A 56,203-nucleotide genomic window follows, 5' to 3' on the forward strand; every position below is an offset into this window, starting at 1 on the left:
CGTTGATAGGCCGGGTGTGGAAGTGCGGCAACGCATGTAGCTTACCGGTACTAATAGCTCGATCGACTTGATCATTCTCATTTACAATATCCATCGAACAAAGTTCGATGATGATAAAAGCACGAAAGACAACAGCTTCTCATATTTGTGTTCTTCGCCGACCTGGTGGTTATGGCGGAGCGGCTGCACCCGATCCCATTCCGAACTCGGCCGTGAAACGCTCCAGCGCCAATGGTACTTTGTCTTAAGACACGGGAGAGTAGGTCGCTGCCAGGTCTGCTAAGCACACAAATAATCAACATCTTCTCAAATCAATACAAAACAGACATTCAACGCAATAAGCGCGAAAAATACCGAATATATGACTACGTGAGAGTGGCGCGGAGCAGCCCGTTCGGTCTAAAATCGATAATCAATCGATTTTTAAACGACCTCACCTCATCAGGCCCATTCCTTGAAAAAAGGGCCTGACCTCGCTCCCGGGCCGCAATGGTTCGTACTTAATAACGCGGGGTGGAGCAGCCCGGTAGCTCGTCAGGCTCATAACCTGAAGGCCGCAGGTTCAAATCCTGCCCCCGCAACCAAATCTAACAAAAACTATATAATCCGATAAATAAAAGCTCGTACGCAAAACAACCAATATCTAAAGCCCGCAACATGCGGGCTTTTTGCTTTAGGAAATAAAATCCTGAATTTGATCTCTGTGCATTCTGGAAAACATGAAAACTACGGCATGGACTTTTTAAGAAAGTAATCGACATTGGACTATGCAAAATAGCGTTTAATTGGCCTGGAAACGTTGGTGACGATCGTCTTTAATCAACCTATTAATCGGCACGAAATATAGGCGCCAAAAAAATCTATCAAGAGATTAGATAAGAATTAAAAATATTATTTATACTTGATGCGTCAACCCAATCTGTATTTACTCACGAATTGTAACGGGTTTAAATCTTATTGGGAAGGGCAAGTCGATGACAGATATTGTGCAGCCGATACGTGGCACAAAGGGTGCGGATATTGTGGGGCCGCGTAATCTGGAAGTGGAAGCGCAGAACCCCGATATTCTGCTGCCCCCTGAAACAGATCATGGCGGCATTCCAAATCTGAAATTTCCTTTTGCTATGGCTCATAACCGGCTTGAAGACGGTGGTTGGGCACGAGAAGTTACCCAGCGTGAAATGGGCAGCATGAAAGAGTTGGCAATTGTCAACATGCGCCTTCCTGCTGGCGTCGTTCGCGAGATGCATTGGCATAAAGAAGCCGAGTGGGCTTATGTTCTGAAGGGGAAGGTTCGCTTCTATTTGGTGGATGACAAGCGTCAGACATTGGTTGAAGATCTTGAGCCGGGTGACCTTTGGCTTGCGCCTGCCGGTTTCCCACATGCAATTCAGGGGCTTGAAGAGGGCACGGAGTTCGTACTTGTCTTTAACGACGGTAATTTCTCTGAAAATCAGACTTTGCTTGTGACAGAGCTATTTGCACATACCCCACGCGAAGTTCTAGCGAAGAATTTTGGTGTACCGGAAAGTGCTTTTGACGGTATTCCTTCCGAAGAAAAATATATTTTCCGTCAGCCAGTACCCGCGTCGCTTGAAGAGGTCCGTCGTGATCTCGGTGCTGTGAGCTTCACGGACAAATATGTGTTCCGCGCATCCAAGCAGCAGAAGAACCATTTCGAAGGTGGTGCTACGCAGGTTGTCGATAACAAGACGTTTGAGGTTACCAATCTTGCGGCGCTGTTTATCGATCTGGAACCGGGTGGCATGCGTGAAATTCATTGGCATCCTGATGCTGATGAAATCCAGTATTATATCAGCGGCCAGGCCCGCATGACGGTTTTTGATGCCGTCAACAACGCGCGTACCTTCGATTTCGTTGCTGGTGATGTGGGCTATGTACCCAAGACATTAGCGCATTACATTGAAAATACCGGCAATGAGCCTGTCCGTGTTCTGAACGTCTTTCACACCGGTGAATATAAGGACGTATCTCTCAACAACTGGCTTGCATTGACGCCGAAAGAGCTGGTGAAGGGGCATCTTGATATTGGTGATCCGCTGATGGGAGCACTGCGTCAGAAATACCAGACGATCGTCAAAGGCTGACGCTTCGCTGAGATCTAAGGAGTTCGTTCTGATGAACGAACTCCCTTATTTTCCGTACGATACTATGTGCAATTTTGGGTGCCATGGGCTGTTGATCGCGTCGGACTAATCCTTTGGCGTTTGAGGCGGCAGCTATGTCAAGGGGAATGATCATGGAAGAATTCATGTCGAAGATGCTGGTCTCTGACCTCATCCCGATCTTTGTTGTTATGATCTTAGGCTATGTCAGCGGTAAGAAAAACATCTTCGCAGAAGATCAGGCAAAAGTTTTCAATAAACTGGTGCTTGATTTCGCGCTTCCCGCGGCTCTGTTTGTTTCCATCGTTCGCGCGGACCGCGCGATGTTGTTCGAAAATGCGACGTTGACGATCATCTCTTTTGTCGGCCTTGTTGCACTTTTTATGCTTTCCTATTTCACCATGCAGTGGTTCTTCAAGCGAAGCAAAGCGGAAGCTGCCGTTTGCGCCTTGATCGCGGGCTCACCAACTATCGGATTTCTAGGCTACGCTATCCTTGATCCTCTTTACGGCACAGGCGTTGAGACCGGTCTTGTCATCGCTATTGTGGCGATCGTTGTTAACGCCGTTACCATCCCAATTGGGCTTTATCTCTTGAACGCAGGCGGTGGCGGCGACAAATCGGCAGCCGGAGCACCCAAAGACAACGCCTTGATTTCTGCATTGAAAGAGCCTGTGGTGTGGGCGCCTGTACTGGCTGTTGTTCTCGTTCTTATCGGCATTAAAGTGCCTGCTCAGTTTGATCCAACTTTCAAGCTATTGGCACAGGCAAACTCTAGCGTTGCGGTCTTTGCAGCGGGTCTGACACTTGCAGCCTACAAAATCGAACTCGACAAAGAAGTTGCTTATAATACAGCTTTCAAGCTTATTCTGATGCCTGGTGTATTCCTGATTGCCGGCTGGCTCTGCGGTCTTAGCCCGTTTGTTCTGCAAATGCTGGTTCTCAGTGTTGCCCTTCCGCCGGCATTCTCGGGCATTATAATTTCCAGCCGCTTTCAGGTTTATACCCGAACAGGAACATCGTCACTTGCAGTCAGCGTACTGGGTTTTGTGATCGCTGCTCCAGTCTGGGTATATCTCGCAAAAATTCTTGGAAGTTAGATAATCAGCTGGGGTTGTTATGGCGCGGATACTCATCGCTATTTCTAGTAATTTTGGTGCAAATCTTATGCTTGCCCGGCTTCTTTCTCCCGTTCTTGAGGGTTTCGGGGCGAGTGTCAGAATACGGCGTGTGGAAGTTCATGCACCAAGCGCCGAGTTGTCGGAACTGGAATATGCTTCGGGGATTGATCTTGAGTGGGCGGACGGTTTTGTATTCTCGTCGCCCTCCCATACCGGATTAATGTCATCGGCAATGAAGGCATTTATTGATGCGAATCACGAGGCCGCCGTTAACGGTAAATATCTCAATAAGACATTTGCCGGAATGGCGACTTCTGGCTTTGCCCATGCAGGGCAAGAGCGTGTGGTTGATGATTTGAATGCGGTCGCTGCAGCATGGGGGTGCTTGGTCGTTACGCCAAGCACCGCAAATCCCGACTTAAACAGGCTGAATGGCAATCCATTTGGTTTGAGCTTTGTGCTTCAACATGGAAGAATTGCCGATGTTGACGTTGTCACGCAGGTTCTGAAAACGCACTTCAAACGCTTCGTAGCCGTAACGGAGGCTCTCGCTTCTTTGAAAGAATGAGTTCTCCCAACAAACTCTTAGAGCGCATGTCAAAAGTTTTTCGTATTTTTCTGGATGCGCTCTAAGTTTGTCCTGGAAACTGCATTAATCCTCATCCACCACGCGCAGGCGCATTTGGGTGGGCGCGTTATCCGACTGTCGCGTCGGGCGTTGCGGCTCTTCAGCCGGTGCGGGGCCAAATTCCAGTGCTTCGATCTTCGCACCGCGCTTGGTGACTTTGTTTGAAGACACCAGAATGTCGTCAATGTCCTTGTTGGCCTGCAAAAAATGGGTTTGCAGCTTGCGCACACGCTCATCAAGGCGGCCGACATCTTCCATCAGACGGATCACTTCACCCTGAATAACATGTGCCTGTTCGCGCATACGGGCGTCTTTCAGGATTGCCTGAATAACCTGAATGGACAGCATCAGGAGCGATGGCGAAACAATAACGATCCGCGCCCGGTGCGCGCGTTGGATCAGCGCTTCAAAATGCTCATGAATATCGGCAAAAATAGATTCCGATGGCACGAACAGGAAAGCCGTATCCTGTGTTTCACTGGGTATCAGATATTTATCGGAAACATCCTTGATATGCACTTCCATATCGCGGCGGAACTGCGCAACGGCTGCCTTGCGTGCTTCCGGCGCTTCAGTTTCGCGCATGGAGTTCCATGCTTCGAGCGGGAACTTCGCGTCGATGACCAGTGAAGGTGCGTTGTTTGGCATTTTAACAAGGCAATCGGGGCGTGTGCCGTTGGAAAGTGTCGCCTGAAACTCGTAAGCGCCCTGCGGTAGACCATCGGCAATGATCGCTTCCATGCGTGACTGGCCAAAGGCACCGCGCGTTTGCTTGTTGGCAAGGATCGCCTGTAACTGCACGACCTGACCGGCAAGCGACTGGATATTGTTCTGCGCTGTGTCGATGACCGCAAGACGCTCCTGCAATTTTGCGAGATTTTCATGTGTCGAACGGGTCTGCTCGGTCATGGTCTGGCCGATGCGATGCGTCATGCCGTCGAGCCGTTCGCGGATCGATTGGTTGAGCTCTGCCTGCCGTGAACCGAAGACTTCGGCCATGGTTTGCATGCGGCCCTGCATTTCGGATTGTGCTTTCAGAATCTCCGCCATGCGATATTCCGCATCACGCGCACGGTCTTCGGCCTGTGCTTCCGCAACCGCTCTTAGACGTGCTGAACGCGCTGCCGCAATGAGGAAAATTGCAAGGCAAACAACCAGCACGACTATGCCCGCAAGGAGGATATCTCCCAGCGTGAAAGAGGTTGCACCAAGCTGCAAAAGCGGTTCGTTCAAGAGATTCTGGTTTTCCATGGATTAAGCTTAGCTGATTCGTGTCGTCTTGATGAGATCAAAACAAGAACATTTTGCAAGTTACAATTGACGATTCTCGCGCAAGCGATTACGTGAAACGCATGTCTATTAAACCGCTTATCATTCTTCCAGATCCTCTTCTGCGTGAACTGTCCAAGCCAGTTGAACGCTTTGACGATCAATTGCGCAAATTTGCCGGCGACATGTTTGACACCATGTATGATGCCCCGGGCATTGGCCTTGCCGCCATTCAGGTGGGCGAGCCTCTGCGGATGCTGGTGATTGATCTCGCCAAGGAAGACGCTCCGAAGGAGCCGCACGTCTTCATCAATCCGGAGATTGTCGCCTCATCGGACGAACGCAGCGTCTATGAAGAAGGCTGCCTTTCGATCCCGGATTATTATGCCGAAGTCGAGCGGCCTGCGACCATCAAGGTCAATTATTTCGATGCGGACGGCAAAGAAAAGTCGATGGAAGCCGATGGGCTGATGGCGACCTGCCTGCAGCATGAAATCGACCATCTGAATGGTGTGCTGTTTATCGATCATATCTCCAAGCTCAAGCGGGACATGGTCATCAAGAAGTTCAAGAAGCTCGCCAGTCAGCGTGCATCAAACAGGGCTTTGTAATGCGGATTGTCTTTATGGGGACGCCGGATTTCTCCGTGCCAATCCTTACAGCCATCATCGGACAGGGCTATGAAGTCGTTGCGGTCTATTCGCAGCCACCGCGTCCGGCTGGCCGCCGCGGACTGGAACTGACCAAGTCGCCGGTGCATGAAAAGGCTGAGGAATTCGGCATTCCGGTTTTCACGCCGAAAAGCCTGAAAGGCACCGAAGATCAGGACGTCTTTGCGAGCCTTGAAGCGGATGTGGCAATCGTTGTGGCCTATGGCCTGCTGCTGCCACAGGCCATTCTCGATGCGCCGCGCCTTGGATGTTACAACGGTCATGCGTCGCTTCTGCCGCGCTGGCGCGGTGCGGCACCTATTCAACGGGCCATTATGTCTGGCGATACAGAAACCGGCATGATGATTATGAAAATGGATGCGGGGCTGGATACTGGCCCTGTTGCCATGGCTGAGAAAGTTGCGATTACGCCGGACATGACCGCAGGTGAACTGCATGATCGGTTGAGTCTTATCGGTGCTGACCTGATGGTGCGTGCACTGGGTGCGCTTGAGCGTGAGAGTCTCACACTTCAGTCACAGGACGAAGAGGGTGTCACTTACGCCGCCAAGATCGACAAAGCGGAAGCGCGTATCGACTGGTCGAAGCCTGCGAAGGATGTTCACAATACGATCCGTGGCATCTCACCATTTCCGGGTGCCTGGTGCGAGATGGAAATCAACGGTGTCGTTGAACGTGTCAAACTCCAGCGCTCCACATTGGGCGAGGGAAGCGGTGCGCCAGGAACGGTGCTTGACGATCGTTTGACGATTGCTTGTGGAGAGGGTGCTGTGCGGCTCCTAACGTTACAACGTTCCGGTGGCAAGCCATTGCCTGCGCAGGAGTTTCTGCGTGGTGCGTCTGTGACGAAGGTTCTCTGAGCCGTGCCTCGTTATAAAATCACGGTTGAATATGACGGCACGCCCTATGTCGGGTGGCAGCGGCAGGAAAATGGCTATGCTGTGCAGAACGCCATTGAAAAGGCATTTAAAAAATTCTGTGGCGAAGACCTGACGCTTAGTGCAGCGGGTCGTACCGATACGGGTGTTCATGCTTGCGCTCAGATCATTCATGTCGATCTGACTAAGGATTGGGGTGCTGCCAAGGTTCGCGATGCGTTGAATGCGCACCTGGTGATGGCTAACGAGCGCATCAGCATCCTCAATGTAGAAAAGACAACAGATGCTTTTGATGCGCGGTTTTCGGCGCGTGGACGGCATTATCTTTATCGCATTCACAATCGCCGTGCGCCTTTGGCGATTGATTATCAGCGCGTGTGGTGGGTGCAGAAGCGCCTTGATCACGAAGCGATGCATGAAGCTGCAAAGCGCTTGCTTGGTGAGCATGATTTTACGACATTTCGCGCAACGCAATGTCAGGCGAAAAGCCCGATCAAGACGCTCGACCGGCTCGATATTACGCGTACGGGCGATTATGTTGAAATGCGGGTCTCGGCGCGTTCGTTCTTGCACAATCAGGTGCGTTCTTTTGCAGGAAGCCTGATGGAAGTGGGCGTTGGCCGCTGGACTGCTGATGATTTGCAAGCCGCTTTAGAAGCGAAAGACCGCAAGGCTTGTGGTCAGGTTGCACCACCTTACGGTCTTTATCTGGTGGGCGTCGACTACCCGTTTCCTTTTTAGAGCGCCTTTCGATCTGATTAAATCAGATCGGTGCTCTAATTCTTTGTTTGGGCGCGCATCTTGTCCGAAAACCGTTTCAAACTTTTCGGGATGCGCTTTAAAAGCTTTCAGCGCCGATTCCGATCCCGAAAAGCTGTTGCAGGAACACTGTGATAAACAGTGAGCCGAAAAATACGCAGGCATAAAACGGTGCGACATAGGCGTGTGGGCGTTGCAGCACGATGAATGTCAGTCGGTAGCTCAGGATAATTGAGATGCCGAAGAGCACAAAAGCGAACAGCGTCGCAAAATCCAGCGCTCCCGGAAAGAAAAGTTGTATCAATGTTATGGGCGCGAAAAGCCAAGCCAGCAACGCGCTGCCCCAATTGGTCGCGATGACGTAAGGCGCGTAACGCTTTGAGATACCAATGCGGCGGGCGAGTAGACCGATAATGATGAGCGGAATTATCCATGCCGCAGTATCGACGAAAGCTGCACGGATAACGATTGCAAGGCGGAGACCGGCTTCGTCTCGCCCTGCTGTCAGATCCGCTGCATAGGCAACCCATGTTGCAAGAAGCGGCGGCAGGGCCACGATAATCGCATAGAACGATGCCCAGAAATCTTCTGCTGAGATGTCCAGATATGCGAGGCCGTCTTTGCGGCCAAGCATCATCTTCCAGACGCCCGTGAAATATCTGAAAATATCATCCAGACTGGGCATGTCGTTCCCTTATCCGAAGAAATCAGCGATGAAGCGTTCGTATATCTGTGTCAGGCCTTCAAGGTCGGCAAGGGCTACGCGCTCGTCAACCATATGCATGGTCTGTCCGACAAGGCCGAACTCGACGACCGGGCAGTAATCCTTGATGAAACGCGCATCTGACGTGCCGCCCGATGTGGAAAGCTTGGGGCGTTTGCCGGTGACGGCCTCTACAGAAGATGTGAGCGTGCCGATCAGCTTCTCATCGCGTGTCAGGAACACATGGCTAGGATGTTCGCGCCATGTCAGCTCATAATTGATTGGTGTTTCGCGGCCCGGACGAAGGCGGTCATTGCGCGAAGCCTTTTCAAGACGCGAAATGATTTCGGCCTTCAGGCTGTCTGCTGTCCAGGTATCGTTGAAACGGATATTGAAGGACGCTACCGCCTTGTTGGCAATGACATTGGTGGCCTTGTTGCCAACATCGATGGTGGTGACTTCCAGATTGCTGGCCTGAAAATCTTCAGTGCCTTCATCAAAAGCTGGATAGAGCAGGCTATCGACAAGGGTTGTGATGCCACGCACGGGATTTTCCGCAAGGTGCGGATAGGCGGCATGGCCCTGCACACCGTGAACTGTGATCGTGCCGGAGATTGAGCCGCGACGCCCGATCTTGATCATGTCGCCAAGCGTATCGGGATTGGTTGGCTCGCCAACAAGCGATGCGTCCCATGTTTCACCACGCTCTTTGGCCCATTGCAGCAGCTTTTCCGTACCATTGATTGCTGGGCCTTCTTCGTCGCCTGTGATGAGGAAGGAGACGCTGCCCTTGAGGCTGCCTTGTTTTTCGATATGACGCGCCACGGCTGCCACAAAGCAGGCGATGCCACCCTTCATATCGACTGCACCACGGCCATACATGATGCCGTCTTCAATTGCAGCGGAAAAAGGAGGGTGCTTCCAGTCGCTTTCATTGCCGGGAGGCACCACATCTGTATGGCCCGCAAACATCAGATGCGCCCCATTGCCAGATTTGCGCGCATAGAGGTTTTCGATGTCCGGCGTATCTTCGTCGGTGAAGACAGGACGCTGGATTGAAAAGCCCATGGGCTCAAGCATTGCTTCCAATGCGGTCAGCGCGCCGCCTTCGGCGGGTGTTACCGACGGGCAACGAATGAGTGCAGCGAGGTTTTCAGCGGGATTGGTAGGCAGGCTCATGATGTGAAAGCTTTGTTCTGAGAATCGTGTGGGCTTGAGATTAGATCGGGAAGCCCCCAGATGAAACAACAATCCCTCGTTAGCGTAAACAAGATGCAGTGTGCAGAGGTTTTACAAAACGGGGGTTCGGCGAACGAAAGCTCTTTTAATCGCGGCTTTTCTCAGAATGTCGCAAATCGGGAATGAAATTTCCTTGACCAGAGGGCCACTGTCATCGTTAGTTAAAAAAAGGTTGATAGCGAGACCCGGGAAACGGGCCGGTCAACGGGAACAGTTTCTACAAAATGCTTTTCGGGGCATTTTAAAAATGGGAATCCGCTATGCGTTCAATGATCACAGCAGCATTAGGTTTCATCGCATTGTCTGGCGCAGCTATTGCTCCGGCAAAGGCTGGTCAGTGGAGTGAAGCGGGCGGTTTGACCAGCATTCCTTACGGTCATCTGGATTACTGCAAGCGCACACCGCGTGATTGCAGTTCACACCGCGCTCTTGCGCCGATGAAGCTTACGCCAGATCGGATGAAGCTGCTGCAAAGCGTCAATGCTTCGGTCAATGCCGCGATTAAGCCGGTATCGGATCAGGATAATTACGGTAAGCGTGATTACTGGACCATTCCGAGGAATGGCAAAGGTGACTGCGAGGATTATGTGCTGCTGAAGCGTGCCAAGCTAATGGCGCGCGGGATCAGCCCGTCGCAGCTTTTGATTACCATGGTGCAGGGAAGCGAGGCACATATCGTGCTGACTGTCCGTACAGATCGTGGTGATTACATTCTCGACAATATGCGATCAGAGGTGTTGCCGGTTGAGAAGACCTCTTATCGCTATATTAAAATGCAGTCACCGTCGCATTCTGGGCAGTGGGTTTCAATTGCAGGCCGCTCTGTAAACGTCGCCAGCAATTAATTTAATCACTATGAGCGAGAGCTGTCAGGCAGAAGGGGGCGCATAGCGCGATCCCTTTTTCATTTGCGCGATTGGCAGACCCAGACTCAGTGTATTTTTTAAGATTACAGATGAAATCGTTAGCCGCGCAATTGTGATTAACACCATTCATTGTTCGATATTGTTACACAATAAAAGGCGACACAGTGTTCGCAAAAAGTGAACAAAAATGACATGATAACAAATTGGTTACTGCTGATATATGATTCAACATATTGTAAAAAATATATAATTCTAATTTTTGCATGCTTGTTAGAAGAAGTTGGGCGCACGAATGTGTGATTAAGAAAACATTTTCGTGACTGGAACTTTTCATCACTGTCACCCATTTGAGGCTCATGAGGACGACGCACAGAACGTCGCCCAAATGACTAAGGAGATAGAAAATGAATAAGTTTGTTCTTGCTGCTGCTGCCCTTGCTCTTAGCGCCGGTGCTGCTTTTGCTGAAAATCCTCATGTAGGTGAACCTGCAGATCTTTATGCAAATGATCGCACTCCTGTTGCTTCGCAGCGCGTAGACAACACTGCGACTGCAACTATTGGCCAGACGGTTAATATGGATGGTTCCGCTCACCGTTTTGGTGATGCATCGCCATCGAGCTACCAGAACTAAGAATACGATTATGACATTGGTTGTTACAGTTTAATTTTAAATTGTAGCGACAGGGATTGCGGGTTGTAAGTGCGGCCTCCCAAGGTTCTTACAACCCGATATTTGAAAATGATCAATTTAACGAATCTCCCCGGAGGATGGTTGTTTGCCATCCCGGAGTCCCCGGAGGGATAGGCAAATTGCCATCCGATGGGGTGATAGAAGGATTATGAAGATGAAAAAGTTTGTTCTTGCTACCGTTGCTGTTGCTCTTACTGCCGGTGCTGCGTTTGCTGGAAACCCGCATGTTGGTGAACCAGCTGATCTGTACGCAAATGATCGTACACCAGTCGCTGCACAGCGTGTTGATCACACTGCAACTGCATCGATCCCAACGAACACATACTCAGATGGTTCTGCACATCGTTTCGGTGATGCTTCGCCTTCGAGCTACCAGAAATAAGTTTTCTGGCAGTGATTGCAAAAAAGGCGAAGCTTTCGGGCTTCGCCTTTTTTCTTTGTTTATGCCGGTAAATTAATCGCGCAGCAATTCATTGATAGAAGTCTTCGAGCGGGTCTTTTCATCGACACGCTTGACGATTACAGCGCAATAAAGACTTGGGCCCCAGTTTTCGCCAGGTACATTTTTGCCCGGCATCGTGCCAGCAACAACGACTGAATATGGTGGTACTTCGCCATAGAAGATTTCGCCGGTTGCGCGATCAACAATCTTGGTCGATTTGCCGATGAACACGCCCATGCCAAGCACGGCACCTTCACGAACGATACAGCCTTCAACGACTTCCGAACGCGCACCGATAAAGCAATTGTCTTCGATGATGGTCGGGCCAGCCTGCATTGGCTCCAGAACGCCGCCGATGCCAACGCCGCCCGAAAGATGCACGTTCTTGCCGATCTGTGCACAGGAGCCAACAGTGGCCCATGCATCGACCATCGTACCTTCATCAACATAAGCGCCGAGATTGACGAAAGAAGGCATCAGGATCGCGTTTGGCGCGATGTAAGCGGAATAGCGAACGACTGAATTTGGAACCGCGCGAATACCAGCTTTTTCAAACTCATTGGCTGTCCAGCCGTCGAACTTGGAAGGAACCTTGTCCCACCAGGAAGCTTCGCCGGGGCCGCCCTTGATAATCTGCATTGGGTTGAGGCGGAACGAAAGCAATACTGCTTTCTTAAGCCACTGATTAACCTGCCAGTTGCCGTCCACCTGTTTTTCTGCCACACGCGCTTCACCGCGATCGAGCAAAAGAAGCGACTGCTCAACAGCATCGCGAACTTCGCCGCGGGTTGCTGTGCTGATGCCATCGCGTTCGTCAAAAGCCTTTTCGATGACCTTTTCAAGGGAGGCGAAATCTGGCTTGGTCATATGGCGGTCTCCATAAACTGGCAGGATAAGCGGCTGCCGTCTTTTTGGCCGGCAGTTGTCAGCCAAGTGATTAAGCGAAGGCAGGATATGGGTCAATCGCGTTATTGTGCGAAATAACTCAACGCAATTGCGCCAGATTAAGAATTTAACGCTGAAAATAATGCTAAGGCAACAAAACGCATTGAAATTGAAGGAGCAGGCAAGCATGAACCCGATGGAGAAGACTGGCTGGACGCCTTTCCCGAATTCTGAGGAAGCCGTTAAACAGGCGCGGACCGTGCCAAAGACCCCTCAGACTGAGGCTGACGCCTATCGGCTTGCCTTCATGGATGATGACTTCATGACGCGACGCGATATGCGTCCGATCCGGCTTCAGCTTGAGCTTTTGAAACCAGAACTGATCCTTGCCGATCGTGGTATCAAGTCAACCGTCGTTATGTTTGGTGGTGCACGTATTCCAGAGCCGGGCGGCGATGCTTGGGCGGCGAAAAACGAAGTTCAGAAAAAGAACCTTGAGGCTAATTCCCGCTATTATGAAGAAGCGCGCAAGTTTGCCCGTACCTGCTCTGAATATTCGGCGACGACCTATTATCGTGAGTTCATCGTGGTTACGGGCGGTGGTCCGGGCGTGATGGAGGCTGGTAATCGTGGTGCGGCTGATGTTGGTGCACCGACTATTGGCCTTAATATCGTGCTGCCGCATGAGCAGGCACCAAACGCTTATGTGACGCCTGATCTTTGCTTCAACTTTCATTACTTCGCGCTGCGCAAAATGCACTTCCTCATGCGCGCTAAGGCTATTTGCGTGTTCCCCGGCGGCTTCGGCACGATGGATGAGTTGTTTGAAGCCATGACGCTGATTCAGACCGACCGCATGGAACGCATGCCACTCATTCTGTTTGGCAAGGAGTTCTGGAGCAAGGCCATCAATATCGAGTTTCTGGCAGAACAGGGCACAATTTCGCCTGCGGATATTGAATTGCTGACCTTCGTCGACACAGCCGATGAGGCTTGGGACGAGATCAAGAGTTTCTATAAGCTTTGATCTCTTCGATCTGAGCTTCCAGCGCGCCCGGTTTGTTACGACCGGGCGTTTTCGTTTTCTGAATATTCGCGTGGACGGTGAACGAATGTCACCAGCACAACGGAAATAATCATGAGCAGATACCAAGAGCCAAGCTTGCTGAGAGAAACCAGTTCCCAGCCATTTCGCTGGTTTGGATAAAGCCAGACTTTAGACCATGTTCCAATATTCTCGGCAAACCAGATAAACAAAGATGTTAGCAGAAACGCAATCAACAGTGGCATCTTATGCCGAAAGCGAAACACGCGATAATGCATCGTTGTACGCCAGTAGAGCGCGAAGGTGGCTGCAAAAAGCACCCAGCGCATATCCCAGATGAAGTGGTGGGCGAAGAAATTGATATAGATCGCAGCCGCCAGCACGATCGTCGTCCAAAGCGGCGGATAAGTATTGAGCCTTATGTCGAAGATGCGATTGATACGCGCCATATAGGAGCCGACGGCTGCATACATGAAGCCGGAAAAGAGCGGTACACCGCCAATGCGGAAGAAGTTTTCCTCTGGATAAATCCACGAACCAGCATGGGTTTTGAATATTTCCATCGCTGTTCCGACGATATGGAAAATAACGATGACCTTGGCTTCTTCCCAAGCTTCCAGCTTGAAAACGAGCATACCAAGCTGAATCACAACGGCGGACAGAAACAGGAAATCGTAGCGGGTAATAAATCCCGCACCACCTTCTGGCCAGAACCAGCGTGTAAGGATGATGAGGCCTAGTATCGCGCCGCCAAACAGGCAGGCCCATGCCTGTTTTAATCCGAAAACCAGAAACTCAATCAGCGCATCGCTGATGCGATGACGTGGCAAGCTGTCGAGAAGGCGATGAGCCGCCTTATCAATACGTTTTTCAAGGCTGGTAAATTGCCTATCGGTCTGCATTTACGGTTTGCAGAAACTGCGTCAGATTGTCGGTGACGTAATCGACTTGATCGGTGAATGCGGGATCGCTCTCCCAAATCTCGGAGAATGTCGGCTCAAAATTATTCGGCACGACCAGCACGGTTTTCATGCCGAGTGTCTTTGGCACAACGAGATTGCGCGCCAGATCCTCGAACATCACAGCCTTTTGCGCATCAATTCCGAAAGCGCCGAGAAAACGATCATAAGTGACACGTTCAGGCTTTGGCGTTAGGCCAGCGGCAACAATGTCGAAAATATCATCGAAATCATCGAGAATGCCGAGCTGACGGGCGGCGCGCTCTGCATGACCGCGATCACCATTGGTGAAGATGAATCGACGACCGGGCAGGGCGCGGATTGCTGCTCCCAGTGCCGGATCGGGTGTCAGCCATGTGTAATCGATGTCATGGACGTGCTTGAGAAAATCGTCCGGGTCGATTTCGTGGCATTCCATCAGGCCTTTAAGCGTGGTGCCATATTCCAGATAAAACTGCTTTTGAATCTTGCGTGCTTCGTCGCGTGGCAGATTGAGCAGTTTTTCGACATAGTTCGTCATCCGCACGTCTATCTGCGAAAACAGATCGGCGGCGTGCGGATAGAGCGTGTTGTCGAGGTCAAATACCCAGTCGGTGACGTGAGCAAAGGCCGAGGCTTCGGGTTGATTAGTCATGTTGTTAAGGCACGATCAGTGTGCCAGCACCATGTTCTGTGAACAGTTCAAGCAGAACCGAATGCGGTGTCTTGCCGTTGAGAATGACAACGCCTTCAACGCCGCGACGGATTGCATCGATACAGGTTTCGACCTTTGGAATCATGCCGCCGGAGATCGTGCCGTCTTTAATGAGCGCCTGCGCATCGGCAACTGAGAGTTCCTTGATGAGGTTTTTGTCCTTGTCGAGAACACCGGGAACATCGGTAAGGAACAGAAGACGTGTTGCAGCCAGTGCGCCAGCAATAGCGCCTGCAAACGTATCGGCATTGATGTTGTAAGTGTGCCCATCACGACCCGGTGCCACAGGCGCAATAACCGGGATCATTTCGGAGCGCGCCAGCAGATCGAGAAGCGTGCGGTCAACTTCTGCCGGTTCGCCGACGAATCCGAGATCAAGCACTTTTTCGATGTTGGAATCAGGATCGATGACGGTCTTGTGCGCCTTACGCGCGAAAACCATGTTGCCGTCTTTGCCGCACAGACCGATAGCCCATTCGCCTTCGGCATTGATGAGGGCGACGATTTCCTTGTTGATGGAACCGGCCAAAACCATTTCCACCACTTCAACCGTCTTTTCGTCGGTGACGCGCAGGCCACCTTCAAAGCGTGATTCAATGCCAAGTTTGGTCAGCATCGCCTGAATCTGTGGGCCACCGCCATGCACAACGATTGGGTTGATGCCTGATTGCTTTAACAGCGCAATATCGCGGGCAAAGGCTTTGCCGAGTTCCGGGTTGCCCATGGCGTGACCGCCATATTTCACCACGACATTCTTATTCTCGTAGCGCTGCATATAGGGCAGGGCTGCGGAAAGGAGTTGCGCTTGCATTTCAGGATTTTCAAGAGTCGTCATCGCGGGCTCCATGGCTGGCGACAGGGCAAGAGAGGCAGGCTTTTCTAAGCAATATGCGCCGCTCTGTAAAACGGTTTTCCGTTTTTTGTTCGCGATTATTTGAACGGCTTGATCGCAACCACCGCATTAAAAGCCATGATGAAGCGCCAACAATCACTTTTTGAATGGAGCATTTCATGCAGCGAATAATTTTCACGGCGCTTATTTCTCTTGTAGGCTTAGGTGTCGCTCAGGCCGCCCCGACGACCGAGACCATTGTTATGGTCAGACATGGTGAAAAGCCGGAGCAGGGGCTGGGGCAGCTCAATTGCCGGGGGCTTAATCGCGCACTCAAATTGCCAGCCGTTGTAGAGGCAGAATTTGGTAAACCCGACGTTATTTTTGCGCCCAACCCTGCCGAGCTGAAGGAGGATAAAGGCGCTCACTATGCCTATAATCGACCGCTCGCAACCGTTGAACCAACGGCGATAAAGTTCGGCATGCCGGTTGATACAAGCTTTGGGTATCAGGACATAGCCAAGTTGCAGAATGCGCTCGAGAAGCCCGAATATAAAGATGCCACCGTTCTGGTCGGCTGGGAGCACAAGCAGATTGTGAAGCTGGCTCGAAATATTCTGAAGGCTGAGGGCGGTGACAAAACCACAGTTCCCAAGTGGGATGGCACTGATTTTGACAGCATCTATGTGGTGCGTATCACGCGTGATGGCTCGAAAACCACCACGCAATTTGAGCAGCTCAATCAGGGGCTAAACAACCAGTCGGATGTCTGCCCTAGCTGATTAGGGCCAGATGCCTATTCTTTTGCTACAAGCGCTATCGCAGCGCGCAATTCATCAAGGCCGAGGCCCTTTTCCGATGACGTCGTGATGATGCCGGGGAAACAGGCCGCACGCTTTTTCGTGAGCGCGTGGGTTTCTTCAAGCAAGCGTGGAATGCCAGCGGCTTTGATCTTGTCGATTTTGGTCAGCACGATCTGATAAGACACGGCGGCCTTGTCGAGCAGGTCGAGTACTTCGGCATCGTTTTTCTTGATGCCATGGCGCGAGTCGATGAGGAGATAGACGCGCTTCAATGTCGTGCGGCCACGCAGATAATCAAACACGAGGCGCGTCCATGCATCCACATGGGCCTTTGGTGCTTCGGCAAAGCCATAGCCCGGCATGTCGACGAGTGCGAGCGGCGGCAGATCACCATTCTCGCCGGAATAGCCATCGGGAACAAAGTAGTTGAGTTCCTGTGTGCGGCCCGGCGTGTTGGATGTACGCGCCAATGCCTTTTTGCCGACAATCGCATTGATCAGCGATGACTTGCCGACATTGGAACGTCCGGCAAAGGCAATCTCAACAGGGCCTTCCAGTGGAAGAAACTTCATGGAAGGCACGCCACGGATGAAGATCCACGACTTCTTGAACAGCAGGCGGCCTTCTTCGACCAAGGCTGCGTGCGCTGCGCGGGTCGCATCTGCTGCTAACTGGGCTGCTGCCAGCTTTTTATCCTGATCGCTCAATGTTGTCTTCCTGATCGTGTACTCTAAAGAATACACGCATCAAGGTTACGCGCTGCATTGTCAACCGCTGAGCATGATGCAGCACAAAAAAAGCCCCGCAGAGGCGGGGCTTTTTACGTTTTATTTCTTGGCCTCTTTCGGCTTTCGCTTGAAGAGGTCTTTCAGATTGTCAAACAATTCGATCTTGACGCCCTGACGCTTCATGATGAAGCCCTGCTGGAGGATCGACAGCGTGTTGTTCCATGCCCAGTAGATCACGAGACCGGCTGGGAAAGATGCCAGCATGAACGTGAAGATGATCGGCATCCATGTGAAGATCATCGCCTGTGTTGGATCCGGAGGCGTCGGGTTCATGCGCATTTGCAGGAACATGGTAATGCCCATGATGATTGGCCAGACGCCGATCATGAGGAACGCAGGCACTGCATATGGCAGAAGACCAAACAGGTTGAAGATGGATGTTGGATCTGGTGCCGCAAGGTCATGAATCCAGCCAAAGAACGGCGCATGACGCATTTCGATGGTGACGTAGAGAACCTTGTAGAGCGCGAAGAACACCGGAATCTGAACCAGAACTGGCCAGCAACCTGCAAGCGGGTTGATCTTTTCCTGCTTGTAAAGCTGCATCATTTCCTGCTGCTGCTTCATCTTATCATCCGCATATTTCTCGCGGATTTCCGTCATCTTTGGCTGCACGAGCTTCATGCGGGCCATCGACTTGTAAGACTTGTTAGCAAGCGGGAAGAACAGGCCCTTGAGCAGAACGGTGACAACCAGAATGGCCACGCCGAAGTTACCCGAGAACTTGTAGATCCAGTCGATGAGGTAGAACATCGGCTTGGTGATGAAGTAGAACCAACCCCAGTCGATCAGCAGTTCGAACTGCTTGATGCCGAGCTTTGTTTCGTAGTTCTGGATGTCCTGAACAACCTTCGCACCAGCGAACACGTGGTTCTTGATCGTCTGCGACTGGCCAGCATCGATGGTAACCGGAGCGCTCAGAAGATCAGACTGGTAGCGTGGGCGACCGTCGGTGAAGTGCGAGAAGCGAGCGGTAAACTTTTCAGCCTGTGGCGGAACGAGTGTTGCCGCCCAGTATTTGTCGGTGATGCCGACCCAACCGCCAGTGACGTCCTTGAACGAAATGTCCTTGTCGTCTTCGACCTTGGAATACTTGATTTCCTGCAAGCCGTCCTGACCCATGACGCCGATCAGACCTTCATGGAGAACGTAAGTCGCACTTGCATGCTCTGGCTGGTTGAAGCGGGTAACGCGGCCATAAGATGCAAGCGAGATTGGCGTGCCGGTGTTGTTGGTGATCGTGTCGTCAACGGCGAACATGTAAGCATCGTCAACCGAGATGACGCGCTTGAAAGTCACATTCTTGTCGTTGGTATAGGTCAGCGTAACAGGCGTCGATGAGGTGAGCTTGTTGTTGCCTTCAACCGTCCAGACGGTATTCGGGCCCGGAACCTGTCCGGTCGCGTCGTTGCCGGTAAAGCCGAGCTCTACGAAATAGCCCTGCTTGAGCGCCGATGGAGCAAGCAGCTCGATTTCAGGCGACTTGTCGTCAACGGTCTCATGATACTTCTTGAGATAGAGATCATCGAGGCGTGCGCCGGTCAGATTGATCGAACCGCGCAGCGATACGGTGTCAATGTCCACGCGCTGCGACTGAGCAACAGCGGCTTCGCGGGTCAGAGTGCCGCCTGCGGCTGCACCATCATGCTGGCCGGGAATTGCGCCGGACGTGCCAGGCATCTGTGGAGTATCGCCCTGAGCGCTGCCCTGACCACTTTGAGTGGCTTGCTGGGCCTGGCGCTGCTGTTCCTCAATGCGTGTCTGCTCCCGCTGGGCTTCCGTTTTCGGTCCCAGATAGAATACTTGCCACAGCGTTAATACGAGGATGGACAGGGCAATGGTTATGAAGAAATTACGATTATTTTCCATCGACGGGTCCTGATTCCGGTCTTTCCGTTCGGCGTTTCTTTTCGCCCCGCCGATCATCCTTGGCTTTAATGCGTTTGGAGAGTTCTGCGGTCAGTTGCGAAAAGGGCGCAGTAAGTGCTTGCTCGCGTGCTACGATGACATAGTCGGTCGAGAGCGCCATGTCACTCCCCACGTGACAACGAACCGCTTCTCGCAACCTGCGACGGATACGATTGCGTACAACTGCATTGCCGTTTTTCTTGGTGACAGTGAAGCCTGCGCGGGGCTTTTCGCCGATTTTGGCAGCCGCAGATTCTTCTTCTGTCCGTTCCCGGACTTCTAAAAGAAACAGTGGACCACGCCGTTTTTCACCATTCCTGACAGACAAAAACTCCGCTCTCTTGCGAAGGCGGAGTATTTGTTTCTGCTTTTTCATATCTTTAATCACCGCGCTGGTCGCGCGGGAAAAGATTAAGCGGAAAGCCGCTTGCGACCGCGCGAACGGCGAGCAGCAAGAACTTTACGACCGGCAGCAGTTGCCATACGTGCACGGAAGCCGTGGCGACGCTTGCGGACGAGATTGGATGGCTGGAAAGTACGCTTCATTTATTTAATACCGCGGTGTGCGGCCCTTCTTGGTTCTGTCTTTTCGACGAGCAGGTCGTGTCTGAAATCGATATTCACGTTTCAGGACCAAGCTCTATTGAACAGGAGCGAGTTCTTTTCCCATAAAGAAGGATAGCAAAAACCATCCATTGACCCTTATGGGCGAACGTGGAGCGGCTTATAGGGAAAGGGGTGCAAAGAGTCAATCGCCCGGCAATAATTCTCAATACTATATGCGTCTCAGCCATTGCCAAAGCGGGCGGGTGCTTTCATAAGAACCTGCACCATTTTTACAAGCGGATATATCCGCAGCAGTCATGAGAGGAGTTCACCATGAGCATCCGTCGTATCGAAGTCGGACCACGTATGAGCCAGGCCGTTGTTCACGGCAATACCGTTTATCTTGCTGGCCAGGTTGGTGAGCCAGGCGCAAGCGTAACCGATCAGACCAAGGCAGTTCTGGTTGAAGTTGATCGTCTGCTGGCCGCTGCCGGTTCTGACAAGTCGAAGATCCTTCAGGCGATCATCTGGCTTGCAGACATGAAAGACTTTGCAGAAATGAATGCAGTCTGGGACAGCTGGGTCGATAAGGCCAACACACCAGCACGCGCGACCGGTGAAGCAGCACTTGCAACACCTGACTACAAAGTCGAAATCATCATCACTGCTGCAATCTAATTGATCTCAGTTGCTGATTTGAAACCCCGCGCAAGCGGGGTTTTTTTATTGGCGAATGCGCTCCGAATAGCCTTCGCGATCCCCTGCCTGTGCTTTCGCATCAATAGATGCACGCTGGCGGGCTTCTTCGGTAGTGCCGTCAACGTTCTTGAGCCATCCATGATCATGGAGGTAGCCGGGCAGATAGCCGGAAAGCAGAATGCGGTAATCGAACGGGATGCCCGGATCGAGAAACCGCGCCATCTGGAAGATAATGGTCGTGCAGTTGGTCGTCACTGTGTTGTAGAATTTGGCCTTTTGAGCGAGCTGGTTGCCTTCTTCAACATAAGACAGAAATAGTTCTCTCGCCGCTGCTGGCGGAAGATCGATTTCATACCGATAGACATCTTCTTTGCGGACATTGGTGCGCAGGAAAATAATGTCGCTTTCTTCGGCTGCGATCATGGCCAGTTCAAACTCACGAAAGAAACCGCCAATTGCCGAGTAGCTTTCGTGATGCTCTTTACGAATTTCGCCAGAGAACACAACATGACGCCCATCTTCAAAGCCGAACGACAGCAATGTGTGGGCAATGGCCGGACCCGTCCAGTAGGACAGATAAAGGTCTACCGACGTTATCTTGTCGATATTATAGGTTTCATCTTTCCAGACAGGTGTGAAGTCGTTGACGGTGCGCCAGTCGAAATCACGCACATTATAGAGCGTAACCTGATTGCCTTCTACTTTGCCCGTCACGGTGCGGGCGACTTCGGGTGCCCAGATTCGGTCGAGTGAAGGGCGGATCGTTGCCCACCAGCCAAGGAAGATCAGCGCAAGCAGACAGAAAAACAGACGCTTGCGGCGGCAATAGAACTGGCGTTCACCAGCAATGACCCAAAGCGAGATCGCCAGCCACGCAACAATGATTGAGCCGCGCATAGCATTGCCAAAGGGCAGCTGAAACCACATTGCAAAGCTGGACCAGATTGCAAAGAGTATAACGAATAAGACGAAGACGAACTTGGCCGTGAAGCGGACGGGTTTGGATTTCAAGATAGATGACATGGATATCCCGTATTCGCTTGCCGTCTCAATTATCAATGACGGGGCGATACTGGCATGATTTGCAGTTCAATGTCATCGCTTATCCTGTGGGAAAGCAGATTTATCTGATAGATTAGAGTTTATTTAAACAAAGCTGCTGCAACTTATTTCTTTAATATTAGTGCAGCTTCACGTGAGCGCTTTGTTTGTTTGCCTGTCTTCCAAAATGGACGCGCCACGCGCCACAGCAAAAGCATTGTGACAATCCCGGCGTAAATAACGGGCTCGGCGGGCCAACTTTTGACTGACATCAAAAAGTGAATCGCACCGCCTGCAATGGCAATATAGACCAGCTTGTGCAGCGTAACCCATCGCCGTCCAAGCTTTCGGATAGACCAGTTGTTCGAGGTAAGCGCCAAAGGCACCAGCAGCACGAGGCTGATCATGCCGATGGTAATGAATGGTCGTTTCACAATATCGGCGATGACGGACGAAATATTCAGCGCCTGATCCAGCACCATGTAGACCGTGAAATGCATCAGCACATAATAGAAGGCTAAAAGGCCAAGCGCACGGCGATAACGCAGCAGGCTTATGCCGGTGCCATCACGGATTGGTGTGACCAATAGGGTCAGAATTAGAAACCGCAGTGCCCATAGTCCAAGCGTATGCTCGAAGCTTTTGATCGGGTCAGCGCCCAGCTGGTCGGTTGCGGCAAGATAAAAAGTCCACACAGCGGGGATCAGTCCGAGAACATAGAGACCCCAGATTTTCAGACCATTAACGCGTGCTGAGCGGGATTTGGCGACCATGTCAGTAGTTTTTCCGCAAATCCATGCCCGCATAAAGCGATGCCACTTCTTCGCCATAGCCGTTGAACGGTAAGGTCGGGCGACGGCTGGCGCTAAAGAAGCTACCTTCGCCAATTCTGCGTTCGGTAGCCTGTGACCAGCGTGGATGATCGACGTCCGGGTTCACATTGGCATAGAAGCCATATTCATTCGCTGCCTGTTGCTGCCATGATGTCGGCGGTTGTTTTTCCACGAAGCTGATCTTCGTGATCGACTTGATACCTTTGAAGCCATATTTCCACGGCACAACAAGACGGATAGGCGCGCCATTGGCGTTTGGTAATGTCTCACCATAGAGACCGACCGATAGAAGAGTCAGCGGGTGCATGGCTTCATCAAGGCGTAGACCTTCGACATAGGGCCAGTTCAGCGCCTGAAACAGACCCTTCTGGCCAGGCATTTCTTCAGGGCGCACAACGCCTGTGAATGCAATATATTTGGCTGAACCGAGTGGCTCGACTTGCGCGAGCAGGCTCGCCAGCGGAAAGCCGATCCACGGAATGACCATCGACCATGCTTCGACGCAACGCATACGATAGATGCGTTCTTCAAGCGGCATCTTGGCGATCAGCTCCTGCATGTCGAATTCTTTTGGCTGTTTGACCAGCCCATCGACTTTCAGACGCCATGGCAACGGTTTGAAATTTCCTGAATTGGCGGCAGGGTCGCTCTTGTCAGTGCCGAACTCATAGAAATTATTATAGGTGGTGACTGACTCCTTTGGCGTGAGTTTCTCATCAACCTTATAGGCCGAAGCGGCTGCCTTCAGTGGATCGGCAAAAGCGCCAGAAGCAAAGCCCGTCGCAGCGATTGCGCCAGCGCCGATGAGAAATTCACGTCGACGCAGATAAAGGCTTTTAGGCGTCACATCGCCTGAATTGAGGCGGGCAGATGAAAAACGGCCAGGCTTGAAGCTGCTCATATCGAAATTTTCTCCGCCAGAATAATTTTTTATAGTTAGGGCAGTTTTCGCTCTAAACACGTCAAAAGAATGATTTTTTTGCCACCCAATTATGCCTCACGCGATGTTGATAGGCAAAATAAGTGTAACAGTAATGTGACAGATTGTAATCTTCCGTGTTTTCGTCACATTCTTGCTAAATCTCTGTTGTTAAGAGCACCGCGTAAATTGAATTGGCACGGGTCTTAATGGGATCCGGGGGGCTGCCTTAAAACCTTCGTTAACATATAAGTGGCAAGTTGAGCTTATGGTAAAGAAGACGTTTATAGCCGCCATAATGATGGCGCTCGCAGCAACAACCACCACTGCTTTCGCAGAGGGTGAGCTCATGCCTGTCAAGGTTGTGAGTAAGTCACAAGGCATGGTGCTAAACGGCATTTCCGCTTCTATGAAAGATGAAACTGGCACTCCCCGGCTGGGTGAGGGCGTAACAATGCGTGACAAGAAAATGGATGTTGAAACGACGCCGGAACAGAATTTCTCGCGCAGCAAGCGGTTCATCTATCGTTTTTATAAGCCTGAAAACGCCTCCAATGAAGTGATTGTTCTGCTGCACGGTTCAGGTGGTAATGAAGCCAGCCTCGTTCCTATGGCATCAAAAATCTGGCCACGTGCTACGCTTCTCGGCGTCCGTGGTCGCGTGCTGCAGGATGGTGGCACGCGCTGGTATAAGCGCATAACACCCGTTAAGTTTGACCAGAAAGATGTAAAACTCGAAGCCAATGCGTTTGTGACCTTCCTCACACGCCTTGCTGATGAGAAAGATCTTGATCTGCCACATGCGACATTCGTTGGTTATTCGAATGGCGCAAATCTGCTGGCAGCAACCATGATGCTGCACCCTGATTTGGTGAAGCGTGCTGTGTTAATGCGCTCAATGCCGGTTCTGGATAATGTATCGGTTGCCAATCTCGGCAAGACACGCGTTCTGACGATTACCGGGCAGGAAGATAAGCTTTATTCGCCTTTCGCCCCGGCTCTTTCAGCGCTGCTGCGCGCTGGTGGCGCAAAGGTTGATGCCCGCATGATTGAGGCAGATCACATGCTTGGTGACAAGGACGCGTCGGCTATCAGCCAATGGGTGGCATCCCTTGGTCCCGATGGTGGTCCAACGGTCACGATGAAAGCGAAGTAATAAAAAAGGCCCCGTTTGGGGCCTTTTTTTATTTGACTATGTTTGTCAGGTGGTTGTCATATCGATGACGCCACAGTCGCCCGTTTCAGAGCCGAAGGCGAGACGTGTTCCGTGATCGTCCCAGCCCATGCTGGTGATTGCATCCTTGCCGGGGCGGCGCAGAAGAACTTCCTTCTGGTCTTCAAAGCGCACGAGAAGCACCATGCCGTCATTATAACCAATGGCGGTGATATCTTCGACTGGGTGGCAGGCGACGGACGTAACCATGCTGTCGCCGCGAAGCCCCAGTTCCAGCGGTGCCTTGCCCATCGGGCCGTCTTTGCCAGCAAATGGCCAGACAATTGCCGCCGGTGCGCCAGAGGTTGCAAGCCACTTGGCTTTCGCGCTCCAAGACCAATCCTTAACCTTGGCCGGATAGCCGGTCATGCGCATGTGCTTGCTGTCTTCCAATCGCCATCCATGCAGCGCATTTTCCTGCATCGATGTGATCAGGAAACGGCCATCGGGCGAGAAGATCGCACCGATATGCGCGCCTTTCCATTCCAGCTCCACAGGTTTTGCTTCAGTGCCTGTCCAGATCAGCGTTGCGCCATTATAGCGCGCAATTGCCAGACGCTGGCCTTTTGGCGCAAAGGCAATGCCTTCAACGCTGCGTTCTTGCGGATATTCCTGCACTTTGCCGTTTGATGTGCGCACCCATGCCGAGCGGCTCGAGGCGAAAGCAACAGTCCCGCTTGGGCCGCTCGCGATCGCCGTCATCCATTTGCGTGGAACTTTGGCAAGCTCTGTGACCGTGCCATCCGATGCAGTTTGGCAGACGCGTCCATCCTCGCCGCCGGTGAGCAGCGACTTGCCGTCAAAAGACAGCGTTGCACTCAGCAAACCGTCATGCGCCTCGCTGGTCTGGTGGCCGTTATCCAGCCGATGGATGGTTCCATCGGCCAGAGCAAAGAAGGGAACGCCTTTGATAAAACGGGCGTAAAGGCAATGACCGTCAAGGTCGAGTGGGGCAACTGTAGGCATCAGTGTCCAATTTTACTTTGCTAATCTTACTGGGCTTGGCAGTTCTCAAAGCCAGCTTTGAGTTCAGCCGCATCCAGTTCACGTCCGATGAAGACCAGACGGCTTTCATGCTTTTCTTCTGGTTTCCATGCGCGCTGGTGATCACCTTCGATGATCATGTGCACGCCCTGAACCACGTAACGGTCCGGGTCGTCCTTAAACGCAATGATGCCTTTGAGGCGCAGAATATTTGGACCCTGTGTCTGGGTGATATTCTGAATCCATGGGAAGAATTTTGCCGGGTCAACTTCACCCAAACGAAGCGAAACCGAAGTTACAGTCACATCATGGATCGGCGATGCGTGGTCATGATGATGGTGGTCGTGCCCATGTTCATGCCCGTGATCGTGTTTGTGATCATGCCCATGGTCATGGTTGCAGTCCGGGCCGCAGGTATGTTCATGATCGTGGTGGTGATGATGATCGTGCCCATGATGATGGTGATGATCATGTCCATGGTCGTGATCACAATCAGGGCCGCAAACGTGATCCGGGTGATCATGGTCGAGGAAGTGCGGATCGTTTTCCAGCGCGCGCTTCAAGTCAAAGGCACCGCGATCAAGCACGCGGTCAAGCGGGATCGAAGAACGTTCGGTGCGATGAATGACTGCATGCGGGTTGATCGCACGAACAGTGGCTTCAACAGCTGCCAGTTCTTCTGGTGTTACAAGATCGGTCTTGTTGATCAGAACGACGTCAGCAAATGCGATCTGGTCTTCGGCTTCGCGGCTGTCTTTCAGGCGCAGCGGAAGGTGCTTGGCATCGACAAGTGCCACAACGGCATCGAGAACCGTTTTTGCGCGCACATCGTCATCCATGAAGAATGTCTGCGCGACAGGAACCGGATCGGCAAGACCGGTGGTTTCGACGATAATCGCATCAAAACGACCCGGGCGGCGCATCAGGCCCTGCACAACGCGAATCAAATCGCCGCGCACGGTGCAGCAAATGCAGCCATTGTTCATTTCGTAGATTTCTTCGTCCGACTCGACGATCAGATCATTGTCGATGCCGATCTCGCCAAATTCGTTGACGATAACCGCATAACGCTTGCCGTGATTTTCGGTAAGAATGCGGTTGAGAAGCGTGGTTTTACCCGAGCCCAGATATCCGGTCAGAACGGTAACGGGAATGCGGGCTGCTTCTGTGGTCAACTTGTCCTCAGTTTGGGCTTCAGCCTGGCTCATTGTTCATGCCTCTTGCGTTGCTGCCTTTTTACGGTCGCGCAAATGCGCACCAGTAAGGCTTCAGATCGGGTATTTCATATAAGGGAAGGTATCCGGGAATGCTATATGCAATGCTATATTATAACATCCACTCCAATCACGTTCTCGCCAACACTTCCGGCGTAAAGCGTGCAAGGTCAAACTGATCCACATCCTGCAAGAGTTCGATGAAGCCTGCAACCGCATGGCCTAGGATTTTCTCGCCCGCTTCGGCAGTTGCAGAACTGGCATTTCCTGCAACGCCTTGTACGTTGAGATCGTGCATTTTCCAGCCAAAAGCATGCGGGCCATAGGCGCGCAAATGTTTGAACTCTTTTGCGAAGTCGGATTGTTTGCTTAAAAAGTTTTGAGCCTTTGACATGTCGACCAGATCGGGCCGCAGTGCCAGCATCACTGATGTTTCAATGAAACCGCCATGAATATCGAGCGCTTTGTCTTCTGGTGCAATTAGTCCTTCTGGCAGGCCGAACCGTGTCCAGCTTGTGGCAACAGCCAGCATATCAAGGCGGGTGCGCAGCTCGGTTGCAACGATTGTCATCAGCGGTGAATTGCCACCATGGGCATTGAGCATGACGAGCTTACGGATGCCGCCTGCATGGAGATTTTCGCCGATACCAATCCATTGATTGACCGCTTCCGAAAAGGCGAGGCTTTGCGTGCCTTCGACATCCATATGTTCAATGGAATAGCCGACTGGCTGTGCGGGCAGGAAGTTGACGTTCAGATTAGCGGGGAGTGCTTCGTTGACACGCGCGACAATGCCTTCAGCAATGATTGTATCTGTTTCAAAGGGCAGGTGAGGACCATGCTGTTCGTGAGCGCCAAGTGGCAGGACGACAATCATGTCGCTGTTCTGGTCGCGCAGGTCGGTCATGTTTTTCTCCGTGCTGAATATTCTTAAACTATCGGGCATCAGCCTAATGTTGATCGATTAAAACAGCAACCATTGGTCAGATTCCGACATTTGCGTTTCGCATGTGTCAAAGACGTGCAATGTTAGCCGCGAAATTTTATTTGCTGCGGCAAAGTTACTTTGCAGCTGCAATGTTTACCTTAACATGTTGCAGGTGCTTGCGGCTTCATATGTCAGACAATATCTTACTATAGATTGCACTTTATTAGTCGGATGACCAAGGGTGAGGTGGCGATGAGCAAGGACAACAAGGCAGTGATGCTCTACCGGATGCAATCGGTAGCACGGCTCACACGGACAGTGCTTGCCACACGTCTTCTCGAATTGGGGCTTTATGCCGGTCAGGATGCAGTAATGCTGCAACTGGCATCCGAAGATGGTTTGCCGCCCGGTGTTCTGGCGCAACGTCTCGGTGTGCGTCCGCCGACCATCACGAAAACCATTACACGGCTGCAAAGTCAGGGTTTTGTCGTCAAGCGGGCGTCTGAGACCGATCAGCGCCAGTCGCATGTCTATCTGACGCCGCAGGGCATCGAGGCCATCAAGATCATCGAGAAGTCGATTAAAAAGACTGAAAAAGACATGCTCAAAGGTCTTGATAAGAAAGAGCGCAAGGCTTTTCTCAAGATGCTTGGCCGCATGGAAAACAACCTCAATGCACGCGGTGCTGTGCGCTTGCCCGACGAGTTGGACAAGGAAGTTGTTGATGATGATGATGTGGAATGAGTGTAAGGCCATAAAGCCGCGCTGAAAAAACTTTCAATTCAATGATTGCAATGGCATAACCAATTGAAATGGGATGTCCGCTTCTCTCTTTGAAATGATCTGAAGCGATTCCCGTTGTGATTGATGCAAGATCATTTCGGGGAGGCGACTTGGCTCAGAAAATCAAGCTATCGACCATCGCAGATGCGCTTGGTGTTTCGACGGCCACCGTTTCGCTGGCATTGCGCGACAGCCCGCTTGTTGCCGACCAAACCCGTGAGAAAATCAAAGAGCATGCCCGCGCCATTGGTTATATTTATAACCGTCGTGCTGCGAGCTTGCGCACTTCACGCTCCGGCATTGTCGGTGTTGTGGTTCATGACATTATGAACCCGTTCTTTGCCGAAATTCTGCGCTCCATCGAAACCGAACTGGATCGCTCGCGCCAGACCTTCATTCTATCCAACCATTATGACCAGTTGGAAAAGCAGCGCACCTTTATGGATACACTGCTGCAACTCGGTGCAGATGGTGTGATTATGTCACCAGCAATTGGCACGCCACCTGAAGATATTCAGTTGGCGGAAGACAATGGTTTGCCTGTTGTGCTGATTGCGCGTGATGTGGATGGCGTTCATGCGCCTGTTTTCCGTGGTGACGATGCTTACGGTATTGGCCTTGCCACCAATCATCTGATTTCACTTGGTCATACGCGCATTGCGATGATCGGTGGTACCGATCAAACCTCGACAGGTCGTGATCGTTATCAGGGCTATTTGCAGGCGATGCAGAAGGCCGGACTGGAAGTGAAGCCGGAATGGCGTATTGCAGGTCCGCGTACCAAGCAGGCTGGTTTTGAAGTAGCGCCACAGTTTTTGGCGCTCAAAGATAAGCCCACAGCAGCGGTATGCTGGAACGATCTTTCTGCCATTGGTTTGATGAATGGTATCGCCCGCGCTGGTCTTGTGCCGGGCGAAGATATTTCCGTGACTGGTTATGACGATCTGGAAGAAGCAGCGATTGCGACGCCAGCATTGACGACTGTCTGGAACGGGCAGCGGGAGGTGGGTCGCCGTGCGGCTCGCGCGCTACTTGATCAATTAAATGGTGTGGAGGTTTCGCATGATCAGGAACTGATCAAGCCGGAACTTCACATCCGGCAATCTACATCGAAGCCTAAAAACCTCTGAACTTTTCTTCAATAAGCGAGCCATTTGCCTGGCTCGCTTTATTTTTGCATGAACATAAGGAAGCTGGCATGACCCAACGTGAAGCGACCATTCTGGTGCTCGGTAATTTTAACGAATATGCCGTGCAGCGGCTGTCGGGTGAGTTCAAGGTCAAACGCATTCCCAAGGGTGATGCTGCGCTGGTTGAAGCAAGCTGGGCTGGTGATGTTAAAGGCATTGCGAGCATGTCGACGGTAAATGCTGGCCTGATTGATGCGCTGCCGAATCTTGAAATCATCGGTAATTTCGGCGTTGGTTATGATGCGGTGGATGCGAAACACGCGGCCACCAAGAGCGTCATGGTCACAAATACGCCTGATGTGCTGACTGACGAAGTGGCCGATACGACCATTGGTCTGCTGATCGATACGGTTCGCGAATTGTCTAAATCGCAGGAGTTTTTACGCTCAGGTGATTGGGTCAAGCAGGGCCGTTATCCGCTCTCAAAACTGTCGCTGCGAGGTCGTAAGGTCGGTATTTTCGGCCTTGGACGTATTGGTAAAGCCGTCGCCCATCGCGTCGAAGCATTTGGCCTGCCGATTTCCTATCACAATCGCCGCAAGTCTGATGATGTCAGCTATGCCTATTATCCAAGCCTGCTTGAATTGGCGAAGGCGGTTGATACGCTTATTCTCGTAGCACCCGGTGGTGCTGAAACTGAGAAGGCGGTCAATGCGGAAGTTCTGAACGCACTTGGCTCGGAAGGTGTTCTCATCAATATTGGCCGTGGCTCGGTCGTGGATGAAGCGGCACTTGCAGAGGCGCTGAAGAACGGCACGATTGCCGCTGCTGGCCTTGATGTTTTTGCCAATGAACCGAACGTGCCGCAGGCGCTTCTTGATGCGCCGAACACGGTGCTGTTGCCGCATATCGGCTCGGCATCCGAAAAAACCCGTCAGGGCATGGCCGATCTTGTGATCGACAATCTGATTTCATGGTTCGACAAGGGCGAAGCACTGACGCCCGTGCCGGAAACGGCTAATCTGAAGAAAGCCTGATAATATAGAGCGCCGATCTGATTGGATCAGATCGGCGCTCTAGACGTTTATTTCAACGCACATCTTATCCGAAAACCGTTTCACCCGTTTCGGGATTCGCCTTAAGCGGTGCGCTGTACCTTGTGTGCGCGCACAGCTTCACCGAATGCTTCAAAAATCTTGCGTGATGGTGCGTCCGTCTGAACCCAATATTCTGGGTGCCACTGAACGCCAACCACAAAGCCCTTTGCATTTTTGACAGAGACGGCTTCAATCGTGCCGTCCTCTGCGATTGCTTCAACCGCCAGGACTGGTGCCAGCTTGTCGATTGCCTGACGGTGAACGGAATTGACCTTCACGCTGTCGGACTTGAGAATCTCGGCAAGGCATGAATCAGGTGCAATTTTGATTGGATGCTGGATTGCAAAGCGCTCTTCCTGAGTGGCGGCTTCTGGCGCACGATGATCCATTCGACCTTCCAGCTCCTGAATTTCGGTCGCCAATGTGCCACCCAGAGCCACGTTCAACTCCTGAATGCCGCGGCAGATGGCCAGAACCGGCACGCCTTTTTCAATCGCGGCACGGATCAACGGCAACGACGTGGCGTCACGCGCATTATCATATGGCTCGAAAGCCGCACTTTGTTCGACGCCATAAAGCTCTGGATTGACGTTGGATTTCGCGCCAGTCACCAGCAGACCATCTACGCCATTTAGAATGGCCTCAATATCGATCTTGTCGCCAAAGCTTGGAACGAGAAGCGGCGTGACTTCTGCAACATCAATCGCTGCCGCAAGATATTGTTCAGGAGCTGAGTGCCAGACGTAGTTTTCGAACGGCTTTACATCGGTGGGGACGGCGATGAGCGGGCGAGGATGTTTTGACATAGTCGAGAGGATTCCAGCGGAGGCTTCTGATTTCGCCATATTTAATGCGCCGAGGAGCGCTGCGCAATCTGCGAATCAATGGGCAATTTGTTGGAGAATGGATCGGACGTGCAAAAAAAACGTCAAACCCTACTTAGTGCGTAGGAGCGGTCTAAAAAATCTATCGAGCAATTCTTACGGATTGCATGTGGGGTGCGCTGGTGTGTGTGAAATTGACTGATACAATCAAGGGTGGTTTTTTCTCATGGATCGAATGGCGCCCAATAACTACTCAGTATTTTTCTTCGTCTGAAAGTTTCACCAAATTAGGGCTTGTAACTAAGGATTCGAGAGATTTTAGCGATAAACGCCGGCGTCGCTAAAAATGAAGCGTTTCTTCTGTTAGAATATGCTGACTTTTTTGAATAGTCTGAACAAGCAGAAATAAATCCTCAGAGTTGTATTACTGCTTAAGTGCCTAAGCGCTGTATTTATCTATATGGATGACAGAATACAGCTGCTGATTGTTACGATGACAGCTTGTGGTTTAGTTCTGCGAAAGGTATTTTTAAGTGATTAGTGGCATAGTAGCCCTTATGAAAGGGGTACGATTAAACAGATGTGGCGAAGCCTTCAACCTGATATGCCCACCGATGTGCGGCTATCTTTTTTGCGATCGCTTTATGGCAATCGAACAACGTTATGGTTTGGCTTGCTCGCCCATGTTGTGGCGTGTGTTGTAATTTATGTAAAAACAGCGGACTGGCGTTTTCTCGGTTTTGCTGGTTTTTTTACGATTGTCGCCATCGGTCGCCTTTATGACATGCACAAATTTGACCAGGCAAAGCTTGGCAACCTTTCTCATGAAGATCTGGACAAATGGGAAGCGCGCTACCTGGTTGGAGCTTCTCTGGTTTGCGCAACACTCGGTATGTTGTGCTTTTTTTCAAGCTATATTTTACGAGACTCCTTCGCAGAGCTTGCCAGCCTGACGATCCTGCTTGCCTCTGTGGTATCGATTGTTGGGCGCAATTATGCTTCGGCGAAAGCTGTGATACTGATGTCAGCATGTACTTTGCTGCCGGTACTTGCAGGCCTTATTCTTGCGGGGACTCCCTTTCACGTTGTGATTGGTTTGCTGCTGATCCCGTATTTTTTGTCCAATATTCAGATGGCGAATGGACTGCGCGAGTTTCTGTTTGCGGCAGTCATGGGCAAGAGGCGCTTATCCGTCGTCGCCAGCCGTTTTGATGCTGCTCTTAATAATATGCCGCAAGGCTTGCTTATGTTTGATGCTCAGCAGCGTATTGCTGTTATCAATCATAAAACTAAGGCACTGCTGAAAATTGCAGAGCACACGAAGCTACGGGGACGCAAGCTAGAGGTTTTGCTGCGTTACTGTTTTCGCCAGGGATTATTTCCACATAACGATCTTAAAAATATCAGTCTGCGTATGCACGACCTTCTAGCAGGTCGTAAGTCGCGCGATATTTTTCAACTTGCTGATAGCCGCTATATTGAGTGTGTTTCAAATCAGACATCAAATGCTGGCGTTGTGCTGATGTTTGAAGATGTGACGCTGCGCGTTGAATCGGAAGTGCGCATTCAGCATATGGCGCGCTTTGACGGATTAACCGGGCTTCCTAATCGAAACTATTTTGAAACGATGGTCCGGTCGCTGCTGGCACACAAAGATAAAGACACGCTGGCCGCGTTGATCGTTATCGATATCAACCATTTCAAGCATGTAAACGACACGCTGGGACATCACGTCGGAGATATGTTTCTCAGGCTTTTTGCTGATCGCTTAAACTCGCTTGATCCGCAGCGCTATGTCGCGTCCCGCTTTGGTGGCGATGAATTCGTCGTTTTTGTTTTTGACCTGAACAGTGAAGATGAAGTTGATCCGGTGATGGAGCATATTGTCTCCATTACAAGCGGTACTTATGATCTGGAAGGTGATCAGGTTCACATCGAAATCAGCGCGGGTATTGCCACTGAAAGCGTTGAAAAATGTGATATTGCCAGCATGCATATGAACGCTGACCTCGCGCTTTATGAAGCAAAGAGCGAAGAGGGCAGGCAGTGGGCGCTGTTTGTTGGTGCGATGGACACCAAATATCGCGGACGTCAGAAGTTAAAAGCTGATCTGAGACAAGCGATTGCGAATGGTGAGATTAAGGTCGTTTATCAGCCGATAGTCAGTGCGCAATCATTGCGCGTGGTTGCTTATGAAGCGCTCGCACGTTGGAATCATGCAGAACTTGGTCCGATCTCACCTGCTGAGTTTATTCCCCTTGCTGAAGAAATTGGAATTATTTCGCAGATTACGAGTTTTATGCTCGATCAGGCATGTCAAGATTGCATGTCGTGGGGTGATCGCGTTGGGGTTTCAGTCAATCTGTCTGCAATCGATCTGAAAAATAGCGATATTACCCGGGTTATCGCGAATGCCTTGCAAAAATCGAGGCTTCCTGCGCGGCAGTTGGAAGTGGAAGTAACCGAAAGCGCGATTATTGCCGACCGCAACCAGACCTCGCTTGTTTTGCAGCGTCTTAAAAATGCAGGCATCAATATCGCGCTTGATGATTTTGGAACAGGATATTCCAGCCTCAGCTATCTGAACAGCCTTCCTTTGACAAAGGTTAAGGTTGATCGTTCTTTTGTGCAGGATATTACCACAGATCGGCGCTCTCTCATGCTGTTACGTGGCGTGACGCAGCTCTCGCATGAGTTGGGCCTAGCCGTTACAGTCGAGGGTGTGGAAACGGAGGAGCAACTGGCGTTGATCCGTGTTGCCGCCGGTGCCGATCTGGTGCAGGGCTATCTCATGGGCAAGCCAATGCCAGCGGATGAAATCCGTTCATCAACTGCGAAAGCTATTGTCCATCACGACACGGGTCGTGTGGCCTAAGTCGGTTCGACTTACAAAATATCTTTGCAAATGCTCTGTCCTGTTACTTTTTATAATTTTTTAAAAATGCACCCCGCAATATATAGTGACTTTCAGCAACCATAGAAGAATGATGATATAAGCGTGTCATTTTCTGAACACGTCTGAATCTGATAGATACTCGTTATTCTTTTTATTTATAAGAGTGGGAACATGAGGCGTTATTTTCGCTATTTATTATATATGTTGATTTTTGTAATTGTCTTGTCGGCTGGAGGAGCTGCGATTTTCTGGAAAAAAATCCACGAATATTGGGCAGTATATCAGTATGCGCAGACGTTTAAGCCTGATGTGATCGACGCTAATTTTCGCAATCTTTATAAGCACTATAGTTCAGTTCAGGTGGCGCATCCGGCGGATGTAAGTACGTTGCCAGTCACCGAGAGGCCTTTACCTGAAACCTATAATTATAAGGGTGAAGCGCGTGATCTTAACGCGTTTCTCAAGAGGACAGACACCACCGGCTTTATCGTTCTCAAAGACGGTAACATCATTCATGAGGAGTATGCCCGCGGCAATACTCAAGCCACGCAATCGATTGCGATGTCTCTGTCAAAGTCTTTTGTTTCGTTTTTGATTGGTAATGCTGTTGCTGATGGCAAAATCAAGCTCGATGAAACTGTTGATCAATATGCCCCCGTGCTCGCGCAGGGTGGTTATAAAGGCGTTACGGTAAAAAACGTGCTCCAGATGTCATCAGGCATTGGATTTAACGAAAACTATGGTGATTTAAATTCAGATATCGTCAGATACATCATTCAGATATTGACGGGCTCGGTGATTGACTTCACCGCGCATCTTAAAAATGAGCGCCCGCAAGGAACGGTCAATCAATATGTCTCAGCGGATACGCAGGTGCTGGGGATGGTGTTGGAAGGTGCCACGGGTGTTCCTCTTCAGAAATATTTCGAAAAGCGGCTTTGGTCGAAGCTCGGAGCTGAAGCAGATGCCTACTGGCTGACTGATTCAACGGGTGAAGTCGTTGCCGCTGGTGGTTTGAATGCTGTTCTTCGTGATTTTGCGCGCTTCGGTCTGGTTTATATGAACGAGGGGCGGAATTATCGCGGTGAGCAAATTGTGCCGACCCAGTGGGTGCATGATTCAGTCACCCCAGATGCTCCCCATCTGATGCCTGGTCGTCCTATGCCCGATGGAAAAGTCGCCTATGGTTACGGTTATCAGTGGTGGATACCAGCCGAGCCGCAGGGCGATTTCGTCGGTGTTGGCATTTATGGCCAGTTTATCTACGTCAATCCGCTCAAGCATGTGGTGATTGTCAAAACGTCAGCCTATGCAAATTACAACGTGGATGGTGCTGCGGTGAAGGATGAAACAATCCATATGTTTCAGTCGCTGGCCAACGAGTTGGAATAGTTCGAATTGCTATTTGGGATGGCCGCTTGTGCGGCCATTTCTCATTTATACAACTGCCGGTAATGCTCGATTGAAGGCTTGACCGAGCCAATGAGAGTTTATGTCATCGACAAGTGATAAAAACTCAATCTTTCACCTTTACACGCTTATAAAGCACCTTATTCTGCGCAGTGATTTGACGGGGTGCGGATGCAATTTGAATGAGTAATGAAGCTGTCTCTGGTGGGCAACCGCCACTATCTAATTTCGCGCGGCAGCTATTGCAGTTTCTGGATCGGGTGGAATATCGACGCGTTGTTCATGCGGAAGATCTCGAAGAGATTGGACGTCTGCGCTATCGGTCCTATCGAACTGCGAATGTAATGCATGAAGCGGCAGTGCCATCGATTGTCGATGATATTGACCGCGATAGCCATGCTTTCGTGTTTGGCATTCATATCGATGGGCAGCTTGTGAGTACGCTGCGTATTCATCACATAACGCCTGACCATCGTCGCGGCACAAGTTATGCGCTTTTTCCCGATATTCTTGACCCGTTGCTCAACAGCGGTATGAGCTTCGTCGATCCGACACGCTTTGCAGCTGACCCGGAATTGTTGAGCGAATATCCGGCAATCCCCTATGTCACGCTACGCATCGCTGCGATGGCTTCTGAATATTTTGAAGCGGATCAATGTCTTGCATCGGTGAAGCCGGAGCATATGGCGTTCTATAAGCGTATTTTCGGCACGACCGTTATGGCGGAAGCTCGCGAGCATGAAGGCTATGGTATCAAGGTCGGGCTAGGTGCAGCGCCTATTCGCAATATCCGCGATGCAGTTGCCGTACGTTTCCCATTTTTCAAATCGCAGCCGCACGAACGCCGTGCCATGTTTAGTAGCATGACCAATGGTGTCGGACCGCTTACGATCATGCCGACAGCAAAATATACCGGGCTGGGTGCCTGATAAGGCACTCACCTCAGATTTATTTATGATAATTTCCTTTTATTATTAAATTCATTTTGAAAGTTTCTTTAAAGAATTAAATCTGGCAATTTTCCAAAATAAAAGCTATCTGGATCGCGGAGCCGCTTGATGCGGAACGAGTGATGACGACAGCCACCGAAGAAGCCGTTGCTCTAAATGGCCTTTGACTGTGATGTAGTGCATTGAAGATTGCGGATATTCTGTCTAGACTTCGACAAAATATCTCAATGGGTGGAACTAAACATGGCAGAACATCATAATACGGCCCCGGCCGAACTTGGCGCGCCAATGGATTATACCGAGCATGATAAAACCTATGCTGGTTTCATGGGCATGTTCAAATGGGGCACAGTAGCGGTTGTCGCACTCCTGGCTTCCATGGCGTTCGGTTTTTTCGCGGGTGGGTTCTTCTCCGCGACCGTTCTGTTTGTTCTGATCTGCGCCGCTGCCTGGTTCCTCCTCTAAGGATTTAAACCAGCAATCATCCGCATGATTTGATCGAATGCCTTGGTATGGGTGCAAGATGCGCTTTGCCGGGGCTTTATGCATGTCGTCTGTTTCAAGATTTTGAGGGGCTTCTTCCCGGAAGCCCTGATTGTGCCCGGCTGTAAGGTCGGATCAGAGCGTATCCCGAAAAGTGTGAAGCGGTTTTCGGAAAAATACGCGAAAAATTAACACGTGTAGCGCCGATCCGATGCCAATTAGATCGGTGCGTCTCAAGCCACGAAAGGGAAACCAGTTGGCCCAGACTATATTCATTCCGAAAGAGAGTGATCCCAACGAGACCCGCGTTGCGGCATCCGCCGAGACGGTGAAGAAATTCATCGCGCTTGGTTTTGATGTCGTGGTGGAAAAAGGCGCAGGCGAAAAATCGCGTATCATCGATACCGAGTTTGTCACTGCTGGTGCGCGCATCGGAACTACGGCGGATGCCAAAGCGGCAGACGTTATCCTGAAAGTGCGCCGTCCGAATGATGCGGAACTCAAAGGGTATAGGTCGGGCGCAATACTTTTCGCGATGCTTGATCCTTATGGTCATGAAGATGCTGTCGCAGCATTGGGCAAGGCTGGTATCTCCGCTTTCACGATGGAATTCATGCCGCGTATTACGCGCGCGCAGGTGATGGATGTTCTCTCGTCGCAGGCCAATCTTGCCGGTTATCAGGCGGTGATTGATGCGTCTGAAACCTATGATCGCGCTATGCCGATGATGATGACGGCGGCTGGCACTGTTCCAGCGGCGCGCGTCTTCGTTATGGGGGCAGGCGTGGCTGGTCTTCAGGCGATTGCGACCGCACGTCGTCTGGGTGCGGTTGTGACGGCAACCGACGTTCGCCCTGCCGCAAAGGAGCAGGTGGCGTCACTGGGTGCGAAGTTCATCGCTGTCGAGGACGAAGAGTTCAAGGCGGCTGAAACCTCCGGCGGTTATGCCAAGGAAATGTCGAAGGAATATCAGGCAAAGCAGGCAACGCTTGTCGCTGATCATATTGCTAAGCAGGATATTGTGATTACGACTGCGCTTATTCCGGGCCGTCCGGCTCCGCGTCTTGTGACGAAGGAAATGGTCGCAGCCATGCGTCCGGGTTCTGTGCTGGTTGATCTCGCAGTTGAGCGCGGCGGTAATGTTGAAGGTGCTGTTGCGGGTCAGATCGCTGAGGTCAATGGCGTGAAGATTGTCGGGCATCTGAATGTGCCGGGACGTATTGCCGCCACCGCTTCGCAGCTTTATGCGCGCAATCTTTATGCATTCCTCGAAACACTGGTCGATAAGGAAGCAAAGCTTCTTAAGCTCGATCCGCAGGAAGAGCTGGTAAAGGCAACGCTTCTGACCCACGAGGGCAAAGTAGTGCATCCGGCTTTTGCCAAGGCCGAAGCAGAAGTCGAAGCAGGGCCAGCGGTTGTGGCTGAGAAGGTCGCTAAGCCAAAAGCAGCTCCGAAAGCTAAAGCTCCTGTCGTCGAGGCAGAGGCAGACAAGCCAGTTCGCAAGGTGACCCGTAAAGCTCCCGCTAAGCCTGCAAAAACTTCCGCTGACGGAGGAGAGGCATAATGTCTGACACAACACTCGAAAAAGCTCTTGAGAGCCTCAATCAGGCGGCAGATGCCGTCAGGCAGGCAGCGGAAAATGCAGGCGGTTTAGGTGATGCAGCAGCTGCTGCCGCTCATGCCGCATCCGGTGGCGTGGTTGATCCGTTTGTCTTCCGTCTTGCGATTTTCGTTCTGTCGATTTTCGTCGGCTATTACGTTGTCTGGCAGGTGACGCCTGCTCTGCATACCCCGCTTATGGCGGTTACCAACGCCATTTCATCGGTGATCGTGGTGGGTGCGCTTCTTGCGGTTGGCCTTTCGCTTTCGGGCTGGGCAACGGGCTTTGGCTTCATCGCACTTATCCTTGCAAGTGTGAATATTTTCGGCGGCTTCCTCGTTACCCAGCGCATGCTTGCCATGTACAAGAAAAAAGAAAAGTGAGGGCTGAGCCATCATGAGCGTTAATCTCGCAGCCTTCCTATATCTGGTCTCCGGTGTCCTGTTCATCATGGCATTGCGCGGCCTCTCGCATCCAACCACCAGCCGTCAGGGTAACACCTATGGTATGGTTGGTATGGGTATCGCTATCGTCACCACGCTGTTGTTGGCACGTCCAAGCTTCGGTGGCCTGGTGCTGATTATTCTCGGTATCGCCATTGGTGGCGGTATTGGTGCAGTGATTGCACGCCGCATTGCGATGACGGCCATGCCGCAGCTTGTGGCAGCCTTCCACTCGCTGATTGGTCTTGCAGCCGTGCTCGTTGCTGCCGCAGCCCTTTACTCACCGCATTCCTTCGGCATTGGCGAAGTGGGGCAGATCCACGGTCAGGCACTGATCGAAATGTCGCTGGGTGTTGCGATTGGTGCCATCACCTTCACCGGCTCGATCATTGCGTTCCTGAAGCTTGATGGCCGTATGTCGGGCAAGCCGATCATGCTGCCGGGACGCCATGTCATCAATGCGGCCCTTGCTGCTGCAATCGTGATCCTGATTGCCGTTCTGACCAATACCGAAAGCCATTTCGTGTTCTGGCTGATCGTCATTTTGGCGCTGGTGTTTGGTGTGCTGATCATCATCCCGATTGGCGGCGCGGATATGCCAGTTGTCGTTTCCATGCTCAATTCCTATTCGGGCTGGGCTGCTGCAGGTATCGGCTTCACGCTTGGCAATCTGGCGCTGATTATTACCGGTGCGCTGGTCGGCTCGTCGGGTGCTATTCTGTCTTACATTATGTGTAAGGGCATGAACCGCTCGTTCATTTCGGTCATTCTTGGCGGCTTTGGTGGCGACACTTCTGCTGCGGGTGGCGGTGAAGTGGAACAGCGTCCGGTTAAGCAGGGTTCGGCTGACGATGCAGCCTTCATCATGAAGAATGCATCCAAGGTCATTATCGTGCCGGGTTATGGTATGGCGGTGGCACAGGCACAGCACGCGCTGCGTGAAATGGCTGACAAGCTGAAAGCCGAAGGTGTGGAAGTGAAATACGCGATCCACCCTGTTGCCGGTCGTATGCCGGGCCATATGAACGTGCTGCTAGCTGAAGCTAACGTGCCTTATGATGAAGTGTTCGAACTCGAAGACATCAATTCGGAATTTGCGACGGCCGATGTTGCCTTCGTGATTGGCGCGAATGACGTGACCAATCCGGCAGCGAAGACCGACCCGCAATCGCCGATTTTTGGTATGCCGATCCTCGATGTCGACAAGGCCGGTACGGTTCTTTTCATCAAGCGCGGCATGGGCTCAGGCTATGCGGGTGTTGAGAACGAATTGTTCTTCCGCGACAACACAATGATGCTCTTCGCAGATGCTAAGAAGATGGTCGAAAACATTGTGAAGGCATTGGACCACTAAAACAAAAAGGGCGGCTTAGAGCCGCCCTTTTTGTTTGAATTCATAAGCTTGTTCAGCCGTAGATCATCTTATCCTGAAGAGCGCGCAGCTCGGCAATCTTGGAGCCGGGCTGTGGTGATGCGTTGGCATAGGTGATGAGTTCACCTTTTTTAATTGGTGCAGTGACGGTGCCATTTTGTAGCAAGCCGCAAGGAATGGCCTTGGCAGCGCGTGCTTCTGGTGTCGTCATAATCCATGAACGATAGCAATATTGACCTATAGCATCGAGATGATCGCCCGGCTGCAAGTCTTTCTTTGCTACCGCGCAGACTTCCGCCACCGGTTTCGGCAGTGGCACCATATCGGATTTGCCGTACAGGACGGCGCGTGCGATGGTCAGCGGCACTTCTAGCGATGTAAGGTGGTATGGCCGATGGAATGTGAAATAGGGGCCTTTGCCGATCTTCAGATCTTCAAGGCGCTCATTTAGGCGAGGGTGGTCCATCTTGGCCACAACGAACACGCCGGGCGAAACGCCTTTACCGATGGAATAATCGACGACGCCGCTCTTGCTGAGAACGCCGCCATCCGCTTGTGGGATAAGCGTACTGCTCAACTGATCGACACTGGCGCGGGGGCCATGCATGCCAGCAATATCCGGAACAAGGCCGGTCGCATTGGCAATCGCTGCCATTTCGACCATGGTTTTTGAACCGTCGATGAATTCGACCAGCAGGCGGACATTCATGTTCCGGCGGTCGGCTTCCTCCTGATAATCATCAGGGACGGCATCAAAATTGAGAGGGTTGTTCTTGCCCTTGCCAGCCGAGACAACTTCATAGCCAAGAGCAGAAACAAACTCGATCAATTCCATGCAGGACGAGGGTTCGTCGCCAGCGCCGAGTGAATAAATCACGCCCTGCTTGTCGGCTTGTGCCTTGAGGTAAGGCCCGATGGTGACATCGGCTTCGACATTCATCATCACAAGATGTTTGCCATGCTCGATGGCCTTGATTCCGGTTTCAGCACCGACTTCCGGAATGCCGGTTGCATCAATAACCACGTCGATCAGCGGATTGGAGAGGATCAAATCGTTATCGCCGGTGACTGCGATTTTGCCGCTTTCGATGGCGTTGGTCATCGCGCTTTCGCTATTGGCTTCGCGCGCATTTTCTTCATCGCCATAGGCGGTGCGGACAGCTTTAAATGTGTTTGGCAGACGACGGGCGGACAGAGCGCCGACTTCAATGCCGGGCATACGCGCCACTTGCGTGACAATATCTGTTCCCATTTCGCCAGCGCCGATAAGGCCGATGCGGATTGGTTTGCCTGTTTCCGCGCGCGCTTGTAAGTCCCGCGCCAGTCCAACCAGTGCCACATTCGTTGTCATAAGGGTCTCCGCGATAATTTTTGTCACGCTTCAATTGTTATAGATGCGTAATCGACGAACAGTCTCTATATCAACAAAGAAACCTGTGCATCTCAAATCATCGCGACAAAATACGCATTCTACCGGAGTTCCCATGAGCAACGCATCCCCCTTCGATCTCGTTATCTTTGATTGTGACGGAGTTCTCGTTGATAGTGAGCCGCTTTCCTGCCGCGCATTTGAGCAGGTCTATGCAAATCATGGCATGCCATTGCGGGAAGGGACCGTTGCTAAAGGCATTGGCATGAAGGTTGCTGACATTGTAACGATGATTGAAGGCATGACCGGGCATCGATTGCCGGAAGGTGCTGCCAATGATTTTTGGCCGATTACGCGCGATTTATTTGCTGAGCACTTGCAACCAGCAACCGGCATTGCAGATTTTCTGAAAGTGCTGCCAAATAGGCGTTGTGTGGCGTCTTCATCGCAGCCTGAGCGCATCGCATTCAGCCTTGAGAAGACCGGAATCAGCCAATATTTTGGTGACGCGGTATATTCATCCAGTATGGTCAAGCGCGGAAAGCCTGCGCCAGATTTGTTCCTCTTTGCTGCCGATAAGATGGGTGTCGATCCTGCGCGCTGCGTGGTGATCGAAGATTCGCCTTTTGGCGTTGAAGGTGCAATTGCGGCAGGCATGACGGCCTTTGGCTATACGGGTGGCGGACATACATATGAAGGTCATGCGGAACGCTTATCATCCAAGGGTGCCCATAAGGTTTTTGACCATTGGGACAACATTGCCCGTGAAATACTGGTTACTGCCTGATTAACGGCCTTGCTGTTGCGTTCTTAATAGATAACAACAGAGTATCAGTTCAGCAGAAAGTTTCATGGAATGAAAGACGCAATTACGCTCGACCAGTTGCGCGAAGCAATCGGTACGGAAATCGGATGTTCCGAGTGGCGCGAAGTCACGCAGTCGATGATCAATCAGTTTGCTGATGCAACAGATGATCATCAGTTCATCCATGTTGACCCAGAGCGTGCAGCCAAGGAAACGCCTTTTGGTGGCACGATTGCGCACGGCTTTTTGACCCTGTCGCTGCTTTCGACACTGGCATTTGAGGCGCTGCCTATGCTTGAAGGTGCAACAATGGGCATCAATTACGGCTTTGACAAAGTGCGTTTCATGTCGCCGGTGAAGACCGGTGCGCGTGTTCGTGCCCGTTTCAAGTTGGCCGATGCCGATATTCGTCCATCGGGCCGCGTCGTCAATCATTACGAAGTGACGCTGGAAGTCGAAAACATGGTAAAGCCAGCGCTGACCGCAACATGGCTTACCATTGCTGTGGTCGAGCCAGTTCGCGGATAACAGTTCTGCTCATTACGAAGCTAAGAGCCGTCCTTCTTCATCAAGAGGGGCGGCTTTGTCTTGATACGCCGTCATCAGGTCGCGGAAGAAAAACGGTCCGTGCAAAAACATACCGAAATCGTAGAAATTCTTTTTCTCGGCCCCGCGCATATAAAGCAGATGCATCAGGAAGAAATTGCCCTTTGAGCGTTTGTAGCGATTCTCGCTATGCACATTCTTGAAGCGGATGCGGTGGATGAGTGGCTGATTTTGCGTCGTGATCTTAAGAGCTTTTGCCGGATCAGAGCCATAAAAATGGATAATATCGGTGAGAACCTGAAATTCTGACCACAGAACCGGGCTGTCTTCCATCACAACACGCACGTCTTCGCGCAAAGCTTTTGCTTTGGGGTGCAGTGCGATCATCAGCAGGCAGGAGCCGATTGCCAACAGTGAAACAGGTTGCTTGCGCAAAAGATCGGGGCGTTCGCGTTGAAGGTCTGCAAGCGCTTCAACCGCGGGAACGGTGCCGAGGCTGTGGCCGACGATAACGACTTCGTCGGCGTCGCTTTCTTCGATTTTCTTCTTCAGCGCTTCTGCGAAAGCTTTGCGGCGCGCTTTCAGCTTATCATTGCGACGATAAATACGGTCATAGGCTGCCGACCAGTCATCAAGCAGATAAGACATAAAGAATCGGTCGCCCGGCCAGCGCACCAGCAAGGTTGCAACCAAAGCCGCGATGGGTAGTGACCAGACGAGATTCCAGATCGGAAAACCTGCAAGTATCGGCGCATAGGTGATAAGCGCTGCGATTGCGATAATCACAATCGACAACAGAAATGGCCACAGGAAGAACATCACAAAGCGCCAGCTTGTCAGCAGATAGCGGAGCAGGGTGCCTGTGAAGAAAATGTTCATGAAAGCACGGAAGCCCGTTAGCATGCGCTTCGGCGTGGAACGTGCTGCGTAATCATCAAAGATGTCTGCGGTGCCAAACTGGCAGAACTCTGTTTCCGTTTGCCAGCCATTACCCTGAGTCGTTGCGGTGAGCGTGCCGCAATCATCCGGTTCGTCTTTCATGAGCGGCAATTTGGTTTTCGCACGCCACAGACGGTCGAAATCCTTCAACGCAAGTGCATGGCGCACGCGGACGGCCTTGGGATGCAGGCCTTCATAGCCTGTGAACTGAATAACGAGTCGTTTGCGAAAAGACATAAATCTCGACAGAAGGAATCAATGATTGGGGATAGGGCGGTGTTTAAGCCGTTTTTTGCTATGATTGAGCAATGAGGCTGAATTGTGCGGAAAGTGGAGGCTCTCTAGCCGATACGGTGTGATTTCGTCACTATAATTTGTCGTGAAGCCATTATTTATGCTCAATACCAGGCAAAGTCTTATCTTGAGGTGGACAAAAGCCGGGCTATCTGGTAATGCCAGCCCCAATTTGCAACGTTTATGTTGCGAAGCTTGGGAGCCTTTGGGCGTATAGACAGTTGACTCTATCAGCTGAACATCGTTAAGAGACGCCCTTAATGCCTCAGGCTAAATCGAAATTCTAACCGATACGGGATTACACGTGCAGGTACTCGTCCGCGATAACAATGTTGATCAGGCTCTCCGCGCTCTTAAGAAAAAGATGCAGCGCGAAGGTATCTTCCGCGAAATGAAGATGCGTGGCCATTATGAAAAGCCATCTGAAAAGCGCGCCCGCGAAAAGGCAGAAGCCGTTCGTCGTTCGCGTAAGCTGGCTCGTAAGCGCGCACAGCGTGAAGGTCTTATCGGCGGCGGTCGTACCGCAGCTCGCTAAGTGACCTGAAATTGGCGCTGCCTGTGTGGCGCCTTTTGCTTGCCGGTGCAGCTTATGGCTTGCGCCGGTTTTTGCATGTCTGAATGTTTTTTGATGCACTTTGAAAGTGCTTCACAAGATAAGACACGCAGATTTTAAGTGTTAGCACGCCGCCATATACTGACCTTTATTGTGGCGTTGAGCTTGATACGTGAGAGAAACATAGCTTCTGGCCAGTTGAGTTGATCGGCGTTTTTCCTGCTGTCTTCTGCTGTGCTATACAATGCAAACATTATGGCTGTTAAAAGCAGCCGGGGACAAAGTTGATGCAAGCTTGGGTACGCTCCCGCGCTTCGCTCATGCAGAAAGGAACGCTGCCGTTGCCAATGCGCTTTAAGGTGATGCACTCGTCCGGCAAATTTGTTGCCCGTAACAGCCTGTTGGCTGCGACAGCTGTTTTGGCTCTTGGTCTTGTCGGTTGCCAAAGCTCCTCGACGCAAACTGCGTTGAGCACAGTTGATCGTGCTCAAGGGTCTACCGAGAACATCGGCTCGCTTACAAGCGTTATCCAGAGCAATCCGCGCGATCCAGAGGCTTATAATGTTCGTGGCTCAGCCTATGGTAAGGCGCGACGCTATAAGGAAGCGCTGCGCGATTTCGATCAGGCGATCGCCCTTAATCCGAATTTCTATCAGGCCTATGCCAACCGTGCATTGATCTACCGTTACATGAATGACAACGGTAAGGCCGCGCAGGACTATAGCCGCGCGATCCAGATCAATCCGCAATATGATGCGGCCTATGTTGGTCGCGGAAATGTGTATCGTCAGGCTGGGCGTCTTGATCAGGCATTGAGTGATTTCAATCAGGCAATTGCTTTGCAGACGACAGATGGCCGCGCCTATCATAATCGTGGTTTGATTTATCAGGCTAAGGGCCAGCATAAGCAGGCGATTGAGGATTTCTCGAAAGCGATTTCGCTGAATTCGACTGCGCCTGAACCGTACAATGGCCGCGGCATTTCTTATGTTGCACTTAACGATTATGACAACGCCTTTGATGATTTCAACACGGCGATCACGCTTGATGGCAACATCGCTGAAAGCTGGTCCAATCAGGCGCTGGTTTATGAACAGCGTGGTGATAAGGCAAAAGCTGCCAACTCATACACACGCGCTATTCAGCTCGATGCAAGCTATCAGCCTGCAAAGGCTGGTCTGGCCCGCACGCGCGGCTGATCATTATCTTTCGCGTAAGAATAAGAGTGGCGCTCTCCAAAGTTGTGAGCGCCACTTTTCTTTATGTAATGCTGGCATATAATAGTCTTTATGTCGCTCTTCGATCATATCGGCTTTCAAAGCAAAGACCTTCGCCGCAGCTTATCTTTCTATGAAAGCTGCATGCCTAAGCTCGGCCTTACCATTATTGCGCATTCAGATAGCGGCTTCTTTGTCAGTGGCGGAGAGAGGGCACCAGTGCCGTTTCTTTGGATACACAAAGCGCAGAAAACAGTCGCGGACGAGCCTGATGGAAAACCGGGCAACCATCTGCATCTGATGTTCAATGCGGGCAGTCGTGAAGATGTGGAAGCTTTTTTTCGTGCAGCTGTTCAGGGCGGCGGCAAAGAGAGTGGACCACCGGCCTATCAGGGTCCTGAAGAGATGGGCTATTACGCAGCTCTCGTCTTTGATCCCGATGGCAACACGCTGGAAGCAGGTTTTCGAAAGAGGGTGCGATAAACACCCTCCTGTCTGATCAGATACTAGCTACGTGAACGCAGGTTGCGCTTGTCGAGGCGATTGACGAGATAATCGCCGATCAGCTGAATTCCGCACACCATGATGATCAGAATAATCACCACAGCAACCATGATCTGCGTTTCAAAGCGCTGATAACCGTAACGAATTGCCAGATCGCCAAGACCGCCTGCACCGATGGCCCCAGCCATGGCAGACGCGCCAATGAGTGTGATGATGGTCACGGTGAAGCCTGCGATAATGCCCGGCAGGGCTTCCGGCACCAGCACTTCACGCACGATTGTCCAGCGGTTTGCGCCCATAGAACGCGCAGCTTCGACGAGACCATTATCCACTTCGCGCAGTGAGACTTCGGCGATGCGCGCATAATAGGGAATGGCAGCAATCGACAATGGCACGATGGATGCCCATGTGCCGATTGATGTGCCGACGACAAAACGCGTCACCGGGATGAGTGCCACAAGCAAAATGATGAAAGGCACGGAACGGAAGCCATTGATGATGGCACCGAGGATGGCGTTGATTGTCAGGTTTTGCGCAAGGCCACCACGTTCGGTCAGAATCATGATGAGTGCCAGCGGCAGACCGACGACGAGCGAAATCAGGCTCGAGAACCCGGTCATAATGATGGTCTCCCAGAAGGAGCGCCAGAGAAGATCAAGCATTGCCTGAGACATAGCCGAGAACCTCCGTGGCGTCTGCATGGGTGTTGAGATAGGCGATTGCGGCGTTTAATTTTGCTTGGTCCTGCGCGGGCAGGCCAATGAACATGGTTCCAACCGGCTCGCCCTGAATGGTATCCATGCCACCATGGATCAGTTGTAGTGCAATGCCAGTCGCAAGCGTTGCTTCGCTGAAAAATGCGCCTTTGGCAGCGGCACCTGAAAGCTTGACTTTGAGAATGGCGAGATCGCCGGTCTTCTCAAGACGCTCGCGCCACACAGCTGGCAGTTCCGGCTCCAACACCTGCAACATGCTTTGCGTGATGGGCGACTGCGGATTGGCAAAGACTTTCCAGACCGGACCTTCTTCAGCAATGACGCCGTGATCCAGCACGATCACCCGGTCGGCGATGCGGCGGATAACTTCCATCTCATGGGTAATGAGCAGGATGGTCAGGCCAAGCTTGGTATTGATATCTTTGAGCAGCGCCAGAATTGACTGGGTTGTCTCAGGATCGAGCGCCGAGGTGGCTTCGTCAGAAAGCAGAACAGCGGGTTCGGCAGCAAGTGCGCGCGCAATGCCAACGCGCTGCTTCTGGCCACCGGAAAGCTGTGCCGGATATTGTTTCGCCTTATCGGAGAGGCCGACGAGATCCAGCAGTTCGGCTACGCGCTTGATGCGTTTTGCTTTCGGCATGCCTGCAATTTTAAGCGGCAGTGCAACGTTCTGCGCGACGGTCTTGGCCGACATGAGATTGAAGTGCTGAAACACCATGCCGATGCGGCGGCGCACAGGGCGTAGCGCGTCTTCACCAAGGCCGGTGATTTCGCGACCTTCAATCAGGATTGAGCCGCTGTCGGGTTTTTCGAGGCCGTTGACGCAGCGGATCAGCGTCGATTTACCCGCGCCGCTGCGACCGATAATGCCGAGAATTTCGCCGCGTGCGACGGAAAGAGAGACGCCATTGATTGCCGGTGTCTCACCGAACATTCGACGCACGTCTTTCATGGCGACGATGGGCGCTAATGCGGCAGGTGGCTGTTCAATGGTCACGGTCGTTTCTTCTATTTTTTATCTCGCAGCAGCGAGGCTGCGAATGAATAGTTTGATGAGGCTTCAAGGAAAATGACGCCAAAGGGCATAGGCGGCTTTTCATAAGCACGCGCGGATGCTTTTGGGCAATTTTTTCGCTTACGTCAATAAAAGCCGCGCCGGAAATGCTTTTCCGGCGCGGTCTTTCAGTCGTAGAGAGCAATTAGTTCCAGGCTGGAATACCTGTGCCCTTGTAAACCCGGTCGATTTCAGCCTTCACGGTATCGTTCTGGAAAGAAGCCACAAGGTTCTTTACCCAATCAGCATTTGCATCTTCGGTGCGGACCGCGATGAAGTTGTTGTATGGGTTGTTTTCCTTGGATTCCCAGCCGATCGCCTCTTCCTTCTTGAGACCTGCTTTGCCTGCCCAGTCGTTGTTCACGATGGCGACATCGAGATCATCAATCGAGCGACCGACAACACCGGCGTCGAGTTCCTTGATTTCGATTTTCTTAGGATTTTCAACAATGTCGATTGGCGTTGCGAGAATACCTGCTTCAGGCTTCAGCTTGATAAGGCCGCTTGCTTCGAGAACGCGCAGAGCACGACCTTCATTCGATGGATCGTTAGGCACGCCGACAACTGCACCTTCCTTGATTTCATCAAGGCTCTTGATCTTGCGCGAATAGATGCCGATTGGCCAGACAGCGGTGTAACCGGCAACGTCAATCTTATAGCCATGCTGCTTGATCTGTTCGTCGAGGTACGGCTTGTGCTGGAACGCGTTTGCGTCGATTTCTTTGCGCTCAAGCGCTTCATTTGGCTGGTTGTAATCGTTGAAGGTTACGCGCTCGATGATGAGGCCGTGCTTCTTGCCTTCTTCTGCAACAACTTTCCAGACGTCTTCGTCTTCGCCGCCCATGATGCCGACCTTGATGGTCTTATCTTCTGCGTGGCTTGGCGCGGCTGCAAAGCCAACAGTGAGGGCTGCAACAGTGAAAAGGGCGGCTTTCAGACCAGCGCGGCGGGTCAGCGAATAGCGGGAAAGGACTGACGACATTCTTATTTTCCTTGTCTAAAGTTTTTTGGAGAGCCGGTCCCGGAAAGCGATCAAATTAGATGATCTTTCTCCCCCTGCCCACCTTGATGCCGATAATTCCCGTTTATTAGACAAGAAACAAGAAAAATTATTTCAGCTGCACGAGATTCAGCGATTGTGAAATTGCGTTCACAGTCGCGTGAGCGGATTGTCTTTTCAGTTTGCGCGGGTCTCAGGAATCTCGTTCTAGATCGGTTCCGTAAATATGCCATCGTTGGAACCGATCTATAGATATTTCTTAAGCATTTCCGAACGCAAAACCGGTTCCCACTTTTGCTGGAAATGCTTTAGTAATTATCCGAAATAATCATCTGCGCGGCCTTCTCCGCAATCATCAAAGTGGGTGAATTCGTGTTGCCGGAGGTGATTCCCGGCATGACCGATGCATCGGCTACGCGAAGCCCTCGAATGCCGTTGAGTTTCAGGCGCGGATCGACAATCGCGTCTGCATCTGCCCCCATGCGACACGTGCCGACCGGATGGAAAATCGTTGTGCCGATATCGCCCGCTGCTTTTTCCAGCTGCTCCTGCGTTTCATAGCTAGGTCCGGGTTTGAATTCTTCCGGGCGATATTTCTGCAAAGGCGCCTGCGCCACGATATGGCGGGTGAGGCGGATTGCGTCGGCTGCAACGCGGCGGTCACTTTCGGTGGCGAGGTAGTTCGGTCTGATTGCTGGTTGCGTGCGGTGATCCGGCGACTTGATGTGGATTGAGCCGCGACTGTCGGGTCGCAGATTACAGACGGATGCGGTAAAGGCCGGGAAGGGGTGAACGGCATCGCCAAATTTCTCAAGGCTCAAGGGCTGCACGTGATATTGCAGATTGGCCGTTTCATATGAAGGGTCTGAGCGTGTGAAAACGCCAAGCTGGCTTGGTGCCATTGACATGGGACCAGAGCGCCGCAGCAAATATTCCAGCCCGATCATGGCTTTGCCAGTAAGCTTGCTGGCCTTTTCATTCAGCGTTGGAATACCGCTCACCTTATAAGCGCAACGCAGTTGCAGATGATCCTGCAGGTTTTCGCCAAGCTGTTTGCGTTCGAGCTTTACCGGAATGCCCGCTTGTTGAAGAATGTCGCCGCGCCCGATGCCAGAAAGCTCCAGTATTTGTGGTGAGCCAACAGAGCCCGCTGCGAGTATCACTTCGCGTTTTGCTTTGATGGTGCGGGTTATGCCGTTCTGATCGAAGGTGACGCCGGTTGCCCGCAGCTCTTCGATCTCGATGCGGCGGACATGTGCGCCGGTTTCAACGCGCAGGTTGGGGCGATTAAGAGCCGGGCGCAGAAAAGCCTTGGCTGTGTTCCAGCGAATGCCGCGCTTCTGGTTGACCTTGAAATAGGACACACCTTCATTGTCACCGCGATTGAAATCGTCGGTTGCTGGAATTCCGGCAGCAACCGCTGCATCACGAAAAGCATCCAGAATATCCCAATGCAGACGGGCGTTTTCGACGCGCCATTCGCCACCTGCGCCATGCAGATCATCTGCGCCTGCGAAATTGTCTTCTGATTTTTTGAAGAAGGGCAACACGTCGTCCCAGCCCCAGCCGTCGCAACCGGCCTGTCGCCACAGATCATAATCGCGTGCCTGTCCGCGCATATAGATCATGCCATTGATGGAGGAGCAGCCCCCAAGCACTTTGCCGCGTGGATAGCCGAGCGAGCGTCCATTCAGGCCTGCTTCCGCTTCTGTGGTAAAACACCAATCTGTGCGCGGATTGCCGATGCAATAAAGATAGCCGACGGGGATATGAATCCACGCGTAATTGTCTTTGCCGCCTGCTTCGAGCAGCAGGACAGAGCGGTTCTTATCTGCGGAAAGGCGGTTCGCAAGGGCGCAGCCAGCCGTACCCGCGCCAACCACGATGTAATCGTAGGTGTCGGTCATGATTTCATATCCAGTAAAAAGGTGGAGCCGCTATCTGATGAACATGCGGCTCCGAAAATATCGGTTATCCGAACAATTTCTTTCCAAGCCGCGATGCATAGAATTCACCGACGATACCTTTACGGAAGAGCAGGACGCATGCCATGAAGATGACACCAGTGACGATTGTAACGGGGAAGTCCGAGGTCGCGAGATAGTTCTGAAGAGCGACCACGAAGGCTGCACCGACGATTGGGCCGATCAGCGTTCCAATGCCGCCAAGCAGCGTCATCAGGATCACTTCGCCCGACATCTGCCAGCCCACATCGGTGAGTGTGGCAAACTGGAAGACAAGTGCCTTCATGCCGCCTGCAAGGCCTGCAAGTGCTGCCGACATGACAAAGGCTGCGAGCTTGTAGTGATTGACGGAATAGCCCAGCGATACGGCGCGGCTTTCGTTTTCGCGCACGGATTTGAGGATCATTCCGAAAGGCGAATTGATGATGCGCCAGATCGCAAAGACCCCGATCACAAACACCGCCAGCACAAAATAATACATGTTCATCGGCTGGTTGAGGTCGATGAAGCCAAGCAGATAGCCGCGCGGCACACCCTGAAGACCATCTTCGCCGTGTGTAAAGGCTGCCTGCAGACAGAAGAAGAAGAACATCTGCGCAAGCGCCAGTGTAATCATCGTTGAATAGATACCCTGACGGCGGATGGCGAGATAGCCGATCACAAGGCCGAGAACGGCCGCAGCCACCACGCCAAGCAGGATGCCGATTTCGGGCGTTACACCCCATACTTTGACGGCATGTGCTGTGACATAGGCAGCACCGCCGAAGAAGGCTGCATGGCCAAAGGACAGAATGCCGGTATAGCCGAGCAACAGATTGAAGGCTGAGGCAAAGAGCGCAAAGCACAGCATCTTCATCAGGAAGATCGGGTAGACCATGAAGGGTGCTACGATCAGTCCAGCCACGGCAATAGCCAGAATGATGGCAGACAGACTGTTGAGGTTTGGCGCTTTGGCCTGCTGATGTGCCGTCGTTGCTTTAAGAACAGTATCAGTCATATCAGGCCTCCTTCCCGAACAGTCCGGCGGGTCGCACCAGAAGGACGATAGCCATAATAACGAAGATGACGATGCTGGAAGCTTCCGGGTAGAACACCTTGGTCAGACCTTCCGCCAGCCCCAGCACATAGCCGGTGATGATAGCGCCAAGGATCGAACCCATTCCGCCGACCACGACTACGGCAAACACCACAATGATGATATTGGACCCCATCAGCGGGCTGACCTGATAGATGGGGGCTGCGAGGATACCGGCAAAGCCAGCAAGGGCAGCACCCAACGCATAGGTGAAAGTGAGCAGCAATGGCACATTGATGCCAAAGGCTTTGACCAGTGTGGGGTTTTCGGTTGCAGCACGCAGGTAAGCGCCAAGCTTGGTCTTTTCGATCAGCAGCCATGTGCCGATACAGATCACGAGTGATGCCACCACCACCCATGCGCGATAGTTGGGCAGGAACATGAAGCCAAGATTATTGCCGCCTGCAAGTGATGGTGGAACGGCATAGGGTTGACCGGCAGCACCATAATAATAGCGGAAAGTGCCTTCTATCACGAGTGCTAAGCCAAAGGTGAACAGCAGGCCATAGAGCGGATCGAGATTATAGAGCCTTGAAAGTGCAACACGCTCGATGATGGCGCCGCCCAGACCCACGATCAGTGGAGCGAGAATAAGCGCTGGCCAATAGCCGATGCCAAGGCCGCTTAACAGCAGATAGCCGACAAATGCGCCGAGCATATATTGTGCGCCATGGGCAAAATTGATGATGCGCAAAAGCCCGAAGATGATGGCGAGGCCAAGGCTCAGCATGGCGTAGAAAGAGCCATTGATGAGGCCGACGAGCAATTGCCCAAGAAGCGCTTGCAAAGGTATTCCAAAAATCATTGTCATTGGTTCAAACCCCCAAAGCTTGCGTGAGCGATGCCATCCGCGCTGGCAGCTCGGCGGTTGGGAAGTTTTCCGTCACCACGCCATGATCCATCAGATAAAAGCGGTCCGCGACTTTTGCGGCAAAGCGGAAGTTCTGCTCGACCAGCAACACAGTCATGCCGCGTTTTTTGAGTTCTACCAGTACATCACCGATGCGCTGGATGATGACAGGCGCAAGTCCTTCGGTCGGCTCATCAAGCAGCAGAACTTTGACGCCGGTGCGCAGGATGCGGGCAATCGCCAGCATCTGCTGTTCACCACCCGAAAGCTTGGTGCCGGGGCTGTTGCGGCGCTCATAGAGATTGGGGAAGAGCTCGTAAATCTCGTCGAGTGACATGGCTCCGCTGCCCTTGCCGACGACGGGCGGCAGCAGCAGATTTTCATGTACGTTCAGCGTTGCGAATATCCCGCGCTCTTCCGGCACAAAGCCAAGGCCAGTGCGGGCAATGCGATGCAGCGGCACGCGCAGAATGTCTTTGCCATCAAGCGTGATGGTGCCGGTACGCTTGCGGATGATGCCCATGATGGCGCGCAGCGTTGTGGTTTTGCCGACACCATTGCGGCCCAGAAGCGTGATGGTTTCGCCGGGCCAGATGTCGAGATCGACGCCGTGCAGCGCATGGCTTTCGCCATACCAGGCATTGAGCCCGCGCACGGAAAGCAGGGGTTGGCCTCTATTCATGTTCGGTTCCCATATAAGCGGTGCGGACGCGCTCGTCTTTAGAGACGGTGGCATAATTGCCCGATGCGAGGATTTCGCCGCGTTGCAGCACCGTGACGTGATGGGCGATGTCGGCCACCACTTTGAGATTGTGTTCGACCATCAGCACCGCACGATCTTTTGCTACATCGGTGATGAGGGCGGCAATGATGTGCACGTCTTCGTGCCCCATGCCTGCCATTGGCTCATCAAGCAGCAGCACTTTCGGATCGAGTGCCAGTGTGGTGGCGATTTCAAGCGCACGCTTGCGGCCATAGGAAAGATCGGCGGCCAGCGCATGACGCGCATCGGCCAAACCCACGCGCTCCAGCAGATCAATTGCTTTTGGATTAAGCTGATCTAGCGTCGACAACGAGCGCCAGAACTGCGTTGCCAGACCGCTCGGGCGTTGAAGCGCGACCTTCACGTTTTCCAGCACCGTCAGATGCGGGAAGGTTGCGGAAATCTGAAACGAGCGCACCAGACCCATCCGCGCCACCTTGGCGGGATCGGTCTTGGTGATGCTGTCTCCAAGAAGTGTAATCTCGCCGCTTGTCGGCTGAAGAAACTTGGTGAGCAGGTTGAAGACGGTCGTCTTGCCTGCACCATTCGGCCCGATCAGCGCATGAACGCGGGCGTGCTCTACATCAAGATCGACATTCTTCACCGCATGAAAACCGCCAAACGACTTGCCCAAACCACGTGCAGAAAGAACAATTCTCGACGGCTCTGCTTCTCGCAGAGCCGTATTATTTTGAGTTGCTGTGTTCATGCCATCAGCCTCTTACTGCGTGACCAGAGTACAGCCGCTTTCTTCAGGCTTCAAATAAGCCTGATCGCCGGGGATCGTTGCCAGCACTTTATAGTAATCCCATGGGGCCTTACTTTCGTCAGGCTTTTTCACTTCCATGAGATACATGTCATAGATCATACGGCCATTTGGCCCGACCTTACCGTTGCGGGCGAAAACGTCATTGACCGGCAGTTCATGAAGCTTTTTGGCGACGGCTTCGGTCTCGTCGGTTCCTGCTTCCTTGATGGCTTTGAGATATTGAAGCACGGCGGAATACGTGCCTGCCTGAATCATATTCGGCATACGACCAGTACGGTCGAAGAAGCGCTTGCTGAACTCACGTGATTCATCGTCGCGGTCCCAATAGAAGCCTTCAGTGAGCGTCAGGCCTTGTGCTGCATCAAGGCCCAAGCCGTGCACTTCTGCAATAGTGAAGAGCAGTGCTGCAAGGCGCTGCCCGCCGGCAACGATGCCAAATTCGGCTGCTTGTTTGATCGCGTTGGATGTATCAAGACCCGCATTGGCAAGGCCGACCACTTTTGCTCCCGAAGCCTGTGCCTGCAAAAGGAACGATGAATAGTCTGTCGTGCTCAAAGGATGGCGCACGGAGCCAAGAACTTTACCGCCTTTTGACGTGACGAATTTCGAGGTTTGGTCTTCCAGCGAATAGCCGAAGGCATAATCAGCGGTCAGAAAATACCATGTATCGCCGCCCTGTTCGACGAGCGAGCCACCGGTGCCAACGGCCAGCGCGTGGGTGTCATAGGCCCAATGGAAACCATAAGGTGAGCACTGCTTGCCGGTGAGTTCCGATGTCGCGGCACCTGTATTGATGGTGATTTTCTTTTTGTCTTTGGAAAGAGCCTGAACCGCAAGGCCGACTGACGAGCTGGTCAGCTCCATAATGGCGTCAACTTGTTCAGTATCATACCACTGGCGGGCAATATTTGCGGCAACATCGGGCTTGTTTTGATGGTCTGCCGTGATGATTTCAATCGGTGCGTCCAGCACTGTGCCGCCGAAATCTTCTGCGGCCATTTTTGCAGCTTCATAAGACCACTTGCCGCCAAAGTCAGCATAAACGCCCGACTGGTCGTTCAGAATGCCGATCTTGACTTTGCCGTCTGATATTTCTGCTGCGGATGAAATTG

57 protein-coding genes, 1 tRNA gene and 2 rRNA genes (1 of these 60 cut by a window edge) are annotated in these 56,203 nt (G+C 52.0%); 31 read left to right on the forward strand and 29 right to left on the reverse strand.

The genetic code is table 11. The features are described from left to right. The 6 genes from J2782_RS00005 to J2782_RS00030 form a co-directional block, all read left to right on the forward strand. A 23S ribosomal RNA gene (locus tag J2782_RS00005) occupies nt 1–75 on the forward strand; the annotation flags it as partial. Between the two features lie 86 nt (nt 76–161). Continuing rightward, a 5S ribosomal RNA gene (gene rrf / locus J2782_RS00010) occupies nt 162–276 on the forward strand. A gap of 231 nt (nt 277–507) precedes the next feature. Next, nucleotides 508–584, forward strand: a tRNA-Met gene (locus J2782_RS00015). Nucleotides 585–974: 390 nt separating this feature from the next. After that, on the forward strand, nt 975–2,108 hold the full coding sequence (locus J2782_RS00020) for a cupin domain-containing protein (RefSeq protein WP_310009566.1): 1,134 nt from the start codon (nt 975–977) through the stop codon (nt 2,106–2,108). Nucleotides 2,109–2,272: 164 nt separating this feature from the next. After that, the gene (gene yfdV, locus J2782_RS00025) at nt 2,273–3,226 is read left to right on the forward strand and encodes a transporter YfdV (RefSeq protein WP_310009568.1); all 954 of its coding nucleotides are present in this window, start codon (nt 2,273–2,275) and stop codon (nt 3,224–3,226) included. A gap of 19 nt (nt 3,227–3,245) precedes the next feature. Further along, nucleotides 3,246–3,815 (forward strand): flavodoxin family protein, encoded by a 570-nt coding sequence (locus J2782_RS00030; protein ID WP_310009569.1) that lies wholly within the window; start codon nt 3,246–3,248, stop codon nt 3,813–3,815. A gap of 84 nt (nt 3,816–3,899) precedes the next feature. Here the strand turns inward: J2782_RS00030 and J2782_RS00035 are convergent, their stop codons facing one another. Further along, a complete protein-coding gene (locus J2782_RS00035) occupies nt 3,900–5,126 on the reverse strand; it encodes a DNA recombination protein RmuC (RefSeq protein ID WP_310009570.1) in 1,227 nt (408 codons plus the stop codon). A gap of 101 nt (nt 5,127–5,227) precedes the next feature. Between J2782_RS00035 and def the strand changes: the two genes are divergently transcribed. Genes def through truA form a run of 3 tightly spaced genes read left to right on the forward strand, consistent with a single transcriptional unit; the run spans nt 5,228 to nt 7,434 of the window. Then, nucleotides 5,228–5,755 (forward strand): peptide deformylase, encoded by a 528-nt coding sequence (def, locus tag J2782_RS00040; protein WP_250038609.1) that lies wholly within the window; start codon nt 5,228–5,230, stop codon nt 5,753–5,755. Further along, nucleotides 5,755–6,675 (forward strand): methionyl-tRNA formyltransferase, encoded by a 921-nt coding sequence (gene fmt, locus J2782_RS00045; RefSeq protein WP_310009572.1) that lies wholly within the window; start codon nt 5,755–5,757, stop codon nt 6,673–6,675. The genes def and fmt overlap by 1 nt, the downstream gene beginning before the upstream one ends. Before the next feature lie 3 nt (nt 6,676–6,678). Continuing rightward, entirely contained in the window at nt 6,679–7,434 is a 756-nt protein-coding gene (gene truA / locus J2782_RS00050) for a tRNA pseudouridine(38-40) synthase TruA (RefSeq protein ID WP_310009573.1), read from the forward strand. Nucleotides 7,435–7,531: 97 nt separating this feature from the next. Here truA and J2782_RS00055 read toward each other — a convergent pair whose 3' ends face one another. Beyond that, nucleotides 7,532–8,137 (reverse strand): hypothetical protein, encoded by a 606-nt coding sequence (locus J2782_RS00055; RefSeq protein WP_310009575.1) that lies wholly within the window; start codon nt 8,135–8,137, stop codon nt 7,532–7,534. Between the two features lie 9 nt (nt 8,138–8,146). Next, on the reverse strand, nt 8,147–9,334 hold the full coding sequence (gene dapE / locus J2782_RS00060; RefSeq protein WP_310009577.1) for a succinyl-diaminopimelate desuccinylase: 1,188 nt from the start codon (nt 9,332–9,334) through the stop codon (nt 8,147–8,149). Between the two features lie 353 nt (nt 9,335–9,687). Here dapE and J2782_RS00065 point away from each other — a divergent pair, with 353 nt between their 5' ends. From J2782_RS00065 to J2782_RS00075, 3 genes are all read left to right on the forward strand, one after another. Continuing rightward, nucleotides 9,688–10,239: a transglutaminase-like cysteine peptidase gene (locus J2782_RS00065; RefSeq protein WP_404989596.1), complete on the forward strand. Its 552-nt coding sequence runs from the start codon at nt 9,688–9,690 to the stop codon at nt 10,237–10,239. 425 nt (nt 10,240–10,664) lie between these two features. Next, nucleotides 10,665–10,892, forward strand: coding sequence for a hypothetical protein (locus J2782_RS00070; RefSeq protein ID WP_094505394.1), 228 nt, complete (start codon nt 10,665–10,667; stop codon nt 10,890–10,892). Nucleotides 10,893–11,106: 214 nt separating this feature from the next. Next, nucleotides 11,107–11,334, forward strand: coding sequence for a hypothetical protein (locus J2782_RS00075; protein WP_310009579.1), 228 nt, complete (start codon nt 11,107–11,109; stop codon nt 11,332–11,334). Nucleotides 11,335–11,406: 72 nt separating this feature from the next. On the opposite strand, the gene dapD is transcribed toward J2782_RS00075, so the two are convergent. Further along, the gene (gene dapD / locus J2782_RS00080; RefSeq protein WP_310009580.1) at nt 11,407–12,261 is read right to left on the reverse strand and encodes a 2,3,4,5-tetrahydropyridine-2,6-dicarboxylate N-succinyltransferase; all 855 of its coding nucleotides are present in this window, start codon (nt 12,259–12,261) and stop codon (nt 11,407–11,409) included. Between the two features lie 205 nt (nt 12,262–12,466). Between dapD and J2782_RS00085 the strand changes: the two genes are divergently transcribed. Continuing rightward, complete coding sequence (locus J2782_RS00085) at nt 12,467–13,306, forward strand: LOG family protein (protein ID WP_310009581.1); 840 nt, start codon at nt 12,467–12,469, stop codon at nt 13,304–13,306. Between the two features lie 35 nt (nt 13,307–13,341). On the opposite strand, the gene J2782_RS00090 is transcribed toward J2782_RS00085, so the two are convergent. The 3 genes from J2782_RS00090 to argB are packed head-to-tail and all read right to left on the reverse strand — an operon-like array spanning nt 13,342 to nt 15,812. After that, entirely contained in the window at nt 13,342–14,226 is an 885-nt protein-coding gene (locus J2782_RS00090) for a DUF817 domain-containing protein (RefSeq protein ID WP_310009583.1), read from the reverse strand. Beyond that, on the reverse strand, nt 14,213–14,917 hold the full coding sequence (locus tag J2782_RS00095) for a pyrimidine 5'-nucleotidase (protein WP_310009584.1): 705 nt from the start codon (nt 14,915–14,917) through the stop codon (nt 14,213–14,215). The genes J2782_RS00090 and J2782_RS00095 overlap by 14 nt, the downstream gene beginning before the upstream one ends. 4 nt (nt 14,918–14,921) lie before the next feature. Further along, nucleotides 14,922–15,812: an acetylglutamate kinase gene (gene argB, locus J2782_RS00100; RefSeq protein ID WP_094505418.1), complete on the reverse strand. Its 891-nt coding sequence runs from the start codon at nt 15,810–15,812 to the stop codon at nt 14,922–14,924. Between the two features lie 176 nt (nt 15,813–15,988). Between argB and J2782_RS00105 the strand changes: the two genes are divergently transcribed. Further along, complete coding sequence (locus tag J2782_RS00105) at nt 15,989–16,591, forward strand: hypothetical protein (protein ID WP_310009585.1); 603 nt, start codon at nt 15,989–15,991, stop codon at nt 16,589–16,591. A 14-nt stretch (nt 16,592–16,605) separates the two neighbouring features. On the opposite strand, the gene yihA is transcribed toward J2782_RS00105, so the two are convergent. From yihA to rpmH, 4 genes are all read right to left on the reverse strand, one after another. Then, nucleotides 16,606–17,319: a ribosome biogenesis GTP-binding protein YihA/YsxC gene (gene yihA / locus J2782_RS00110; RefSeq protein WP_250038625.1), complete on the reverse strand. Its 714-nt coding sequence runs from the start codon at nt 17,317–17,319 to the stop codon at nt 16,606–16,608. Between the two features lie 120 nt (nt 17,320–17,439). After that, a complete protein-coding gene (yidC, locus tag J2782_RS00115; RefSeq protein WP_310009586.1) occupies nt 17,440–19,269 on the reverse strand; it encodes a membrane protein insertase YidC in 1,830 nt (609 codons plus the stop codon). Continuing rightward, nucleotides 19,259–19,684, reverse strand: coding sequence for a ribonuclease P protein component (gene rnpA / locus J2782_RS00120; protein WP_250038627.1), 426 nt, complete (start codon nt 19,682–19,684; stop codon nt 19,259–19,261). Before rnpA ends, yidC begins: the two co-directional genes overlap by 11 nt. Before the next feature lie 35 nt (nt 19,685–19,719). Then, nucleotides 19,720–19,854, reverse strand: a complete 135-nt coding sequence (rpmH, locus tag J2782_RS00125) for a 50S ribosomal protein L34 (RefSeq protein WP_094505388.1) — start codon at nt 19,852–19,854, stop codon at nt 19,720–19,722. 333 nt (nt 19,855–20,187) lie between these two features. Between rpmH and J2782_RS00130 the strand changes: the two genes are divergently transcribed. Further along, a complete protein-coding gene (locus J2782_RS00130; protein ID WP_310009588.1) occupies nt 20,188–20,532 on the forward strand; it encodes a RidA family protein in 345 nt (114 codons plus the stop codon). Nucleotides 20,533–20,577: 45 nt separating this feature from the next. Here the strand turns inward: J2782_RS00130 and J2782_RS00135 are convergent, their stop codons facing one another. The 3 genes from J2782_RS00135 to msrP all read right to left on the reverse strand — a co-directional run bounded on the left by J2782_RS00135 (nt 20,578) and on the right by msrP (nt 23,328). Then, entirely contained in the window at nt 20,578–21,576 is a 999-nt protein-coding gene (locus J2782_RS00135) for an Lnb N-terminal periplasmic domain-containing protein (RefSeq protein ID WP_310009590.1), read from the reverse strand. 143 nt (nt 21,577–21,719) lie between these two features. Next, on the reverse strand, nt 21,720–22,367 hold the full coding sequence (gene msrQ / locus J2782_RS00140) for a protein-methionine-sulfoxide reductase heme-binding subunit MsrQ (protein WP_310009591.1): 648 nt from the start codon (nt 22,365–22,367) through the stop codon (nt 21,720–21,722). Between the two features lies 1 nt (nt 22,368). Beyond that, nucleotides 22,369–23,328 carry a protein-methionine-sulfoxide reductase catalytic subunit MsrP gene (gene msrP / locus J2782_RS00145; RefSeq protein WP_310009593.1) on the reverse strand — a complete coding sequence of 320 codons (960 nt, stop codon included), beginning with the start codon at nt 23,326–23,328 and terminating at the stop codon, nt 22,369–22,371. A 316-nt stretch (nt 23,329–23,644) separates the two neighbouring features. Between msrP and J2782_RS00150 the strand changes: the two genes are divergently transcribed. After that, on the forward strand, nt 23,645–24,502 hold the full coding sequence (locus J2782_RS00150) for an alpha/beta hydrolase (RefSeq protein ID WP_404989597.1): 858 nt from the start codon (nt 23,645–23,647) through the stop codon (nt 24,500–24,502). Nucleotides 24,503–24,547: 45 nt separating this feature from the next. Here J2782_RS00150 and J2782_RS00155 read toward each other — a convergent pair whose 3' ends face one another. The 3 genes from J2782_RS00155 to J2782_RS00165 all read right to left on the reverse strand — a co-directional run bounded on the left by J2782_RS00155 (nt 24,548) and on the right by J2782_RS00165 (nt 27,664). Further along, complete coding sequence (locus J2782_RS00155; RefSeq protein ID WP_310009595.1) at nt 24,548–25,525, reverse strand: WD40 repeat domain-containing protein; 978 nt, start codon at nt 25,523–25,525, stop codon at nt 24,548–24,550. Between the two features lie 26 nt (nt 25,526–25,551). Continuing rightward, nucleotides 25,552–26,751 (reverse strand): CobW family GTP-binding protein, encoded by a 1,200-nt coding sequence (locus tag J2782_RS00160; RefSeq protein WP_310009596.1) that lies wholly within the window; start codon nt 26,749–26,751, stop codon nt 25,552–25,554. Nucleotides 26,752–26,887: 136 nt separating this feature from the next. Continuing rightward, nucleotides 26,888–27,664 (reverse strand): creatininase family protein, encoded by a 777-nt coding sequence (locus J2782_RS00165; RefSeq protein WP_310009597.1) that lies wholly within the window; start codon nt 27,662–27,664, stop codon nt 26,888–26,890. A gap of 273 nt (nt 27,665–27,937) precedes the next feature. Between J2782_RS00165 and J2782_RS00170 the strand changes: the two genes are divergently transcribed. The 3 genes from J2782_RS00170 to J2782_RS00180 all read left to right on the forward strand — a co-directional run bounded on the left by J2782_RS00170 (nt 27,938) and on the right by J2782_RS00180 (nt 30,635). After that, entirely contained in the window at nt 27,938–28,429 is a 492-nt protein-coding gene (locus J2782_RS00170; RefSeq protein ID WP_310009599.1) for a MarR family winged helix-turn-helix transcriptional regulator, read from the forward strand. A 149-nt stretch (nt 28,430–28,578) separates the two neighbouring features. Continuing rightward, nucleotides 28,579–29,598 carry a LacI family DNA-binding transcriptional regulator gene (locus J2782_RS00175; RefSeq protein WP_250038635.1) on the forward strand — a complete coding sequence of 340 codons (1,020 nt, stop codon included), beginning with the start codon at nt 28,579–28,581 and terminating at the stop codon, nt 29,596–29,598. Nucleotides 29,599–29,666: 68 nt separating this feature from the next. Continuing rightward, the gene (locus J2782_RS00180) at nt 29,667–30,635 is read left to right on the forward strand and encodes a 2-hydroxyacid dehydrogenase (protein ID WP_310009600.1); all 969 of its coding nucleotides are present in this window, start codon (nt 29,667–29,669) and stop codon (nt 30,633–30,635) included. A 101-nt stretch (nt 30,636–30,736) separates the two neighbouring features. Here J2782_RS00180 and J2782_RS00185 read toward each other — a convergent pair whose 3' ends face one another. Then, a complete protein-coding gene (locus J2782_RS00185; protein ID WP_310009601.1) occupies nt 30,737–31,501 on the reverse strand; it encodes a gamma-glutamyl-gamma-aminobutyrate hydrolase family protein in 765 nt (254 codons plus the stop codon). Nucleotides 31,502–32,099: 598 nt separating this feature from the next. Between J2782_RS00185 and J2782_RS00190 the strand changes: the two genes are divergently transcribed. The 7 genes from J2782_RS00190 (at nt 32,100) to J2782_RS00220 (ending at nt 40,655) form a co-directional block, all read left to right on the forward strand. Then, a complete protein-coding gene (locus J2782_RS00190; protein ID WP_310009602.1) occupies nt 32,100–34,394 on the forward strand; it encodes a putative bifunctional diguanylate cyclase/phosphodiesterase in 2,295 nt (764 codons plus the stop codon). 192 nt (nt 34,395–34,586) lie between these two features. Continuing rightward, a complete protein-coding gene (locus tag J2782_RS00195; protein ID WP_310009604.1) occupies nt 34,587–35,807 on the forward strand; it encodes a serine hydrolase domain-containing protein in 1,221 nt (406 codons plus the stop codon). A 200-nt stretch (nt 35,808–36,007) separates the two neighbouring features. Continuing rightward, on the forward strand, nt 36,008–36,754 hold the full coding sequence (locus J2782_RS00200; RefSeq protein WP_310009605.1) for an N-acyl amino acid synthase FeeM domain-containing protein: 747 nt from the start codon (nt 36,008–36,010) through the stop codon (nt 36,752–36,754). Between the two features lie 264 nt (nt 36,755–37,018). After that, entirely contained in the window at nt 37,019–37,240 is a 222-nt protein-coding gene (locus J2782_RS00205; RefSeq protein ID WP_250038640.1) for an aa3-type cytochrome c oxidase subunit IV, read from the forward strand. 274 nt (nt 37,241–37,514) lie between these two features. Further along, complete coding sequence (locus J2782_RS00210) at nt 37,515–38,822, forward strand: Re/Si-specific NAD(P)(+) transhydrogenase subunit alpha (protein ID WP_310009606.1); 1,308 nt, start codon at nt 37,515–37,517, stop codon at nt 38,820–38,822. Beyond that, nucleotides 38,822–39,241 (forward strand): NAD(P) transhydrogenase subunit alpha part 2, encoded by a 420-nt coding sequence (locus J2782_RS00215; RefSeq protein ID WP_207490210.1) that lies wholly within the window; start codon nt 38,822–38,824, stop codon nt 39,239–39,241. Before J2782_RS00210 ends, J2782_RS00215 begins: the two co-directional genes overlap by 1 nt. Nucleotides 39,242–39,254: 13 nt before the next feature. Then, entirely contained in the window at nt 39,255–40,655 is a 1,401-nt protein-coding gene (locus J2782_RS00220) for an NAD(P)(+) transhydrogenase (Re/Si-specific) subunit beta (RefSeq protein WP_310009608.1), read from the forward strand. Between the two features lie 52 nt (nt 40,656–40,707). Here J2782_RS00220 and J2782_RS00225 read toward each other — a convergent pair whose 3' ends face one another. Then, nucleotides 40,708–42,024, reverse strand: a complete 1,317-nt coding sequence (locus tag J2782_RS00225) for a 1-deoxy-D-ribulose 5-phosphate reductoisomerase (RefSeq protein WP_310009609.1) — start codon at nt 42,022–42,024, stop codon at nt 40,708–40,710. 133 nt (nt 42,025–42,157) lie between these two features. Between J2782_RS00225 and J2782_RS00230 the strand changes: the two genes are divergently transcribed. Together J2782_RS00230 and J2782_RS00235 are read left to right on the forward strand one after the other, a co-directional pair. After that, nucleotides 42,158–42,829 (forward strand): HAD family hydrolase, encoded by a 672-nt coding sequence (locus J2782_RS00230; protein WP_310009610.1) that lies wholly within the window; start codon nt 42,158–42,160, stop codon nt 42,827–42,829. Nucleotides 42,830–42,898: 69 nt separating this feature from the next. Next, nucleotides 42,899–43,375, forward strand: a complete 477-nt coding sequence (locus J2782_RS00235) for a MaoC family dehydratase (RefSeq protein WP_310009612.1) — start codon at nt 42,899–42,901, stop codon at nt 43,373–43,375. A gap of 12 nt (nt 43,376–43,387) precedes the next feature. On the opposite strand, the gene J2782_RS00240 is transcribed toward J2782_RS00235, so the two are convergent. Further along, nucleotides 43,388–44,569 (reverse strand): alpha/beta hydrolase, encoded by a 1,182-nt coding sequence (locus J2782_RS00240; protein ID WP_310009613.1) that lies wholly within the window; start codon nt 44,567–44,569, stop codon nt 43,388–43,390. 361 nt (nt 44,570–44,930) lie between these two features. On the opposite strand from J2782_RS00240, the gene rpsU reads away from it, so the two are divergent. From rpsU to J2782_RS00255, 3 genes are all read left to right on the forward strand, one after another. Beyond that, nucleotides 44,931–45,161, forward strand: a complete 231-nt coding sequence (gene rpsU / locus J2782_RS00245; protein WP_187544203.1) for a 30S ribosomal protein S21 — start codon at nt 44,931–44,933, stop codon at nt 45,159–45,161. Nucleotides 45,162–45,499: 338 nt separating this feature from the next. Further along, complete coding sequence (locus J2782_RS00250) at nt 45,500–46,378, forward strand: tetratricopeptide repeat protein (RefSeq protein WP_404989598.1); 879 nt, start codon at nt 45,500–45,502, stop codon at nt 46,376–46,378. 90 nt (nt 46,379–46,468) lie between these two features. Next, nucleotides 46,469–46,879, forward strand: coding sequence for a VOC family protein (locus J2782_RS00255; protein ID WP_310009614.1), 411 nt, complete (start codon nt 46,469–46,471; stop codon nt 46,877–46,879). Nucleotides 46,880–46,902: 23 nt separating this feature from the next. On the opposite strand, the gene J2782_RS00260 is transcribed toward J2782_RS00255, so the two are convergent. The 9 genes from J2782_RS00260 to J2782_RS00300 all read right to left on the reverse strand — a co-directional run. Further along, entirely contained in the window at nt 46,903–47,574 is a 672-nt protein-coding gene (locus J2782_RS00260; protein ID WP_310009615.1) for a methionine ABC transporter permease, read from the reverse strand. Beyond that, nucleotides 47,555–48,613, reverse strand: a complete 1,059-nt coding sequence (locus tag J2782_RS00265) for a methionine ABC transporter ATP-binding protein (protein WP_310009616.1) — start codon at nt 48,611–48,613, stop codon at nt 47,555–47,557. The genes J2782_RS00260 and J2782_RS00265 overlap by 20 nt, the downstream gene beginning before the upstream one ends. A 202-nt stretch (nt 48,614–48,815) precedes the next feature. Further along, entirely contained in the window at nt 48,816–49,652 is an 837-nt protein-coding gene (locus J2782_RS00270; RefSeq protein WP_310009617.1) for a MetQ/NlpA family ABC transporter substrate-binding protein, read from the reverse strand. 326 nt (nt 49,653–49,978) lie between these two features. Continuing rightward, nucleotides 49,979–51,577 carry a GMC family oxidoreductase gene (locus J2782_RS00275; protein ID WP_310009618.1) on the reverse strand — a complete coding sequence of 533 codons (1,599 nt, stop codon included), beginning with the start codon at nt 51,575–51,577 and terminating at the stop codon, nt 49,979–49,981. A gap of 64 nt (nt 51,578–51,641) precedes the next feature. Next, nucleotides 51,642–52,631: a branched-chain amino acid ABC transporter permease gene (locus J2782_RS00280; protein WP_310009619.1), complete on the reverse strand. Its 990-nt coding sequence runs from the start codon at nt 52,629–52,631 to the stop codon at nt 51,642–51,644. Between the two features lies 1 nt (nt 52,632). After that, nucleotides 52,633–53,520: a branched-chain amino acid ABC transporter permease gene (locus J2782_RS00285; protein ID WP_064320956.1), complete on the reverse strand. Its 888-nt coding sequence runs from the start codon at nt 53,518–53,520 to the stop codon at nt 52,633–52,635. Between the two features lie 4 nt (nt 53,521–53,524). Beyond that, nucleotides 53,525–54,241: an ABC transporter ATP-binding protein gene (locus J2782_RS00290; RefSeq protein ID WP_215781384.1), complete on the reverse strand. Its 717-nt coding sequence runs from the start codon at nt 54,239–54,241 to the stop codon at nt 53,525–53,527. Beyond that, a complete protein-coding gene (locus tag J2782_RS00295) occupies nt 54,234–55,031 on the reverse strand; it encodes an ABC transporter ATP-binding protein (RefSeq protein WP_310009620.1) in 798 nt (265 codons plus the stop codon). Before J2782_RS00295 ends, J2782_RS00290 begins: the two co-directional genes overlap by 8 nt. 12 nt (nt 55,032–55,043) lie before the next feature. Further along, nucleotides 55,044–56,203, reverse strand: partial view of an ABC transporter substrate-binding protein gene (locus J2782_RS00300; RefSeq protein ID WP_310009621.1) — the 3' portion only. It continues 46 nt past the right edge of the window; only the last 1,160 of its 1,206 coding nucleotides appear in the window; the start codon falls outside the window, past its right edge — the gene reads right to left on this strand; it ends in the stop codon at nt 55,044–55,046.

This window comes from Brucella pseudogrignonensis (genome assembly GCF_031454375.1).
Lineage (GTDB): Bacteria > Pseudomonadota > Alphaproteobacteria > Rhizobiales > Rhizobiaceae > Brucella > Brucella pseudogrignonensis_A.

Bases quoted from the DNA above. Each gene is read 5' to 3' on its own strand.
- J2782_RS00020 (WP_310009566.1), top strand. From the start codon at position 975: ATGACAGATATTGTGCAGCCGATACGTGGCACAAAGGGTGCGGATATT.
- yfdV (WP_310009568.1), top strand. From the start codon at position 2,273: ATGTCGAAGATGCTGGTCTCTGACCTCATCCCGATCTTTGTTGTTATG.
- J2782_RS00030 (WP_310009569.1), top strand. From the start codon at position 3,246: ATGGCGCGGATACTCATCGCTATTTCTAGTAATTTTGGTGCAAATCTT.
- J2782_RS00035 (WP_310009570.1), bottom strand. From the start codon at position 5,126: ATGGAAAACCAGAATCTCTTGAACGAACCGCTTTTGCAGCTTGGTGCA.
- def (WP_250038609.1), top strand. From the start codon at position 5,228: ATGTCTATTAAACCGCTTATCATTCTTCCAGATCCTCTTCTGCGTGAA.
- fmt (WP_310009572.1), top strand. From the start codon at position 5,755: ATGCGGATTGTCTTTATGGGGACGCCGGATTTCTCCGTGCCAATCCTT.
- J2782_RS00055 (WP_310009575.1), bottom strand. From the start codon at position 8,137: ATGCCCAGTCTGGATGATATTTTCAGATATTTCACGGGCGTCTGGAAG.
- dapE (WP_310009577.1), bottom strand. From the start codon at position 9,334: ATGAGCCTGCCTACCAATCCCGCTGAAAACCTCGCTGCACTCATTCGT.
- J2782_RS00070 (WP_094505394.1), top strand. From the start codon at position 10,665: ATGAATAAGTTTGTTCTTGCTGCTGCTGCCCTTGCTCTTAGCGCCGGT.
- J2782_RS00075 (WP_310009579.1), top strand. From the start codon at position 11,107: ATGAAAAAGTTTGTTCTTGCTACCGTTGCTGTTGCTCTTACTGCCGGT.
- dapD (WP_310009580.1), bottom strand. From the start codon at position 12,261: ATGACCAAGCCAGATTTCGCCTCCCTTGAAAAGGTCATCGAAAAGGCT.
- J2782_RS00085 (WP_310009581.1), top strand. From the start codon at position 12,467: ATGAACCCGATGGAGAAGACTGGCTGGACGCCTTTCCCGAATTCTGAG.
- J2782_RS00090 (WP_310009583.1), bottom strand. From the start codon at position 14,226: ATGCAGACCGATAGGCAATTTACCAGCCTTGAAAAACGTATTGATAAG.
- J2782_RS00095 (WP_310009584.1), bottom strand. From the start codon at position 14,917: ATGACTAATCAACCCGAAGCCTCGGCCTTTGCTCACGTCACCGACTGG.
- argB (WP_094505418.1), bottom strand. From the start codon at position 15,812: ATGACGACTCTTGAAAATCCTGAAATGCAAGCGCAACTCCTTTCCGCA.
- J2782_RS00105 (WP_310009585.1), top strand. From the start codon at position 15,989: ATGCAGCGAATAATTTTCACGGCGCTTATTTCTCTTGTAGGCTTAGGT.
- yidC (WP_310009586.1), bottom strand. From the start codon at position 19,269: ATGGAAAATAATCGTAATTTCTTCATAACCATTGCCCTGTCCATCCTC.
- rnpA (WP_250038627.1), bottom strand. From the start codon at position 19,684: ATGAAAAAGCAGAAACAAATACTCCGCCTTCGCAAGAGAGCGGAGTTT.
- rpmH (WP_094505388.1), bottom strand. From the start codon at position 19,854: ATGAAGCGTACTTTCCAGCCATCCAATCTCGTCCGCAAGCGTCGCCAC.
- J2782_RS00130 (WP_310009588.1), top strand. From the start codon at position 20,188: ATGAGCATCCGTCGTATCGAAGTCGGACCACGTATGAGCCAGGCCGTT.
- J2782_RS00135 (WP_310009590.1), bottom strand. From the start codon at position 21,576: ATGTCATCTATCTTGAAATCCAAACCCGTCCGCTTCACGGCCAAGTTC.
- msrQ (WP_310009591.1), bottom strand. From the start codon at position 22,367: ATGGTCGCCAAATCCCGCTCAGCACGCGTTAATGGTCTGAAAATCTGG.
- msrP (WP_310009593.1), bottom strand. From the start codon at position 23,328: ATGAGCAGCTTCAAGCCTGGCCGTTTTTCATCTGCCCGCCTCAATTCA.
- J2782_RS00150 (WP_404989597.1), top strand. From the start codon at position 23,645: ATGATGGCGCTCGCAGCAACAACCACCACTGCTTTCGCAGAGGGTGAG.
- J2782_RS00155 (WP_310009595.1), bottom strand. From the start codon at position 25,525: ATGCCTACAGTTGCCCCACTCGACCTTGACGGTCATTGCCTTTACGCC.
- J2782_RS00160 (WP_310009596.1), bottom strand. From the start codon at position 26,751: ATGAGCCAGGCTGAAGCCCAAACTGAGGACAAGTTGACCACAGAAGCA.
- J2782_RS00165 (WP_310009597.1), bottom strand. From the start codon at position 27,664: ATGACCGACCTGCGCGACCAGAACAGCGACATGATTGTCGTCCTGCCA.
- J2782_RS00170 (WP_310009599.1), top strand. From the start codon at position 27,938: ATGAGCAAGGACAACAAGGCAGTGATGCTCTACCGGATGCAATCGGTA.
- J2782_RS00180 (WP_310009600.1), top strand. From the start codon at position 29,667: ATGACCCAACGTGAAGCGACCATTCTGGTGCTCGGTAATTTTAACGAA.
- J2782_RS00185 (WP_310009601.1), bottom strand. From the start codon at position 31,501: ATGTCAAAACATCCTCGCCCGCTCATCGCCGTCCCCACCGATGTAAAG.
- J2782_RS00190 (WP_310009602.1), top strand. From the start codon at position 32,100: ATGTGGCGAAGCCTTCAACCTGATATGCCCACCGATGTGCGGCTATCT.
- J2782_RS00195 (WP_310009604.1), top strand. From the start codon at position 34,587: ATGAGGCGTTATTTTCGCTATTTATTATATATGTTGATTTTTGTAATT.
- J2782_RS00200 (WP_310009605.1), top strand. From the start codon at position 36,008: ATGAGTAATGAAGCTGTCTCTGGTGGGCAACCGCCACTATCTAATTTC.
- J2782_RS00205 (WP_250038640.1), top strand. From the start codon at position 37,019: ATGGCAGAACATCATAATACGGCCCCGGCCGAACTTGGCGCGCCAATG.
- J2782_RS00215 (WP_207490210.1), top strand. From the start codon at position 38,822: ATGTCTGACACAACACTCGAAAAAGCTCTTGAGAGCCTCAATCAGGCG.
- J2782_RS00220 (WP_310009608.1), top strand. From the start codon at position 39,255: ATGAGCGTTAATCTCGCAGCCTTCCTATATCTGGTCTCCGGTGTCCTG.
- J2782_RS00225 (WP_310009609.1), bottom strand. From the start codon at position 42,024: ATGACAACGAATGTGGCACTGGTTGGACTGGCGCGGGACTTACAAGCG.
- J2782_RS00230 (WP_310009610.1), top strand. From the start codon at position 42,158: ATGAGCAACGCATCCCCCTTCGATCTCGTTATCTTTGATTGTGACGGA.
- J2782_RS00235 (WP_310009612.1), top strand. From the start codon at position 42,899: ATGAAAGACGCAATTACGCTCGACCAGTTGCGCGAAGCAATCGGTACG.
- J2782_RS00240 (WP_310009613.1), bottom strand. From the start codon at position 44,569: ATGTCTTTTCGCAAACGACTCGTTATTCAGTTCACAGGCTATGAAGGC.
- J2782_RS00250 (WP_404989598.1), top strand. From the start codon at position 45,500: ATGCAGAAAGGAACGCTGCCGTTGCCAATGCGCTTTAAGGTGATGCAC.
- J2782_RS00255 (WP_310009614.1), top strand. From the start codon at position 46,469: ATGTCGCTCTTCGATCATATCGGCTTTCAAAGCAAAGACCTTCGCCGC.
- J2782_RS00260 (WP_310009615.1), bottom strand. From the start codon at position 47,574: ATGTCTCAGGCAATGCTTGATCTTCTCTGGCGCTCCTTCTGGGAGACC.
- J2782_RS00270 (WP_310009617.1), bottom strand. From the start codon at position 49,652: ATGTCGTCAGTCCTTTCCCGCTATTCGCTGACCCGCCGCGCTGGTCTG.
- J2782_RS00275 (WP_310009618.1), bottom strand. From the start codon at position 51,577: ATGACCGACACCTACGATTACATCGTGGTTGGCGCGGGTACGGCTGGC.
- J2782_RS00280 (WP_310009619.1), bottom strand. From the start codon at position 52,631: ATGACTGATACTGTTCTTAAAGCAACGACGGCACATCAGCAGGCCAAA.
- J2782_RS00285 (WP_064320956.1), bottom strand. From the start codon at position 53,520: ATGACAATGATTTTTGGAATACCTTTGCAAGCGCTTCTTGGGCAATTG.
- J2782_RS00290 (WP_215781384.1), bottom strand. From the start codon at position 54,241: ATGAATAGAGGCCAACCCCTGCTTTCCGTGCGCGGGCTCAATGCCTGG.
- J2782_RS00295 (WP_310009620.1), bottom strand. From the start codon at position 55,031: ATGAACACAGCAACTCAAAATAATACGGCTCTGCGAGAAGCAGAGCCG.